The organism is Halosimplex halophilum, assembly GCF_004698125.1.
GTDB classification, from domain to species: Archaea; Halobacteriota; Halobacteria; order Halobacteriales; family Haloarculaceae; genus Halosimplex; species Halosimplex halophilum.
Map to the genome: position 1 here is coordinate 674666 of NZ_SRHV01000005.1, position 54933 is coordinate 729598.

The following is a 54933-nucleotide window of genomic DNA, read 5'->3' on the forward strand; positions in this document are numbered from 1 at the left end:
ATCAAAGGCGCTGAACAGAGTTCGAAACATAATCAAAGAATCAGACATGGACCCGCAAGACCGCGAAAAACTCAACGAATTTGATGTCCTGCTATCGCACGACGGTTGCAGTGACTACTGGCATCAAATGGTGTTAGAAAATGTTGCATTGATCGCTCGCCGTCGAGACGCTCATGGAGTTGCCCTCGCTGAGCTCTTTGAATCAGATGAGGCAGTCCTTGACATCCTGGACTGGCTCAAAGGAGGGGAGTACTATGACGAGGAGAAGGGCAAGTGGATCGAATGGGCGTCAAAAACTGAGTTCCACTATCGAAGCGCACTCCGAAAATTTGGGAAAGTGCTAAACGATGGAACTCTCCCAGAACCGATGGAGATCATATATGGAGGAGACAAAAGCAAACCGAGCGAATCGGCCCCAAAGAAGAGGGAAATTCTACTCTGGCACGAAGATGTCGTACCGTTACTCAAAGCCTGTCAGAACGATCGCGACCGAGCACTCATAGTAGTTGCTTGGGATTCAGGAGCAAGACCATTCGAAATCCGCGACCTCACGTATGGAGATGTGTCGCCTGATGGTGACTTCTTCCAGATTACGATAGGAGGAAAGAACACCCCACAAAGAGACCCGCGCTTGGTAATCGCGGCACCGTTCCTAAAGATGTGGCTTGAACAGAGCCACCCAGCAAATGATGAAGAGGGAGGATTCACCCGTGAAACCCCGATATGGACCCAGCTTGCTGAGAACAAAAAGCTCGCGAATGACAGCTTTGGAAGAATAATTCCGAGAAAAGTTGCAACGCGTGTAGATATAAATAAACCAACAAATCTCCGTCAGTTCCGGAAATCGAGATCAAGTATACTGGCTAGTAGAGAAGAGATCGGCAGAGGAGACCTTGAAGAACGACAGGGTTGGAAGACCGGAAGTGACATCGTCAACGCCTATATCAATAGATTCGGAAGCGGGACAGACGACAAAATATCAAAAAGCGATGGGCTAGCCGAATCGGATCTTCCGGATTCAGACCATGAGGAGCTTCCTGATCCGGCACCGGTGAAATGTCCGAACTGTTCACGCTGGACGCCAGGTTATCCCGACGAGTGCATCTGGTGTTCCACCAGATTCAACACAGATGCTGCGAAGGAAGCAGAACACCGAGATGTTGAAAGTCCAGTCAAAGATCAGGCTCGAAGAGACCTCATCGACCTAGTCACGAACGGCGAATTAACCGAGGAAAATATCGAGACAGCACGTCAGCTGGCAGAAGTCGTCCGTCAGCATCCGGAAATTCTTGACTTTGGGGACAGCCTCCAGGAACTAATGGAGAGGCACAATGTCAAGGAAAATGGCTCGGGAGAAAGCGATGATTAGGGCACTAATGAAGGGAGAAATGGTGGGGCCGGTGATGGAGAAGACAATGATGAGAATGCGGACGAAAGAGACGATGATGAGGATGATAGAGGGGTAGTGCCAACTACGATAGATCAGTAGAAATCATACTCCTCATCCAGGTTCTCGATCATTTCTAATTCTCGTTTAACTAACTCTGTATCCGCCTTATCACCCCCCTCGAGTAGAATAGCGAAACCAAGGGCTCGGAGAAATTCATCCTCATTGCGAATCATCTTCATTACATCCTCACGGTTTTCAGAGAGATACTTCTGAACTTCCGCCGACCCTGAATAGTCCATTTATCTCTGACCCCCTGTCAAAGATCGGGGAGGGATAACAGACGGTTCATCGGTCAAGAGGCAATGATACTGGCCCATAGTCAGATCCCTCCTTCGACGTTCATCATATAGTCATACAGACACTCCGTGTTCTTGGTTGCCTCTATTTGACCGGTCTGAGAGTTCCATTTCACCGCGTCCCTTTCTTTCATGTATGGAAGGTGACGGTGATACAAGAGTTTGTACAGTGTCTCTAGCTTCTTCTCCTGAGTCGATAACAATGAATTCCCAAGTTGAGATAGTGAGATAGTCTGTGTTGGTGCAGCGGTTTGTACTTCGTAGACCACGCGCCTCCGTAGGGGATCAGATAGTATTTCGTGAATTGCCATTACTGTCAAGTCTTCCGCTTCAGGACTCATCGTTGTCTTTCTCAACTGCCCTAAGTCGATTTTTGTGTTTGGAACCGGTTCCTACGGTTATGATCTGGCCCATAGTCCGATCGTGAATTAGCACAGCAAAGAGGTAATCATCCACTTTGTAAGGTCAGCCATCTAAGCTGGTTGACTCGTCCTTATTGACAGCATTATCGATAGCAGATTCCAGAGAATCTAATGTTATCCTTTCATCCCTAGACTTGCTTATGAATGTCTCCATCGTCTCAAAATCGTCCTGAGAGTACCTTGCACTAATACTAGTGGTACCATCCGCAAAGACTGATATGAAGAAGGTCCCTCTTTTTTCGAGATTCGATTTATACACCGAGCGGAACTTTGCTGAGCTGTCTGGTTTGCTCGGTATCAGACTGAAGGAGATCAAATCTACGCGAGTGAACTCCTCTTTGGCGGTCTCAAGCGTGCCTCTCCACAGTTCACCAAGGGGGTGGTCAATCACGCCGACATTACAAGAATAGATTTCAACGTCTGATTGGGTTAGTGGTGCCAATTCCTGTTCAATCGCCGGTAAGAGGATTCTTGCGAGCTTCTGGATTGATGCAGGAGCTTTTGATATGCCGCTGAGTTTCGGTTCAGGCATCAAGCAGCCATGGTAGGAACAGCAGTATAATCACGAACCCTGTAATGTTAGCCGATTATTCTTTCTGCCTCCGATCTAATAGAAAGTGGGCTATTGGAACAGTCACTGATGCCATAACCGCGAAAGCAGGGGCGTTCCGACCCGGTGAGATTTCCTTTCTATCGGAATCGAATTCAACGACATCTGCCTCATCAAGCTCAGGCAAGTGATGTTGTGTCAGGTTCGTATAGACAGGACGATAATCCTGATTCACTACAGCCTCTTCAGGAACATCCTGTTCCATAGCTGCGATACTTTTTGCAATCTCTCGTACGGTAATGGTATCTTCTGGGGCCAGATACGCCATACACCAGATCACATACCGGCGACGTTCCGTCTGTAAGAGATGGAATCCCTGAGACAGGGATTCGGCGAGGTCTTCGTCTGATGGATCGAAATTCGGGATAATAGGTGGAGTCATTTCGAACCACCCTCCACGATGCCACAGTGTTCATTACGATTGTCAGCGTGTTTCTTCATGGGTTGAACAGTCTCCAGCTGTGAAACCCAGGACAGGTGTCACAGCACCTGTTCCCTTGCGGGAACGCGCCTGGATTTCGACAGATTGGGAATTGAGGACTAGTTATTTAAAACTAAAGACCAGGATCGGATATCAATCATTCAGAAAGTCGAGACCACATAGAACTCAACTCTGGTCTTTTCAGCAGCCTTCAATTCAAATTGGATAGCTGAGCGATTCTACTCATATCCTTAATGTCTCAAGTAGTCGGCTCACTCTAGTTGAGCGTGTTTGAGAGGTAAGGTTGCCGCGGGGGAAGTGTCCATGAAACCTACAGACCCCTTGGCGAGACATCGGATGAGGATAGTCAGGACATTTCGGAGAACGAACGCACACCGTCACTTGTCCGGCAATCTGGGGCGTGTCTCCACGCGGCTGAGCCGTCAGTCAGGACAGTCGTCATCTTAGCCTTATTGGGTGCCGATCGCTCTCCAGCACGATCTGGAACTAGATGCACTACGCTGACTAAAGATCAGAGAGAACCGCCGACAGCGAAGCCGTCGCAGGCTGTGGTTGACGAGAAACAGATCGAGATTGATGGCCAAACAAAATGGCTCTACGTCGCTATCACCACAGAATCAAAGCTACTGCTCGATGTTGACATATTCAGCAGCTGTGGGATGACCCCGAGTCGGTATTTCTGCGTTGATTCATTGAGAAACACGATATTTTGAGACAGGTCTTCTCGTTGATGTCAGTGGCTGTCTGACTACTCTTGCCCGTCACGAATTGGCGGTCCGCTCGACCGCCAGATCCGAGACCCATCGAAAAAACGGTTGCAGACAGTAACAATGCTGATCGACCGCTTCCACACGTATTGGTCGGCCAGTCAGCGAAGCACGAAACAATGGTTACCACGCTTCAGATACCACTACAACCATGAACGACCGAATCATATCCTCAACGGAAGAACGGCGGTTCAGAATACCTAGAAATAGGAATTAGCCAACCCGTTGAATATTTCCAAAGAAGAATGATTAGTGTTTATCCCGAGGAGAGGGATGGTCTCCTGAAGTTGAGGGTCGCTGCATCTCCTCAACTTCAATAATTTCAGGGGGTTTTGTAACTTCCTGATAGGCAGCTCGATAGCTCTCTTCGTCAAAAATTTGGTTTTCATCAAATACCTGCCGCGCTTGTTCTGTGAGATAATAGAAAACTTGCTGGTTGTGCTTTACAGACTTGATGACTTCCTCTTCCTCCAGTACAGAGAGTTGATTTTGGAGTTCTGAGCGCCCGATATTCGGATTCATATAATCAATCTCAACTAACGTAGGAATTCCGTGTGGGTGCCCGACAATATCGGCGAGAATATTTGCACGGACTGTGGATTCAACTGCAGCGAGAATAGAATCCAAGTTAGATTCTGTCATAACCTGACTGAGGGCATTCATTAACCTAATCATAGTGCTCTTGACGAAAACCGTTCTTCGGTGTAATCAGAGTGATAAAAATATGGGACATAATAATGCTGAACTACTCTTGAGTTGTGAACCCTCCGTTCCTGACCGGTAGATGGGACGTATATAATGGGTCGAAACCCGGAGACAGCGAACTATTGCGATCGAGCCGCTTGCCCTGTGCTGAACAACCTCTTTTGGGCCAGTTATAATGATACGGCCCGAGAGAGTTATTGCGACCCTGAGATTTGATTAATAATTCTTAGTGCGTCGTGGACGTCCCGGTCGGTGGTGAGTGTTTGCCGATAGTCCAGATGGTAGAGATGAACCGCGTAGGTTCTCTTAAGAGCGGACCGGTTGCCTTCGTATCGAAGAACGCGTCCTGTCTTTCCATCGGAGTATTGACTCTGTTTCTCGAGTTTCTCAAAGCCGATGTTTCGAAGCCCCCGATATGCGTCACCTCCTAGCGCAAAAACTACCTCTGGAGCAATTGCGCTAATCTCATCGGCTAACCATTCATCATCTGCTGAACGGGGGTTAGCACTTGATCCGCGATGCTGGAATTTACACCGGTTTGTATACGCGAACTCGCCATGGAATCCATTGCCCAGTTCTGCACCGCTACCTGTTCTATCGTCCCGATATGCTCGTGATTTTTCAACCTGTATATAATCCTCATAGTCAGACTGCCGCAGAGCATTCCCTTCAAACTCACATTGTAATTCCGACTGCACTGCATCAATTATACACTTAAGTCCAAGACGAACAGTATCTGAATCATTTAGGTATCCACTCACTGTTTTTGACGTTTGCAGCGAGTTCATCCACACACTCTCTTTTAGATCTCTTGCTAGGTCTTCATACGACCAGTGGACGTTTGACTGAATCCAATCGGTGGGAAGGTTCGGATTCTTTTGAAGTAATAGAAAATCTCTCTGGGCGAAGGAGTGAATACGAGAGGCACAGTACACTGGTAAATCGTAAAATCCGTCTGCGATATCCGAGATCCCAACCTCGTTTTCAAAGTAAGTTCCAGCAGAATCATACTCCGCAACGTGGGGATGGTCATGAATATGTTTACAATGGACCTCGAGAACTTCCTCATCAATTTCATCTAAATCCCCGAATCTAGATTCGACCTCCTCTTGTGTACTTGCCATGCTTTGAGGACAAATATACTACATGGGAAAATAGTTTCCGTGTTATTTTGGGGAGATTAAAAACGATGTAGGTAGGGTTGACAGCACAGTGAAGTGGTTCCCGTCAAATCTGTTCTGTTATGACACTCGTTTGTTCGCATGAACGGAGCTGGACCGAATGACAGGTGTGAATTGCCCAGTGCAGAAATGCCCATTCGAAGGCACAGTGGCAGAAGTTGCGACCCATGTTGATGAAAGAGACGATGGGAATCACGACTGGGAGGTACTCGGATTTCAGGATATTGATGAGTACCGTCATGAAATCCACTTTGAGAAGGGCTGCGATTTCCAGGAGACGGCTCGGGAAGCGAGGGCTAAAGGCGAATTTCAGGAAGCGAACCAAAGGCTAGAGGAGGCGCTCTGGCATTACCAGCGGGCGCAACTCTACACGGACACAACTTCGTCAATTGCCGACCGTCGTAGCGAGGTACTCGATACGATCGCAGAGGTCGAAGCCGCAGAACAAGTACAAGTAATCGACGACCTCGTCGACCGAGCAGACAACGCGATAGACAGTGGCGACGACAAGCACCTTGACGCAGCCTCTAGCTTGGCAGCACGTGAATACGATGAAGCTGCCGACGCACTCGAGGACGCATTGGAGTTGGCGAAGTCGCGTGACGTTCTGTCCGCTCGGGTTCAGGGAATTGAACGGCGCTTACGCAGGGTCCAAGTCCGTCAACAAAGCCTCGAACTGTCGGAGGCACATCGTTCAATCCGCGATCTCATAGTAGATGCCCGAGATCATGCTGCTGCAGGCGACAAGGCGTTCCACGATGGAGAGTACGAGGTCGCTTTAGACGAGTACCAAGAAGCGAAAGACCGGTACGAATCACTCGGTGCTGTCCTTGAGGGATTCACCTTTGACGAGCCTACGAGCGACCCGACGGAGTGTGATATCTGTCGTCAGCGGTTCGACGAGGAGATCCGTAGTTGGAGAATCGAGGGCGAGGTTGATTTGTTGGTTTGTCCATCGTGTGCAAGATTCGATTCGGAGGGAAACCTACCAAAGCCACGGGAAGTTGCGACCGAGCATCGCTCGCTCTTAGAGAATATTGAGAATATTCAAGACAAAAATTTCGGGCTTGACTGGATTTCCAGCGAGTCGACGAATTCATCGACATCAGATGAGGTTGTTGCTGAAAAGACGAATAGGGACACACGAGAAATGTTGATGCAACTGGTTGCAGTCTACCAACGACTTGGAGAGCCACCTTCTGCCAAAGAACTAGACGAATATACGGACTTCGGTTACCTTGCATATCAGAACGAGTTTGAGAGTTTGGAAGAGGCGCTTGTCGCTGCCGGATTCGATCATGTGGAATTGGACTAATCTCCAGGTGGAGAAAATATCCAAAACAGTTACGTAACTCCTGAAGGAACTGCTATTCTATACCATGTCAGGGTCGTCTTCGAATATCGTGACTCGCACTTCGAACGGAGGAGAAAATTATCGATGTTTAGAGAGGGGTAGTACAGTCGAATTCAATTATGTTGACTACGGTAGGCACGATAATTTGGGGACCGTTGGTGGCTTTGAGACTCATCATATTTATCTGACCTGCCAAGAGTTAAAAGAGAAATATCTTCCTATTGACGCCAATCCAAGAGAACCGAGTAATTCCCGCATCGTCAAATCAATGCAGGAAACCCTGAGAGACGACGCAGAGTCCTTCGTAAAATGGAACAACGGAATTACCGTAGTTTGTGAAAACGTAAATAAAGGGTCTGGAACAGTTGAGTTAGAGTTTTCCGAAGAGGACGAAGGAATCTGCAATGGGGGCCATACTTACTTCGCTATAGTCACTTCGAATCATGATGTAAGCAATTCAGGCGTTCTATTAGAAGTCATTGAGGTACCCCAGGACTTGGACAATAGAGAGGAGGAGATCGTTGAAATTGCGAAAAAACGGAATAATATCAATAATTTAGATAACTACACTGTTGCGGACTTCTTGGATCTCTATGAGCCGTTCAAACAGCGAATGGACGACCCTGAGGTCGTATCCTGGCATGAAAATGATTCTGAAGCAAAATCATATGCAGTATCTGCTCCCGAGGTCATCCGGATGATGACTACGGTAAATCCAACTAGATATCGCCACGCAATTTTGTGTCCCGGTGGGTCATATCATAAGAGTGCGGCTACATCGAAAACTAGCCTCCATACAAGCTGGTTTGAGGATGCCTTAGAAGCTAGAGATAATGACAACGAGGACCCAATGGCTTTCTTAGGGGTTCTTATCGATGATCTGTTTGAGATCCGGGACATGATTGCCTATTCGTTCAAGGAAGGAGACTATGACAATTCGTTCAGGAAGCGTTCTTTCTACCAGGATAATATTGGTGGGGAAGACGCAACTACCCGCGACCTTCATATGGGCGACTATGATGGCCTGACGGGGTATAAGATCAGGTCTACTCTGGAGGTGATGGTCTTGGGAATGTTCCGGTCGAACCTCTTCCAGAAATACGACGAAGATGGAAATGTGCGCTATGTTGGTTGGATGGTAGAACCCAAAACCCTCTGGGATGAGGAAAAAGAGCGTGTAGTAGATAATCTATCAACGTTTTATGATGACGTCGGGAAAAGTTATCGTGATTTCATCAATAGTGAAGCGCCTTACAGGGAGGAACTGTACGAATTCGGAAGAAGTGCAAGCTGGCCGTTCCCCCCCGCTGAAATCCTTTACGACACTGAATCTGCGGATAAATATGTCTTCACCGAGGATACGGAAGATGCCACCCACTGGCTAGCAGATTCAGGGGAAGGGCTGATATCAATCAGCGATAGAGAGCGTCCTGACGACGAACCCTTGTATAAAGTTTCCAATTAAAATGCGCTGTGTAGTTTGCGGTGAGATGGAAGAGTTAGATGATGCCCACGTAAAGGACAGAAGTGAATTTGCGCCCAGTGAGGATGACCGAACCCATAATATAATTTCTCTCTGTCCGACTCACCATAGGATGTTTGATAACCACATCATCGGGATATGTCCTTCAAAAGAGGAGCTAATTGTTGAAGAGGCTGGTGGACTCTCGGTTATCGAGCCTAAGCTCTCTATTGGTCACATCAAAGAGGAATATGTTGAGTATCACAATTCACGATGTACACCGCGAATAAGGGCTGCCCTTGGTTTGATACCTGATCAAGAATATGCAAAGAAGTGTGGCCAGTAGAATATCCCCATAGTTGTTGAACACGAACAATTTTGTAATATTAGTCATAACAGCACCTACTACCATGGGAGGTGAGATCCCCTGCCTACGGCTGTTGATGGCGATTCCGGTATTACAGGTCCCTAACTGATCTAGGCATTCTGAGCAAGTGCGAAAATGAGACGGGGTGAGCCTTGCTGATTTCCTCGGCAAGAGCCCGTCTTTGTGCGCCTCAGCTAGGAATCAGTGAAAACAACTATCATCAGGACTCCGGTTTCAAACTACAGGATCTCTACAAACTATACAAATCTTAGTGATATTGGATGTTGGTTTCGAATGATGGATGTCAATAGGGCGGTGGATTTTTGATTCTTCACACAAGCGGTCTAAAGCATGGCTGGAGAAAGTGATGTGCCTCTTTGTGGGAAGCGCATATTCCTATATCCCGGCGATCCGGATGGGACTGGAATCATTCAATACAATGCAGAGGACTACCGAGAAGAGTTCCAAGAAGTTGATTTCGTTGATAGCTCCCAATTCATTCGCTCAATAGGGCAGGACATTACCCTCCGGAATCAATCCCTCCTACGCCTCTCGGATAGTATTCAGTTTGAGGTGCCCGATTATCAAAGGAACTATAGCTGGGAGGAAGATCAACACGATGGCCTCTGGGAGACAGCTCGGAGTGTACTTTCTCTCCAAACAACTGCAACAAACACCCCCTCAGATACGTACTTTGGTACAGTCTATGTAGCAAAGTCGTCTAACCGCGATATTTATGAGATTATAGATGGTCAGCAACGGTTGGCGACCATAGCGATTCTATTACGAAATATCGGAGTCGCTTTGGACGCAACAATTCCAGAACTGTCGGGGGAAGTGAGGTCCTATACCGAGCATATAAAAGAAGACTATATCGACGAGCTACTCTATCGACGCCAAGGACCAAACGAGATCCCGTTCATCAGACTCAATAAACACGATAACGAGTTCTTCAGACTGCTCTTCCAAGACGACAGAGGCGTAGCTAAGGGCCTCAAACGGATGGAACAATATGATGGCCGCAAGCAAAACGCAATTCGACTACGCTCCCTCCTCAGCGAACTCAACGTTGATGAAGAAGTCTATGGACCAGATGGGTTAGGGTTTGATGAAGACGTTCTTGACTCATTCAGATATTTCGCCGAATCGCATCAGAAATTAGTCGAAGCTGATGAATTCTATTCGAGCGCAATCGACCAGTTCTTGAACAATAGTAGCTTCTCCGAACCGGAACACGAAGCCAGAGCCTTGGTTAATCTGACTCACTTCGTACTTCGCTCACTTCGCGTCTCTGAGTGTCTTTTCGAGACTGACGATCAAGAACTCCGTGTCGACGTCTTCCAGTCTCTGAATGACCGGGGTGTGGAGCTATCCAAGATGGACAAGGTACGTGCTCGTATCGTGGGCCGTTTCCAAGGAGAATCTGATAGCGATAAGCAAGTTGGACGATGGGAATCAGTGGTGCAGGAATTCGGGGGCGACTCCGATGCTGTAGAAGACTTCTTAGCTCACTATCTCGCTGCGACAGAAAAAGAGTTTGAGACGGTTACTGATGCAAAAAATGAATTGCTCGAGGCCTTCCGATTGAAAGAATCCGGTCAGACAGAGATCCGATCTCGGCTGGCTAATGCAGGCGACGCGCGAGATTTCTTAGAGGAACTCGAAGAGTACGCATTTCGGTACCAAGAGCTCGCAAACGCCGACTTAGTTGAGGATGAGAAGCAACTGTCACATAAATACCGTGAGGAGTGTGAGGCGATTCTTAGTCGGCTCAACGGTCTAGGGACTACCCAGTGGCGTCCCTTCGTCATGTATGTCTATCAAAAGGTAACAGAGACACCTGGGAAGGGGGAATTCTTCCGTGACGTACTCAAAACGGTCGAAAATATCACCTTCCGCGTGGCCATCTCTCCCCACGTAGCAACCGTAGTTGATGACACTTATCCGAAGACCACTCAGACGTTCATTGAGTTAGAGCAGACTGGGAATGAGTTTGAGACAGAAAAAGTAGCTGAGGAGCTTATCGATAATGTCGATAGTAGTGCGAGAAATGTTTTCGGCGAGAATTTTGCGGATCATCTCATCTCAAAAAGCAACTGGCAAAACAACCAGACAAAGCAACTATTCCTCAAAATTGCTGATGAGCAATATCGAGAACAAAATCAGTCTGGGATCACCAACACTTGGCTCTCGCAAGATCCAAGTGAGGTCCATATAGAACACGTCCTCCCACGGAATTTCCTCCTTGAGGGAAAGAGCCAGCCCTACGCGTGGCTAGAACACTTCTTCCAAGCGAACGGGGAGAACCGGATTGAAAACCGGATCGAGCAATTGCGCTCGCGGGAAGCACATCAGATTGAAGAAGACCACCCAGACTACGACGGGGTAGAACAAATCGTTTCTCGTGTCAAGGAAGACTTTGTCCGAGATCTCGGAAACATGATGCTTCTTGACCAAGCCCTGAATCGATCTGTTCAGAACCGGTTGTTTGCAGTAAAGATCAGGGAGTACCACCGAAACCACAAGAAGGATCTCGAGAATATCGCGAATCACTATTTCGGAGAGGCAGGACCACTCCCAAAAGATACGTTAGAAACAGTACTGACGCTCGACCTCCCCGATGACGAAACAGCAACATCGATAGACGCTATCGAAGAATTGAATTCTTGGTGGAACTACCACCGCTCCATCGAACGAAAGGCCGATATCGTCGAAAACGTCCTTGATTCGTTGACATTCGATTCTAATGAAGACGAATTCGACTCCGTGAAAGGAGAGATTCACCAGATGGTGAAAAACGATTACGAGACCCGATTCACGCTATTGGGCTCCGGATAGGGAGACTACTACTCCTTCCCAGAGTACGAGGAAGACTCCTCATAGTCAATTGGGTCTATCGCATCAGCTTCTTGGAAGGCTTTGAGTCGATATGCACAGGCATCACAAGTGCCACAAGCAGGTTCGTTTGAACGATAGCAGCTCCAGGTGAGATCATACGGTACGTCCAATTCTAACCCTCGCTCTGCAATTTCGGTTTTAGACCACTCCACAAACGGTGCTTTGAGGTCAATTGTGGTCTCCCCCTTGGTGCCGACGTTCATTACTTGTTGGAACGCCTCGAAGAACTCTGGTCGACAATCCGGATATCCAGAGAAATCCTCGCTATGGGCGCCGATGAAGACCGCCGACGCTCCGATAGTTTCTGCATATGAGGTGGCCATCGACAAGAGATTCGCATTTCGGAAGGGCACATATGAAGACGGGACTTCTTCGCTATCTAAATCCGCGTCTGCTACTTCCATCTCCTCATCAGTCAAGCTTGATCCGCCGATATCAGCAAGGTGGCCGGTGTCAATGTGCGTGAGATCTGGCGCGTCTACATGGTCAGCCAGCTTCTTTGCACACTCGAATTCTTTCGACTCGGTCTCTTGCCCGTAGGAGGAATGGAAAAAGTACGGACTGTATCCGGAATCCATTGCCTCGAAAACCGCAGTAGCGCTATCCATTCCGCCCGATACAAGGATCACAGCGCGTTCAGTTCTGGTCATGAGTTTCGATTTGTCTTAGTTCGGAGTGGCTTGTTCCCTAGCAAAGTCCACAAATATGGTAGCCTCGTGGATTCTTCTCTGAGTCATGTTCCCGGCGCATCCTCCCAGAGATCGACATGGAGGCGAGGGGTATATCGGTACCCGTATTCCAGAGCCAACTCTGCTACTTGATTTCTGACCTCGTCGAGTTCTTCCCGCGTCGTACCTTGAGGCATCAGTAAAATCTCGTCACTGTCGATGTCGGCTTGGGTTTCTCTGCGGACTCTGTCGACAAGACTCTGGATTTCAGGGAGGTCATCAGGGCCTGTGACCACAAACTTAAGTTGACTGTTATAGGTCTCGAGTAAATCCCCGAGGACCTCAATATCGAGCCTTCGTTGGTCATGTCGATCCTCCCAATCCCCATCTCCGGAGGGGTCCTTTTCGGCGGTTGGATTACTGCTTTCGAGCTTTGGGCTAATGCTTGCAAGGTCGATTGCTGTATCCCTGTAGACAGTCCCATTTGTCTCTACGGTTGTATGATATCCTTGCTCACTGAGCCGTTTGAGCAAGATCTCACAATCATCGTGAATTAGGGGTTCACCCCCAGTAACCACAACATGGGTGGCCTGTTCAAAGTCCTTGACTTCCGCGAGTATTTCGTCAAGACTCATCCAGGCATGAGTCGGCTCCCAAGACGTGTGGTAGGAATCACAGAACCAGCAACGAAGGTTGCATCCACTTGTCCGTATGAATACTGTGGGTGTCCCAGCGAGCTCTCCCTCGCCTTGTAGCGAGTAGAACAATTCATTGATGGGTAGACTGGGGGCCTCTTCAGAGGAGCTCTGACTTTGAGAATCCTCGAATCCGGCATTGACTGGCATCAGTATGTAGCGCAGAGTTCTCCGGTTTCACGGACTTCAACGCTGACTTCCGTGACTGTCTCCGGTAGTTGTGTTTGAATCCGCCTTTCTAAAACGGAAGCCATGACCTCTGCTGTTGGGGGGTAGTCCAGAACCACCACCGCTTCTGCATCACCACTTTGTTGGAAAGCCTCTATCAGAGGATCTCCTTCTTCTAACAGAAATCGGTGGTCCCACCGATCAACGATCGATGTGATTTCGCCCTTGTCGACAACCCAGCCCTCATCGGTTATTTCTCCGGTTACCTCAACGCTGATTTTGTAGTTGTGACCATGGGGTCGTGAACACTTCCCGTCGTGGTGCTGGATTCGATGGCCGCTGCTAATCCGAATTGGCCTGTCGCGACCTACTGAAAGGGTTCGTAGTTCAGATTCGAACATATCGTCCTCTGCTAGTGCTCTCTCAGCCATATCACGGTATTATTCTGAGAATACTAAAGCATTCACTCTACGGTGATTTATCCGGTGGGGTGAGACAATTCTAACATCAAGGGGGAAATGTTGAAGACACGCCCGCGTGATCAAGCACACCATGACGACACTCTTAGTTCAATCGTGTTCTCAACAGAAGACTACAGCCAGCGGTAGAATACCGGCTTTTGAACGGTATGATGGGTACTTTTTCAGAATAATTAAGAATACGATTAACGGAGGTATTGAGAAAGCCCCGTTTGACATATGCATTCTTTCTGCGGAACATGGACTGCTAAATCCGACGGACTATATTTCGAATTATGACCGAGAGATGGATGAGCGTCGTGCTGCTGAGCTGAGAGACTCTGTCGTAACTCAGCTTAGGGAGAAAATTCAATCTTCAGGCTATGATCCAGTAGTTGTGAACCTCGGACAAGTGTACTACCAAGCGATTCAGGGTTTCGAGTCAGGGCTTGGTGTGACAGTGAAGACAATAGAAGGGGACGGGATAGGAGAAAAAGGGCAGGAACTGAAACAGCATCTCGAATCTTTGCTTTCAGAGACAGCAGAACACTGAATACAGATGACTACACCAGCAAATATCCCACAAAGCGGAGCCACCTCATATAGCTCATTTTCTGTGACAGCAACTACGGGAAAAGCTCGAGCAGCGAAATTAGAAATTGATGAGACGACTCTCAATACCCCAAATCTGCTTCCCGTAATTAATTTCTATGCCGGGGGGATGGAGCGGAGCCTCTATGGAGGTGGTATCTTTCGGACCATGAAAGAATTCATGACAGGTCAGGGACCCCTCTCGGTAGAAGCTTGCGAGGAATATTTTGACGCAGTCATGATGTCCGTTGCCTCCCTCACTGACTATGGTATCAACAAGGAGCGGTATGAAGCATATCTTGATACGCCAATTAAACAGCGTGAGATATTTTCAGAATTCGATGGCGCGCTGTTTGTTGATTCGGGCGGCTACAAGCTATTGGATGAAGATAGCCTGGATGGTAGCGATTTTGAGGTGAATCTGACGCAACAGACCATCTTTGATATACAACGGCGGTTAGGTGGAGACATCCTCGTCAATCTCGACCGCCCTATTTCGCCCGACGATGGCTATGAAACACGTGTGAAAAAGGCAGAACAAACTGCGGAGAATATGGCGGAATTCCTGCGCTATTCGGCTGATTATAACGGAGCGAGGTTCCTCACAATTCACGGCTATAATTATTCGATGATGGATACATTCCTCGAAAAGGTCACTGACGTACTCGGGCCACATCTCATCCGGAGTTGCTTTGACGGGATCGCTCTTGGGAGTCTAGTTCCGAAGAAAGACAACAAAGGAGACCTAATATCGGCTGTAAGCGATTGCAAAGAAGTCCTCACTGATTACAGATTTGACGAGCTACCGCTTCATGTGCTCGGCATCTCTAGTAGTGCTATTCCCTTGTTGGTTGCAATGGGAGTCGACTCATTTGATTCATCATCGTATCTCCATGCAGCAATAAATGGAAAGTACCACACAGATCTTACCAAAACTGTATCTGTTGACGACGCTCCCATTGAAGACTGCCCATGCCCCGTCTGTTCGAATCCGAAGTTGAGTGCTTGGATGCGAGGCGACGCCGAATACCAGAAAGATAAGCTCGGGGCGGTTTCAATGCATAACCTCATAATTCAGAAGGATTCAATCAGAGAAATGCGAGAGATAATTCGTCAAGACGACCGGGACGCACTAATAGAGTACATCGATTCAACAATCGGGCAGAGAAAATCCATGCGACAGTTTGCCCATCGTGTAATCAATGAATCCCTCGGAGGCTATTTCTAATGAAACAAGAACCAAAGGTTAACGAAGTAAACGAGTTCCTCGAAACAGCAAGCGATTTCGAAAGTCCATTGGAAGTGATTCGAGAGTCCCTCTCAAATAGCTATGACGCTGGTGCAACTGAGGTGGAAATTGAGATTAGGGACCAGCCCAATGGGTCAAATATTTTGATCAAAGACGACGGGGAAGGGATGGATAAAGATCGGTTAGAGACGTTTTTTGACCTCGGAAATTCCCAAAAGACAGACTCAATCGGATACAAAGGGCATGGGACGAAGATCTTCTACAAGAGCGACCACATAGAAGTAACAACCAAAAAAGACGGTAAAGCCCTTCAAGCGATGATGGATCGCCCTTGGGAGAAGTTGAACGACCGGGTTTTACCGGAATACGAGGTTACAGAAGTGGGTGCTGACGAGTTTGAGTCTGGAACGAGAATACACGTCGTCGGTTTCAAATCTGGTCAGGATTTCAACCCGAGATCATTGACTTACAACAAGATCCATCACTACCTGAAGTGGAAGACAATCGCCGGGTCGACAGCACACTATTTTGAAGACGATACTCGTGAGATGGATATCGAGATTCAGCTCGGCGATGAGATTGATGACTCGATGGAGAGGCTACAAACAAACAACCGGCTAGAGTTCCCTGACGAGCGGCTCAACCCCGGCGATGGTGAATTCCCTGCAGAGCGGATGTGTAAAGTCTACCCACCGCAAGAGCTCACCATTTCCTATGATGGTGGCGAGACGACTGCTCAAGTTGTCGGAATGGTCGGGGGGAAAGCCGCCAGAAATGAACTGCCAACGTTTGGAAAGCATTCGGCACAATTCGGTGTCTGGCTAGCTAAGGATTATATCAAAGTTGAGCGCGCAAATCAAGCAATCTCCCACGACAACGAATTCCTCCATTTCTTCTTCATCGTCAACTGCCAAGACTTAGAACTATCCGCCAACCGCGGCCAGATTCGGAATAAATCCAGTAAGGTGTATCGAGCACTCATTTCGAGGCTGGACCGCTTCATGTCGAAGGTCGCCGGCGATCCCTGGTTTGATGACTATTTGGAGCAGCGCAGAGTAGCCGAACTCAAGAGAAAAGCAAAGTCACAACGATCTTCAGTGGAAGACAGGATGGAAGCACTCTCTGAGCAGACTACGTTTTCTCCCTCTAATTCATCAGAGGTACTGCTCGCCATAGAGCGACTCGCCGATGAGGGTGAGAACAATATTCAGGTAGAAGATTTCGAGCCAGAGACCGACATCAATACTATCGTACGCAATGGGAAGGGTCTACAAACAGCGTCGGTTCTCCCAACTCTAACGACTCACTTTGAAGAAGGGAAGCAGTTGGAGGGTGTTGATAAGCTTATTTGCTGGGAACTTGGGGACCTAGATCAACTCCGAGAGCTTGAACGGAACGGGTACAGAGGCGGGACCATCATATTTGATTTCGATGAAGAGAAAGTCATATACAAAAACGGTATGACCGAGAAAATCGACATCATGATATTAGATCCCGAAAATAAGGCGCAGACTCTGCGCTGAATCTCCTTTCAGCGGACGAAACGAATGACGGTTCTTGGAATTCAACTCTACCAACATAAATAGCGTGTCAGGACCCGAGGCGAAGACGTTTAATCTCTACTGTTGTTCTATAGCACGTAGATGGAGAGAGGATTTAGGTCACAACGTGAGGCCGACGTTGGAGCGGCCCGTCTCGGCCATCTTTATACGCCGGAAGCGCCCGACCAAGGCCCAGTTGAAACTCCGGCCTTCTTTCCGGTTCTGAACCTGATTGGAGGGCCAACACCCGTCTCTGGGGGAATCTGGAGTCGACTTCGAAATCGTCTGTTTGGCGATCCAAAGTTCCAGGGAGCTATGTTCCAAGCGATGAGCTTTCTGGATTTCAACCTCTCTGCAGAGAAGTTAGAGAAATGGCGAACCGAGGCAGAGGGGCTGCACGACTGGCACACTGGCCACGAATCGCCAAAGGACAATCCTGACCCACCTGCATTCACTCAGCCGCTGTTCGTTGACTCGGGCGGTTTCAAACTGATGAATTCCCGGACGTTTGGCTCTCCTCCCGAAGAGGGTGGGGAGGAAAACGAGTGGGGAATCTACACCAATCCCGAGTCAATCCTTTCGCTTCAGTACGACTACGGTGCAGACCTACTTGCAACGCTTGATTATCCAATCCCGCCGGATCTCAACGAGGCTGAAAAACACCAACGGGTCGAAAATAGTATCGACAGTGCCGTCGAGTGCATTCGCCTCCTTCACGAAGACGAACGATACGAAGACTGGGAACCAACGGTCTACGCAGCAATCCACGGTCATGATCACGAAGAGATCGCGTACTACGTCAGTACACTCTTCCAGCGAACGGAGTATCCGGAAGCGATTGACGGGCTCGCAGTAGGCTCACTTGTTCCACTCCGGTCTGGCAATATCGGAACTCTCGTCGACATTGTACAGGGTGCAACGGATGCTATCCCTCCTGCCCGGCGTGACGAGATCGCGCTACACGTATTCGGCATCGGGGGCGGTCTCACCCCATTGCTTGCAACCCTTGGTGTGGATAGCTATGACTCATCGACGTACGTGCAGGCTGCCCAGCACCAGAAATTCATTCACCCCGAGAGTGGTGTGAAGATTCCACTCGAAGAGATGTCTGAAAGCGAGTGGCAATGCGACTGTCCAGCCTGCGAAGAGTTAGAGGATGTCGGTCTCGAGACGATGCGGTACGTGTTCGATGCAGATCAATCATACAAGCCAGTGGAAGTCGAGCGAGACGGAACAACTATATCGTATATGAAAAGCGACTTCTATGCTCTCATCGCCCACCACAACTTCCACGTATTCCAGGACGAAGTGATAGAGGTCCGTGAAGCGATCAAGAACGACGACTTAGAATCATTGTTGGTCACCACTGCTATGGACAATCTTGATGTGGCGACTGGGCTCGCTCGGGCTGCAAGTCGCTGGCCCGAGCTCCGCCCATTGGTCCCAGATGATGTCGACATTGAGGCAAATTCACCGGACAATGAGTCGCTTACATATCAGACGAAATTCAACGATGACGGCGATATTGTGGTCCCCTCTAAGGATTCCACTTCTCTCAAGCACGAACCGGATGACTTTGACGTTCGTAACCTCTCGTTCGAACCCGACTCGGAGTCGTCCGTTTGTTTGATCATTCCCTGCAGCCAAACCAAGCCCTATAGCAACTCTAGAACACATCAAGTAGTCGAGAGACATCTGACCGAGGCAGGTCTCTGGGACCAGATCCATAAAGTCACTATATCTGGACTCTATGGTCCAGTTCCCGAGGAGTACGAGACCTCTGATGCAGTACTTTCGTACGACTACGTACTGAATGCAGCTGACCAATCCCAGATCGATGTAGTGGAAGAACGGCTTGTAGACTTCCTGTTGACTCACGCCTCGAAATACGACTACGTAATTGGCTATGCGACGAGCAAAATCTATCGGCAAGTGATATCCGAAGCCTTTGAGGAAGCCGATATAGGTGTAGTACTCCCCCGAGATCCACCCGCTCGGCGACTTACTGAACACTTTAGAACAGAACATCTTGATGAACTTCGTCGAGAAATCGCGAATTCGGTTGAGATCTCGGTACCCTCTGAGAGATAACAACTGAAGACGCCGTCTAATAAAGGATGATTCTTTGATATCGGAGTGGTGTGCTCTGTTGAATCCGATGATGACGGCTGGATCGGCGGACTAGCGTCCGACGCTTGAGCAGGAGTCGACGACGGATAGCTGGTCGGAACCGGCGTTCGCTCTCTAAAACACCCCATCGATCGAAATCCGGTTTTGAGAATCCGTCACCACTGGAGTTTGATGACCGTGTCTTCAGCCCCGATCCCTGCGCTGTCTGCGGATTCAACAGAGCAGATCTGACCTATTCTCGAATTCGCTTGATGCCTCCATTGGCATTACTACACATACAGAGGATGTTCATGAGCTTCCGGGAGCAAGCTTACAAAGGAGATTAGAACGTGTTCTCTCCGGATTCGCTTCATTGAGCATTATGTTTGTATACGATAGAATGTTCGCCAGATCTATGCTGGATTTGAGTAAGATGCGTTTAGATAGTTACAAACACCCAATAATTATATTGTTTCGATAAGTTCGCGGGGTATGGGGAATTGGGGACTAACCCGCCGAAGATTTGTACAGGTATCTAGCGGGGTTGTCCTGGGGAATCAATTACTGCCATCTCTGCCTTCTGAAGAGACAGCAACCGAGTCGTGGCCTGAATTCGGCTATGATGCTGCGAATACAGGTGCGCCAGATACGACTGGCCCGTCAGAAGAAGTTGAGGAATATTGGTCTGAATCTGTGGGGAGTCAAATATACGACTCTCCTGTTGTTGAAGATGGGACGGTATATATCGGGAAAGGGTCTCGATTGCAAGCATACGACACAGAGACAGGGGAACAACTTTGGTCTGTAAATAAGATGAGTGGAGGGGTGACTGCTCCTGCTGTAAAAGATGGAACTGCATTTTTTGCGAATGGGCACGGTGCAACAGTATATGCAATACGGGGAGGCTCGGAACAGTGGTCTGTTGAATTAGGGGATGGGCGTGCATTTTCTGCGCCAGCAATAGTTGGAGAAACCGTGTATACTGGAGTGAATCGATTCGGTGAGGATGGGGAAGATCTCGGAACGATATATGCTTTAGATGTGTCAGATGGTTCTGAGAGATGGACGTTTGATACAGAGGGTTATATTAGCAGGCAGTATAGTCGTGCCTCAGCGGCAGTGGCAGATGGTACAGTGTATATTGGGACTCAAGATGGGAATTCTGGTTGGTTATATGCGATTGATGCTTCGGATGGGACTGAAGAGTGGGCTTTAGAAACGGAGCAGACAAATCCATCTTCTCCAGCTGTGGTGGATGGGACAGTCTACATTGGAACAAGAGCGTATGATGCATCTGATGGAACAAAGCAATGGGAGTATGATGCTGGTGTAAATTCGTCCTCTCCTGCTGTTGCGGATGGGACGGTGTATGTCGGGAGTGTGGATAATAATGTGTATGCATTAAATGCATCTGATGGCGCTCAGCAGTGGCGATTTGAGACTGGTGGTGAGATAGAATCCTCTCCAGTTGTTGTTGACGGGACTGTATACGTTGGAAGTAATGATCGATCTCTCTATGCTCTTGATGCAGGTGATGGGTCGGAACTGTGGAGCATTGAGTTAAGAGATGAGGTGGGGTCTCCAGCGGTTCTTAACAATCGGATTTATGTGGGAACTATTGATTGGGGACAAATTTACGCTTTAGCTCCGCCAAATTTGACGCCCACACCGACGGACCCACCAACTAGAAGTCCAACACCGACAGATACGCCGACGGACACGCTGACCCGGAGTCCAACACCGACAGATACGCCGACGGACACACCGGCTGAAACAGTAACAAGCCCAGCTCGTAGCACTACAACAAGCGTGCCGGCAGACTCATCTGCTCCATCAAGGTCTCCGATAACAACAGAAGCCTCTACAGGCCCAACGAGCGTGCCTACATCTGCCCCGCGATCAAATCAGAATGGCACTTCTCAAACTGGGAGTGACAATTCCACATCAGAGACTTCCACAACCACGCCGCCAGAACCACCAGACAACTGGATAGCTGTTTTAATGGGAATTATCGCTCCTATTCTCACTACTCAAGCGATCGTCGGACTAGGAGTAGTCTTAGTGGTCGTTTCGATTGTATTGCTTTGGGAGAGTACAGTTGACGAGGCAGACGAATGATGGATATCGAACTAGTTCAGAGTCTTTGGCCCGCTACATTCGTTGTAGGGTTCGTAGTTCTCTATTTGTTTCTCATCACTCGTCGCAGGTATACGCGACCGAAGGCGTTTCTTGGTATCATTTTTGCAGTATCACTATTGTCGGTCATTTACACCATTCCTGCTGTTCGAACTGGGATTCGAATGGGATTAACTCTTGTCGGGTTTGCAATTCCACCAAGTCTCGGCATAATCTCAATCCGTTATGTGGTGGCTGAGACATAGTATGTACCTTGTCTTGCAACTCGCGGCATGGGTAGATGTTATCCCAGGATGGGTGCCTCCAGTGACTATTGCAGTCGGGTTTTGTCTCATTTCTCTTGCGATGGGAAAGCAATATTTTGAGGGACTGTTTGACGGTTTGAGTACTCAGGCGCCTGTGTTCACGATGTTTTTTGTTACTTGTCTCACCGTCAGTATTGGTGGCGCAACGTACGTTACAATTCAGCAGGAGGAGTTTCTGTTAATGTTCGTGTTTTTCTTGTTTGTGAGTGGGCGGATGGTTCAGGGGGCAATCGCAGCAAGGATAATTCAGAAGGTTCTGGATTTTTTCATTCCAATATTCTCCTCGGGGGGTGGTGATACTGATCTGTCATTGTCTGCTTTAATTGCTGTTCTTAAGCGAGCACAAAGCTATATTTGGTCAAAACTTCGAACTCGATTGATTATCTTTGTCGTGACGGGGTTAATTTCGTTTCAAACGGCGTTAAGTATCGCCGCAGTGTACGTTATTGGGAGTGGGGAAACAGCAGATGCTGTCCGCCGGTTCTGGGCAGGGGTTTTCTTTTTGCTTATTTCAGGGATGGTGTTTGACTTCAGGTACTTTGCCCACAAGATCTCGTGGACTGCAACGATTGGTCTGATCCTTACCGTCACAGGGGCGTTCCTGTACAATCCACTTGAGTTCTCTGCATATACGGGTCTTATTGCCCCGTATCTTGAAAACCCGCTTCCAGATTGGTTACGATGGCCATTGGGGATCATTGGATTTATCGCGGGTGTCTTTATGTGGGCCGGATTTTATCTAAAGGAGGGCTGAATTGGGAATTCTTTAGAGGAACAGTATTTGGAGAGATATTCAACGACAATCTTAGAAATCTATGAGGTGTCATAGAACGGTTACCACACCAAAGAGCGGGGTAAACGCTGAGGTTGATGAGTTCACCGGCCCTGCAAGATGTTCCTTCGGTAGAGTCGTTACTCAATGTCGCGGAGACCGAGACACTAGCGTTGTTTGAGCGTATTTCTCTCGAGCTTTTCGAAGAGTTCGATGTGTTCGCCCCGGCGCAGGCGGGGCGAACACAAGAACACGAACCACCAGAGCTGATGCGTGGCTTCCTTCGTTGCTACTACCATGACATCTCCGGGACCCGTCCCGTTGAACGAGAGCTTCGACACGTTCGTCTGGCTGAGCTGTGGCCTCGATTGACCGCCGTCAAGAGCCGCGGTCGATCGTTTTCTTACCGACCTCGAACACACTGTCGACGAAGTCTTTGACCGACTCGTCGGGCAGGCCGCTCGATGCAGCCTGCTCGACTTGACATTTTGCATCGGTTCAACCCACGTGAAAATGATGCTCGCCGATCAAGATGCCTCGAAGTGCTACGATCCAACCGCCGAAGAGTACTACCATGGATACGGTTGCACGACGTCTCGATCGGGTCAAATATCCCAATTGCAGCCAAGTTCACCGAGAGTGAACAAGCGCCACAGGAGACGCCGATGCGCGTCACGTGTGATACGCTCGCCGTCGCCAAGCCGACCTAGATGGTTGGTGACAGCGCCTACGACACGCTCGACTGGCACGACCACCTGCTGGCCGCAGAGGTCATGTCAGCCGATCCGTATGACAGGCGAAACACCAACGACCCGCTCAATACAATAAAGGGTCGAAGACCGCATCACCGAACACAGCGAGGATGTTCAGCGGAAGCAATCGACGCTGGACGAGACCTACAACTGCTGGATTGGCGTCGAACGAACCAACGAATCAGTGAAGGACTGTAGCTCGGGCGAACCCCGAGGCCGCGTCCACGCGCGAACACAGGTATTCCTCGTTCTGTGCCTCCGCCTCGCTGTCGCTATCACCAACTACGAACGCAGAGACAATCCAGAAAGCGCGATCATCACGGTGTGAGAAGAATTCTATGACAGCTTCTAAGTCTAATATATAAAGAAAATCAAGGAGCCAGTGATGACGTGGTTCTGCTCCGACACTGGTTCCTACGGACCGCATGACAGCAAGTGGAGGAACTCGGTTCGAGTCGAACTTCAGCTCCGAGGGGGCGGTAGATTGATGTGGATCGTACTGCCGTCCTGCATATCCGCACTGTGTAGAATGTACACGAGCCCGCGGGGATTTGAACCCCGGACAACTTGGTCCGGAACCAAGCACTCTGTCCACTGAGCTACGGGCCCTCGTATCCGGGTAGCGCGGTGGCACCCTTAACCGTTGTGAGACGCGGCGGTGAACGGAGAATCCGGGCGGCGGTCAGGGCTGTTCGCCCGTCTCGAGCGTGAAGTCGTCGGTCGGGTAGGCGACGCAGGTCAGGCAGTAGCCGTCGTCCATGTCGTCGTCGAACAGCGCCTCGTTGTGCTCGTGGCGGATGTAGTCGCCGGCGGGGCCGTCCTGGATCTGCCCGGCGCAGGAGACACACTGGCCCTGACGGCAGGCGTAGGGGAGGTCCCAGCCCTCCTCCTCGCCGGCGTCGAGGATGTTCTCATTGTTGGCGATCTCGATGGTCTCGCCCTCCTTGGCGAACTCGATGTCGTAGTACTCGACCTCGTCGTCCGGGATGGATTCGGGGTCGAAGCCCTCCTCCTCGTCGCCGCCCTCCTCGCCCTCCTCGAGCTCGGCGCCGCCCTCGCCGGCGGGGATGGCGCCCGCGGCGCCGCCGCCGATCGAGCGGTTCATGGGCTCGGGGAAGTCCGTGTCGGGCACCGCGGCCGCCCGCTTCTCGAGGACCTCCTGGGAGATGTCCGCCGGGGGCTCCCAGCCCGTCCCCTTCGCGTAGTGGACCGCGACGACGACGAGTGTCAACGCCGCCCCGATCGCGACACTCACTGTATCGACCATGTTTGCCGCTTCGGAGTGCCCGTATAACTAACTGACGCTTCAACGGTGGGCAACCGCCCGACGCCGCCCCCGAACGTGTTACCGGGATGACCGCCACCGGTCGGAGAGGGGGCGGCGTGCTCCACGTCCCGGTCGCGCAGAGCCCCGGGTTAGAAGGGGTCCCACGCCTGCGCAAAATCCATTGTCCCGGCGCGCGCCTCCGGCGTATGGATTCGGACGACGTGCGGGATGTCGCGGACACCTACGACGAAATCGCCGAATCGTACGCGGACGGGTACTGGGAGGAGAACCCCTTCCAGGCCCACTTCGAGTTCCCCGGAACGACGGCCCTGATCCCGGACGTGGAGGGGAAGCGGGTCCTCGACGCCGGATGCGGATCCGGCGTGTACACCGACTGGCTGGTCGAGCGGGATGCGGAGGTCGTGGCCGCCGACGTGAGCGAGGAGATGCTCGCTGAAACCGCCGAGCGCGTGGGGGACGCGGTCGAACTCCGGCGGACCGATCTCACGAGACCGCTCGACTTCGCGGCCGACGACGAGTTCGACGGGATCGTGAGCGGGTCGGTCGTTGACCACATCGAAGACTGGGAGCGGCTGTTCGGGGAGTTCGCGCGGGTCCTCGCTCCCGGCGGATTCCTCGTCTGCTCGATGCGACACCCGATGCAGAACTACGTCGAGTACGACGACTGGAACTACTTCGAGACCGATTCCCACACCGCCGACTGGGGCGTCGAGATGGTCACCCACCGGCGACCGATGTCAGCGGTCATCAACCCCCTGCTCGACGCGGGATTCCGACTCGACGAGCTGTCCGAGCCCGAACCCACGGAGGCGTTCGCGGAGCGGTGTCCGGAGGAGTACGAGACGTTCTCGGAGCGGCCCCACTGGCTCTGTCTCCGGGCGCTAAAATCGTAGGATCAAAACCGGCGTTTCGGCCCCGAACCGGACGGTCGGCGCCGAGTTGTAGCCGTGTCACCCACTCTCGCTACTCCCGCCGCGGCACGTCGTGACGACCGAACCCGTAGCGCAGCCGGCTGGCGAGCCGCCGGGAGAACCGCCCCGGCCCCTCGCCGCCGGACGAGCGGGAGTCGAACCGTTCGGCGAGCGCGCCGTAGATCAGGGGAACGGGGACCTCCTGTTCGAGCGCCTCCTGGACCGTCCAGGTGCCCGTCGACCCGCCCTCGACGCGGTCGGCGACGGTCCCGAGGTCGTTGCCCTCCTCCGCGAAGGCCTCCTCGCAGAGTTCGAGCAGCCACGAGCGGATGACCGCGCCGTTGTTCCACGTGCGCGCCACGGATTCGAGGTCCAGATCGTAGCGGCCGTTCGCCAGCAGTTCGAACCCCTCGCCGTAGGCCTGCATCAGCGCGTACTCGACGCCGTTGTGGACCATCTTCACGTAGTGGCCCGACCCGGCGGGCCCCATGCGGTCGTGGCCGTCCGGTCCCGTGGCGACGGCGTCGAAGACGGGGGAGAGTTCCTCGTAGGCCCACTCCGGGCCGCCGACCATCAGCGAGAAGCCCAGTTCCGCGCCGGCGGGGCCGCCGGAGGTCCCGCAGTCGAGGTAGGCGGCGTCCGTGGCCTCCGCTCGGCGGACCGAGTCCTCGAAGTGGGAGTTGCCGCCGTCGATGACGACGTCGTCGGAATCGAGGTGCGGTTCGAGGTCGTCGAGCGCGGCGTCGACGGCGTCGCCGGCGGGGACCATCAGCCAGACCCGTTTGTCCGCCCCGAGCCGCTCGGCGAGGTCGACGACGGAGTCGGCGGGGGTCGCCCCCGCGTCGGCCGCCCGCGCGACGGCCTCCTCGTCGAGGTCGAAGGCCACCACGTCGTGGCCCGCGTCGAGCACGCGGTCGACGACGATCTGTCCCATCCGGCCGAGTCCGACGACGCCCAGTTGCATACTCGGGAGTCTCCGGGCGCGCAAGTAGGGGTTGCGGTTCGACCCTACCGCTGGGAGTCCCTGAGGATGAGCGGTTCGATCGCCAGCGTCCGCTTGGCGATCGTCAGGATCCGCAACACGTAGGAGGTAAACAGGAGAAACGGGAGCAGCGTGACCGTGAACGCCAGCCCGATCGCCCAGGTCATGTTCAGCACGCCCAGCGTCCGCCCCGGGAACGTGCCGGCGTCGCCCACCGTCAGCATGACGGCGGCGACGACCAGCGCCGGGACCGCCGCGTAGAGGATCAGCTGCGAGAGCGTGACCAGCGCCCACTCGAAGTACAGCGTCTTCACGTGCTCCCTGGCCGGCCCGAACAGGCTGAGCGCCGTCTTCAGCTCCGTCAGCAGCCCCCGTTCCTCCGCCGAGAGCGACTCCTCGTAGTCGTCGCCGATCCGCTCGACCTGGAAGATCTTCCAGCCGTAGTTGTAGTTCAGCGCCGCGAACACCACGTCGAAGCTCCCGAACTTCGCGCCGTCGAGCTGGTCGGTGACGTGGTCGGCGTTCCCGATCAGGCTGTCGGTGAACTCCTCGACCTCCTCGCGGAGAGCGGCGTCGTCGTTGTCGGCCACCGCGACGCGGAGCGCCTCCGCCCGTCGCCGCGCGACGACGACGATCTGGCGGAGGAACTCCGAGGGGTCGGCCGGGCTCGGCGAGTCGGTGAGCTCCCCGGTGAACTCGCGGAAGTCCATCGAGTCCTCCATGCGCGCCCGCTGCTCGCCGAGCGGGCCGTTCTCCTGGGAGAGCACCAGCTGGCCGATGGTGACGACGAGCGTGGTGACGGTGACGATGGCCCCGATCATCGTCGAGAACATCGTCTCGATCGTGTCGCCCGACCGCAGTTGCGGGCCGAGCGGTTCGGGCAGGAGCGTGACGGCCGCGACGACGGCCGCGAACACCAGCGCGGCGAGGACGGCCGCGACGTGCAGTCGGTTCGCCCCGAGCAGCAACCAGATCTTGAGCCGGCTGGTGCCGGCCCGCTCGCGCATCGTGTTGGCGGTGCTGACCTCGTCCGGGTCGCTGCGCCCGCTCACGGCCGCTCACCGTCGCCGCGGCCCGCCGGTCGCTTGAACACGATGAACTTCGTGCCGCCGCCCGTGTAGTCGATCGTCCCCGCGAGTTCCCACCCCTCGGCGCCGCGTTCGTTCAGCGCCGCCTCGGGGTCCACCGCCTCCTTCCGCGTCGCGTCGCGCTCCGGCCGGAGCGTCTTGTACTCCCAGCGCTCGACGGGCGTGTCGGTCATACTCGGGTCGCGCTACGCCCGTCGGGTCGGTAAGCGTGCTGCCGGCTCACTCGCCCGCGGGCGCGTCTGTCTGCCGGCGGGCGGCCCGGACGGTGTTGCGAAGTAGCATCACCCTGGTCATCGGCCCGACGCCGCCGGGCACCGGCGCGAAGTAGTCGACCTTCAGCTCGACGCTTGCGGCGTCGACATCGCCGACGAGTTCGTAGCCCCTCCCGCTTTCGGCGGGAACGCGACCGATCCCCACGTCGACGACCGTCGTCCCCTCGGTCACCATCGACCCGTCGAGAAACCTGGGGCGGTCGACGGCGACCACGAGGACGTCCGCGGCCCGGGTCTTCGCTGCGAGGTCCTCGGTCCGGGAGTGACAGATCGTGACCGTGGCGTCCGCACCCCCGCTCGCACTCCCACCGCGAGCGCCCAGCAGCGCCGCGAGCGGTTTCCCCACGATCATCGAACGGTTCACGACGACCACGTTCGCGCCCGCGATATCGATGTCGTACTCCGCCAGGAGTCGCCGGATCCCCAGCGGCGTGCAGGGGACAAACCGCGGGGCGCCCGCGAGCAGCCGCCCGACGTTGTCAGGGTGGAGCCCGTCGACGTCCTTCTCGGGATCGATGCGCCGGATCGCCGTACGCCAGTCGACGTGCTCGGGCACGTCGTCCTGGATCAGGACGCCGTGGACCGACGGGTCGGCGTTCAGGTCGGCGATAGTATCGTGCAGTTCCGACGCCGGGGCGGTGGGGTCGATGTCGACGCGCGTCCCCTCGATGCCTACCTCCTCGCAGTCGCGCTGTTTCATCTGGACGTAGGACTCGGCGGCCGGCTCGTCGCCGGCGTGGACGGTCGCCAGTCCGGGTCGAGCGCTGTCATCGGCGAGCCGTTCGACCGACTCGCGGAGGTCGTCTCTCAGTCGCGCGGCCAGCGCCTCGCCGTCGAGGGTCGTCGCCATGGACGGACCCGCCGAGCGGGTGGCGGTAGACTCTGCGGTGCGGGGAACCGACCGACGACACCGTATCGACTGTCGCGACACTGTCGAGGGTGAATCGAGACAGGATCCGGATAGCGACCGATACGCACCGCCCAACGACGTTCTTGCTGATAGATCTCGTACCACATAGTTGCGGACGCAGCGAGGACAGGTCGGACGTGTCTAGATCCCGGCGTCCGACCGCGTTTCTTTGCGCTCCGGAGTGGCGACGAGCGGATGCGTCCGGGAGATTCGGTATCTCGGTATGCGCTTGACAGCCATAGACGCCGCGACTAGGCGATTCGCAGCCAGGCAGGTAAAACCCGAGTCCGAGCGCCGCGTTCGCCCGTGGCCAGCGAACGAGCGCAAAGGGAGGCGCCGCCGGCCGAAGCGGCGTGGTCGCTCGACGGATCCGCTCCGACAGGACGAGAGTTTCATCCGTCACAGAGATTTCGTCGATAACGTTCATATCGTTCGCTCCGCTACGTGGACACGACCGATGTCGATAGACAGGGAGACGTTCCGCGAGGCGACCGAGGAGGAGCTCGAATCGCTGTCCGTGCCACAGCGGGTGCTGGGGTTCCTGGTCGCCCACGACGACCGCGCGTTCGAGGCGAGCGAGATCGCCGATCGGTCCGGGATCGACGAGAACGCCGTCAGAACGGCGCTCACGCGGCTGAAGCAGCGCGGACTCGTCGAACACAAGGCCACCTACTGGGCGGTGACCGAGAGCGAGGAACGGCTGGCGACGGCGAGCGGATACGAGCGAGCGACGGCGCTGTTCAACGAGCGACTCGGCGAGGAGGACCGCGAGGGGTGGCGCGAGCGCGCACCGGACGAACAGCACCCGAGCCTCACGGACGAACAGTGACCGACGACGGGCCTACACCGATCTTCGAACGCGGCGATGTCGTGTACGGGGCGGACCCGTTCAAGGGTGAGGAAGCGGCGCGCCCGTGGCTCGTGACCTCGAATCACGAGGGGCGACCCTTCCACGGCGAGCAGTACATCGCACTCACGCTCACGACGAAATCCTGGCTGGACGGACTGGTCGAGATACCCGACGACGCCTGGGTCCGGGGCGGGACACCGGGAGAGAGCCGGATCGTCCCCTGGGGCGTGCAGTCGATCGACCGTGCGGATATCGACTTCTGGCAGGGTCGACTCGAGCCGTCCGTCGTGGATAGTGCCGTCGCCGCGCTCGTCGAGGAGTTGCAGTAGTCGCGGAGACACGGCTCTGACTCCGACTCGATATCCGGGATGCGCTTGACAGCGTCAGACGCCGCCGAGTCGGTGGACTCGCGAGCGCGTACGGACAACCGGAGAAAAACAGGAGCAGAGCGACCGGAGCGACGAAACTGCGTCAGTCGTGACGGTCGGCGCCGTCCTCGTCATGGAGCGGCCGGAGCGGCGTGATCTGCGGGCCGCGCTCGGTCGGGACGACGTCGGCCTCGATGCCGAACACGTCGGCGAGCAACTCCTCGGTGACGACCGCCTCGGGGTCGCCGCGGCCCTGGACGGCGCCGTCTTTCAGCGCGACGACCCGGTCCGCGAGGCGGGCGGCCTGCTGGAGGTCGTGGAGGACGACGACGACGGTCTTGTCGCTGTCGGCCCGCAGCCGCTCGATTATCTCCATCACTTCGAGCTGGTGGTGCATGTCGAGGAACGTCGTGGGCTCGTCGAGCAGGAGCACGTCGGTCTCCTGGGCGAGCACCATGGCGATCCAGACCAGCTGTTTCTGGCCGCCGGAGAGGCTGCCCACGTCGCGGCCCCGCAGGTGGTCGACGCCGGCCAGCTCGATCGCGCGGTCGACCGCGGCGCGGTCCTCGTCGGTGAGCCCGTCGAAGAAGCCCCGGTGGGGGTAGCGGCCGTGTTCGACGAGCTTCCCGACGGTGATGGTGTCGGGGGCGACGTTCTCCTGGGAGAGCAGGCCCAGCCGCCGGGCCAGGTCCTTGGCCTCCATGTCGGCGACCTCGCGGCCGTCGATGCGGACGGCGCCCGCCTCGGGGGCGAGCTGGTCGGCCATCGCCTTCAGGAGTGTGCTCTTGCCGCTGCCGTTGGGGCCGACGAGGGCGGTCACCTCGCCGGGGGCGGCGACGAGCGACTCGCCGTCGACGACGGGTTCCTCGCTCGTGGGGTAGCCGACGACCAGATCCTCGGCCTCGAAGGGGGTGCCGTCGGGGTCGGCGTCGGTGCCGATAGCGGGCGCCGAGAGCGCCGACTGGGCGTCGGGCGTCTCCTCGCAGTCGGTGTGTTCGTCGCGGCGGTGCGGTTCGGCCGGGGTGGTGTCGCTCTGGCTCATATCTCTCCGAGTTGCTCCTGTTTGCGCATCAGGTAGAGGAAGTACGGGCCGCCGACGAGGCCGGTGACGATGCCGACGGGGAGCTGGCCGCTCCCGCCCGTGAGGACGGGGATGGCCAGCCGCGCGCCCACGTCGGCCGCCACCAGCAGGGCGGGGCCGGCGAAGACGCAGCCGACGACGAGCCGGCGGTAGTCGCTGCCGACGATGTTGCGGACGACGTGGGGGACGATGAGCCCGACGAAGCCGACGATGCCGGCGACGGCGATGCTCGCCGCGGCCGCGAGCACGCCGACCGCCGAGAGGGCGAACCGCATCCGCTCGACGTTCATCCCGAGCGAGGAGGCGGTCCGCTCGCCCAAAAGCAGGACGTTCAGCTGGCGGGCGCCGACCAGCGACAGCCCGACGGCGACGATCGACCACGGCAGCGCGGTCCGGACCTGCTCCCAGTCGACGCCGGTCAGCGAGCCCGTCGTCCACTGGATGGCCGACTGGACCACGCCGATGCTGTCGGCGAAGAAGAACAGGCCGGTCTGGAGGCTCTGGAAGACGGTGCCGACGATGACCCCCGCCAGCACCAGCCGGACCGGCGAGGTGCCGCCCTTCCAGGCGATGACGTAGACCAGCAGGAACGCGGCCATCCCGCCGACGGCGGCGATGATGGGCAGCGCCGCCGCCAGGACGGGGAAGACGACGAGCGTCAGGAGGATGAGCAGGCCCGCGCCAGAGGAGACGCCGAGCACGAACGGGCTCGCCAGCTCGTTGCGCGTCACGGCCTGGAAGATGGCCCCCGAGACGGCGAGGTTCGCGCCGACGAGCCCGGCGACGAACACGCGCGGCAGCCGGATCGTCCAGACGATGAGCGTCGGCGTCGCGAGCTCCGGCAGTTCGCCCTGGAAGCCCGTGACCGTCCGCATCAGCCCCTCGCCGAGCAGGAAGTTGAGCATCCAGCGGTGGTCGAGCAGGACGGCGGGGTCGACGACCGACCGCCAGGCCCGCACGACCGACATCGAGTACGACCCGAAGCTCACCTGGACGAGCCCCGCGGCGACGGCCACCGCCAGGCTCCCCAGGCACAGCCCCAGCAGCGACCGGTCGACCCAGTCGAGACGGCCGCTGTCGGACGCCCTCGCCCCGGACTCCGTCTCCGTTCCCGACACAGCGTTCTCTACCATCCGATCGGTTTAGGTATGCCTAAACAGCGGCTTAGTGGTTGCGGTTCGACGCGCTGGGCGACGGTCGGGGTGAGTCACTGCCCCTCCCCGTCCGGCTCGGTCGTCTCGGCGCGTTCGGCCTCGATCTCGGCGGCGCGGTCGAGCACCGCGTCGTCGTCGAGGTGGTCGAGGAGCCGGCGGTGGGCGCGGTCGGTCAGGTCGGCGACCTCGTCGGCGCTCCGGCGGGTGTCGAAGGCGTCGTCGACGTACGCCTCGCGCAGGTCGGCGAGGCGCTCGTCGCCCGCGTCGTGGTCGTCGGGGACCCGCTCGTCGAACCACTCGCGCCAGCGCTCGCGGTCGCCCCACTCGCCCTCGAACTCGCTGTCGGGCCGCAGCCAGTCGTAGTGGCGGGCGAGGTCGCGGGGGTACCCCCGGTCGACGCGGCGGTCTTCGAGGAGCGTCCGCGCGACGTGGGCGCCCCGCCCCGCGGCGACGACCGCCTGCACGTCGCGCTGGCCCGCGGGCGAGGCGACGTAGAGCCCGTCGACCGGCGTCCGGCCGTCCTCGTCCGAATAGTCGGGGTCGAAGTGTTCGTGTTCCTCCCCGTCGTGCTCGTGGGTCTCGAACATCGCGTCGCCGCCGAGCGGCCGGAGGTACTCGCCGGTGTAGCGCGTCGCCGCGACCACCCGCTCGGCGACGACGCGACGGCCGTCCTGTGTCGAGACGGCCAGGGGACCGTCCGGCGGGGCCGCGTCCGGGCCGTCCGCGTCGGTCGCCCGCTCGACCGACTCGACGAGGTCCTCGACCAGTCGGCAGCCGGCCTCCCGGGCGTGGTCGCGGAGCAACCCCTGGAACGTCTCGACGTCGATACCGGCCGGGAAGCCGGGGTAATTGCCGAGGAACGCGCAGCGGTCGAGCGACGCGGTTCCGCGGTCGAAGACGACGGTGTCGAGCCCGTAGCGGGCGAGGAACACGCCCGCCGCGGCGCCGGCCGGGCCGCAGCCGACGACGACCGCGTCCGCGTCCACGGACTCGCCGCTGGCCGCCGGTCCGCCGGTCGCGTCCGCACCGCCCTCGCCCGCGTCGCTCATCTACAGGTCACCCGCGACGATCTCCGCGACGCGCTCGCGGTCGAACAGCTCCGCGTCGGCGCCGTAGAGCTGGCTCGCGGTCCGCTCGGTCAGCACCATGCTGGTGATCGGGCCCTGGTAGAGGCCGCCCGCGCGGTAGACATCGCCGTTCTCGACGGCCGTGAGCGTGCTCGCGGTCTGGTGGTCTTCGAGGAACGAGACCACGGTGTCCCGGAACTCCGAGGCGGACATGGCCTCGTAGCCGCGGAGCAGCATCACCTCGGGGTCGACCTTCAGCAGCGTCTCCAGGTCGATGGCCGCCCGCGAGCCGTGGAAGTCCTTGATGTCCGTGCTGGCGAGCGCGTCCCGCACGCGGAGGTCCCGGAGGTGCTTGAAGCCGGTCCCCTCCCCGATGATGTACGGGTAGTACTCGACGGGCTCGTTGCCGACGCCCCAGAGGACGGCGACCTCGGGGCGGCTCCCCTGGTTGGGGACGACGGGGGCGAGGTTCGACTGGAAGTCGTCGTGGACGGCCTCGAAGGCCTCGTAGCGGTCGGTCCGCTTGAACACCTGCGCGAGCTTCTCGAACGCCTCGAAGAGGGTGTAGTAGCGGTAATCGGAGTGCCAGGGGTAGTGCTGGGCGTAGATGCAGTTGCCGAACAGCGGCGCGATCTCCGCGGCGATCTCGTCCACGTCGGACTGTTCCCACCCCTTGAAGCGGTTCATCAGGAAGTTCGGGTCCATGACGTGCACGTCGGCGTCGAGTTCGTAGAACAGCTCCTTGCCGACGCCGCCGTCCTGGTAGAGCGACACCATGTCGCTCTTGTCGACGCTGACCCCCGGGATCGAGTCGTAGTAGTCGGTGTGGTAGCGGTTCTTCAGCCAGACGCCCTCCGGCGGTTCGAGGCCCAGGGCGATCCCCATGTCGGCCCACGAGCCGTTGTTGGCGACCCAGGTCTCGGGGACGGCGTCGAACTCGACGCTCCCCATCGGTTCGATCGACACCGAGTAGGGCGTCTCGACGGCCGATCGGGTCCCCGACGGCGTCTCCGTCCCGGACGACTCGGCCGGTGTCGGCGTGTCGGTGGGCGTCGCGGTGGGCTCGTCGGTCGCGCCGGCGTCGTCGGCCGGCGTGTCGGTCGATCCGCCGTCGCTGGCACAGCCCGCGAGGCCGCCGCCACCGAGGACGGCGGCCGCCGCGGCCAGATACGTTCTGCGCGTCGCGTCGGAATCGGAGTCTGCCATACGTTTTAGGCTCACCTAATTCGATAAAGCCGTTTCGGAATTTAGGCAGACCGAAATACGACTGACAGGACCCGTCCGGCCGGGAAGTGCGAGGACGGTCGGAACCGGGGCGGTCACCGGGCGGGCGCGCCACCGTTTAGTCCGCGGCGGCCGACGGCGGGGTATGGACGAACGCGTACGCGAACACGCGGAGACGCTGGTCGACTGGAGCGCGCGGGTCGAGGCGGGCGACGACGTGGTCGTCAGCGTCGACGAGGGCGCACACGACCTCGCGGTCGCCGTCGCGGAGGTGCTGGGTGAGCGCGGCGCGAACGTGGTGACCGTCTACGCCTCAGAGGAGGTCCAGCGGGCCTATCTCCGCGCCCACGACGGCGAGTTCGACGAGGATCCGATACACGAGTTATCGCTATACGAAAACGCCGACAGCGTGCTCTCGCTGGGCGGCGGCCGCAACACGGCGGCGATGGCCGACGTGCCCGGCGAGCGCACCCAGCGCCACGGCCGCGCGCGCCGGGGGGTCAGGGAGGCCCGCCTCGACACGGACTGGGTCTCGACGGTCCACCCCACCCGCTCGCTCGCACAGCAGGCCGGCATGGCCTACGCGGAGTACGCCGAGTTCGTCTACGACGCCACCCTGCGCGACTGGGAGGCGCTCGCCGCGGAGATGGCCCAGTTGAAGGACATCCTCGACGACGGCGAGGAGGTCCGGGTCGTCAACGAGGGGACCGACCTCACCCTCTTCATCGACGGCCGCACCGCCGTCAACTCCGCCGCCAGCGTCGCCTACGACTCGCACAACCTCCCTTCCGGCGAGGTGTTCACCGCACCGTACGACACCGCCGGCGTCGTCACCTTCGACGTGCCGATGACGATCCGCGGCCGCGACGTGCGCGACGTGAAGCTCACGTTCAAGGACGGCGTCGTCGTCGACTGGGAGGCCGCGCAGGGCGAGGACGTGATCGACGAAATCATCCAGACCGACGGCGGCTCCCGACAGCTGGGCGAACTCGGGGTCGGGATGAACCGCGGCATCGACCGCCCGACCGGGCGGATCCTCTTCGACGAGAAGATGGCCGGCACGGTGCACCTGGCGCTCGGCCGCGCCTACGACGCCAACCTCCCCGAGGGGGAGTCCGGCAACGACTCGGCGGTCCACGTCGACCTCATCACCGACATGACCGGCGACTCCCGGCTGGAGGTCGACGGCGAGGTGATCCAGCGCGATGGTATTTTCAGGTGGGAGGATGGGTTCGAAGGCTGACGACGTATCCCGCGGACAGGTCACCTCTTTTGCAGTCGGTCGCAGTTGTTCGTCCGTGAACTGGACGAGCAAGGAGTTCCTAGTAGGGGCGAGCGACCGGCGAACCGTGCTCGTCGTCCTGTCGGCGGTTCCGCTCGGGATCGCGGCGTACGCGTCGCTCGGTGCACTGTCGCCGCTGATCGAGTTCCCCGGCGCCGACTACCAGTTCCACATCCTGTTCGCGGCCGTGATCGGCATAGTCGCGGCAGCGGCGGCAGGGCTGAATGGTGGGATCCTCCCGGGATTCGCCGTCGGGGCGGTGCCGTTCTTCGCGTATCGGGTCTGGTGGTACCAGGTCTTCGGGTGTTTTCCGTGTCCCGACACGCTCGCGGGCGTTCTCCCCGTCGCGCTCGAACAGACACTCAAGTTCTCACTCCTGCCGGGAGTGATCGGCGTCGGTATCGGGATGTGGCTGCGACGCAGGCGGTCCGGCTGACTGGCGTCGCTGAGGGTCGGTCTCGGTTCCACGCCGTTCGCGCTTCCGCGGGCGCAAGGACTACGGGACCGCCCCCGAGAGGGGTAGTCGTGACCACCTACGACATCGCTTTCGTCGGGACCGGCGACCAGGCGGATCTGAAGAACCCGGGCCCCGAGGGATTCGCGATGAACTACTACCACGGCGAGGGCTACGAGAAGCTCGACGACTGCGAACTCGTCGCTTGCACGGACCTGGTACCCCAGCGCGCCGCGGCGTTCGCGAACCGCTTCGGCATCGACGACGACGGCGTCTTCGAGGACTACGAGGCGATGCTCGCCGAGGCCGAGCCGGATATCGTCTCGGTCTCGGTCTGGCCAGAGGACCACGCCGACGTGGTGCTCGACTGCGCGCGGAGCGACAGCGTCGAGGCCATCCACTGCGAGAAGCCGATGGACCTCACGTGGGGCGACTCCCGGCGGATGGCCGAGGGGTGTCGCGAGGCGGGCGTCCAGCTCACCTTCAACCACATGCGCCGGTTCAAGCCCACGTGGGTGCGGGCCCGCGAGCGGATCGAGGACGGCGCCATCGGCGACCTCGAACGGATCGAACTCGCGCCGGGGAACATCTACGACGGCGGCACGCACATGATCGACTTTGCGACGGGCGTCGCCGGCGACGTGCCCGCCGAGTGGGTCATCGGGGGGATCGACTACCGGGAGGAGAACAAGTGGTTCGGCGCCCACAACGAGAACCAGGCCCACGCCCACTGGCGCTACGAGAGCGGCGTCGACGCCGTCGTCTCGACCGGCGGCGACCGCTCGTTCGTCCCCGCGGACATGCGCTTCGTCGGGACCGACGGCGTCCTCGAAGTCGGCCCCGAACGGTCCGACGCGGACCTGCGCTGGCGGACCGACGGCGGCGAGTGGACCGGCGAGACCGTCGAGGAAGGTGCCTGGACCGACCCCATCGACGACGCGGTCGCCCACGTCGTGGACTGTCTGGAGTCGGGCGACCGGGCCGTGATCGGGGCCGAGAACGCTCTCAATAGCACCGAGATCATCTTCGGGATCTGGGAGTCGGCGCGCCGCCGCGGTCGCGTCGACCTCCCGCTGGCGATCGAGGACAACCCGCTGGAGGCGATGGTCGAGTCCGGCGAGCTGAACCCGCAGTAGCCGGGCGCGCCCTCGACTCGGGGCGGTGACCGTTCGGTGCGAAAGGGGAAGATTGGGGGGGAAAGTAGGGGGGAAGTCCACCGGAAGGCGGGCAACGGAGGCCGGCAGGGGGAGAGCCGGCGGGTCCGAAGACCCGTTCGTTCCCTGGCTGCGTCGGGGGAGACGCGTTGGGGGGGATGCCGGGAACGACCTCCGGCAGCGCGCTCGTGCCGGCGAGGACCGCATGCGGGCCCGGACGACCCGTGCCGGCCCGCGAGGGAGCGCCGTGCGCCGGACGGCGCCGGCGGGCTCCCGCCGGGGGCCGGTCGAACCCACACCCCACCACTGGCACACACGGATGCGCACGGTGCGATGGGGCGTCCGGGCTCGCACTTGGTCCGCACTCCACGGTAGCGAGGCGATTCCCATAATGGGGCAGGCGCGTTTTCTGAGCCTGAAAGAGCCGCCCGCTCGAAAGGCCTTTGTAACACCTCAAGAGATCACACTGGTAGTGGACGACGAACGGGCAATCGAGGAGATCCTCGATACCATCGGCGACGAACACGCCCGACGCGTGCTCGCGGCGATCAGCCGCGAGCCCAGGTCGGCGAAGGACCTGAGCGAGGAGTGCGACCTGTCGCTGCCGACGGTCTACCGCCGCATCGAGATGCTCAGCCAGTACGACCTCGTCAAGGACCAGACCCTGGTAGCCGACGACGGCAACCACTACAAGGTCTACGAGTCGAACTTCGAGTCGACGGTCATCTCCCTGGAGGACGACGAGTACAAGGTGCGCATCTACCGCGAGGAGAACCTCCCCGACCGGTTCAGCCAGCTCTGGGACGACCTCAACCCGGAGTGAGCGCGGCGGCGCGCGGGGACACCACCGCGGCGGGGCGCCACGTGAGCGGTCGCTCGACCGACCGCGCGCGGGACCGGCGAAATTATATGTCGGTGCGTCCTGCCGGACAGACGACGAATGGTAGAAGTCGTCGCGGTCATGCGGGGGGTCCTGGCGCTGATGCGGATGGCGGTGTTCGGGCTCTCGCTCGGGATCACGCTGATCAGTTTCCAGGCGTACCGACAGCGCCCGTCCGAGCGGCTGCAGTACGCCTTCATGGGGTTCGCCTTCATCAGCATGGGCGTCGCCAGCACCGTCATCGCACAGATCGGCGTCCGCGAGGCGACCGAGACGGTCAGGCTGTTCTTCCGGATGACCGAATCGATCCCCTTCATCATCGGGTTCACGATGCTGTACGTCTCGCTGTACCGCGACTGACCGACCCGACCCCGTCGTGGTGCCGCCGGGCCGTTTCGGGGGCGGTCCGCCGGCGACGACTCCAAGCCACGCCGTTTATGACCCACGGGCCCCACTAGTTGCCCAATGACTGAACCGTCCACCCAGGTGACGCGCCTGTTTGGTGGTCCCGGGAGCGGGAAGACGACGGCACTGCTCGACAGGGTCGAGACCCTGCTCGAAGAGAACGACGACGTGGAGTTCCGGGACGTGCTGGTGGTGTCGTACACCCGGGCGGCCGCGGCGGAGATCCGCGAGCGCCTCGCCGAGCGACTCGGCGAGTCCCCGCGCGCGCTCAAGGGGAACGTCTGCACGATGCACGCGAAGGCCTACGAACTGCTGGACCTCTCGCGGGGGGACGTGGTCGGGGAGTCCGACAAGGAGGACTTCTGCGAGGAGTACGGCATCGAGTACGAGGACGAGTACGAGGGCTCGCGGCGGCGGACGGCCCGCTCGACGACCATCGGCAACAAGATCATCGCGACGAGCCAGTGGCTCCAGCGGACCCGCCGGGACGTGGCCGACTGGTACGACGTCCCGTTCAAGTGGGACGACGAGGAGGTCCGCCTGCCGCCGGAGATCGACGACAACGCCCAGACCGGCAACAAGTACACGCCCACGTGGCCCAGCGACGACGACCGCATCAGCGTCCCCGAGACGATCCGCGCCTGGCGCCAGTACAAGGGCGAGAACGACGTGGTCGGGTTCGCCGACATGCTGGAGCGGGTCGCCCAGCGGTCGCTGCTGCCGAACGTCGACTACCTCGTCATCGACGAGTTCCAGGACATCACGACCCTGCAGTACGACGTGTACCGCGAGTGGCGCCCGCACATGGAGACGGTGCTGATCGCCGGCGACGACGACCAGGTGGTCTACGCCTGGCAGGGCGCCGACCCCGACCTGCTGCTGGAGGAGGACGTCACCGACGACAACGTCCTCCCGAACTCCTACCGGCTTCCCTCTCGCATCCTGAACGTCGTCAACCGGGAGGTCAGCCACATCGACAAGCGCCAGGAGAAGGACCTCAACCCCCGCAAGGAGGGCGGCCGCGTCGAGGGGGTCCAGAACCCCTCGATGATCGACCTCGTCCGCAACGTCCGCACCACCATCGAGGAAGACGAGGACGGCACGGCGATGATCCTCTTCCGGGCGCGCTACCAGATGTTCCAGTTCATCGACGAGTTCATCGGGGAGGGGATCCCCTTCACCTGCCTGACCGACCAGCGGATGTGGACCGACCGGCTCACCCAGTACGTCCGCGCCATCGAGGCGCTGGACGTGGACGAGCCCGTCACCGGCCTGCAGGCCCGCCGGCTCGCGGACATGCTCGCCGACTCCGCGTTCGGCTCCGGCGAGCGCGACGACCTGTTCGACGAGCTCGACGCGATGGAGGAGGCCGCGGACGTCGAGGACCTCGAAGAGCTGTCGGTCGAACCGGAGACGATCCGCGACTACGCCCCGTTCGTCCCGGACCCGCGGGCGGCCGCCGACATGCTCCGGAAGGTCACCAGCTTTCAGGAGCGCTCCGTCGAGGCGTACTTCGCCGGCGAGTACGAGGGCATGGAGGCCGACCGCGTGCGCCTGGGCACGATCCACAGCGCGAAGGGTCGCGAGGCCGACCACGTCTTCGTCGCCACCGACCTCACCGAGAAGGTCGTCGAGCAGATGGCAGCCACCGTCGACCAGTCCGACCGGGAGGTCCCCGGCGACGAGGAGTTCACCAAGCGCACCTCGCCGGTCCCGACGCTCACCGACAACGAGCGACGGGTCTTCTACGTCGGGATGTCCCGCGCCCGCGAGCGACTGGTCATCATGGAGAACCTCGTCGACGGCGCCCCCACGCTGCCCATCGACGTGCTCCTCAACAACGAGCCGACCGGCGACTCCGTCGAAGACGTGCTCGCCGAGGCCCAGGAGCTCGGCGACGCCGTCGCAGCCGACTGAGCGCGTCGCTCCCGATTCCCGACCGCTCGACCCGGGCTCCCGGCACCGGGACCGCCGACTCCCGGCCCCGATAGCTTCTTTGCGGTGCGCGATCGAGTCACACGATCGAACGACCGTGACCGAGGAGTGTGCGGTCTGCGGCGAGACGGTGCCGTTCGGCGCCAGCGTCCACGTCCTCGTCAACCCGCCGGACGAGGAGCCCTTCGACCGGTACGTCTGTCGCTCGTGTTACGAGTCGGAACTGGGACCGCTCGCGGAGTGAGCGGTCGCCGCGCGGTAGTTCTATCCGAACGACAGTTTCACCCGGGGACATGGGAGACCGGCCACGCGGCGACGACGGGCGTCTCGTGGCGAACGGAACCCCTTCCGGAGTCCGCCACAGACACACGGGGTGTCTCGGAGCGCGGTCGTCCCCGTTTGTCTGGCTCTGGTGGCCGTCGGGGTGGTCACTGCGACGACCGGGAGTCCGCTTCTCGGGGCAGTCGCTGCGACGGTCGTCCCGATCTCCGGGAGAGCGGTGGCAGCATCCCGACCCCGCCTCTGAGGTGGGACTCCCCGACGGGGATTTACGGTCGCGCGTCTCCTCGGCCCGCAGGGACGCCTTCGCGCGGGGCGTTCACCGATCGCCGTCTGGGACCCCGAACGTGCTTTGCAGCGCGTACAGCCCGTCGAGCGGGCCTTCCCACCCGGGCGGGAACGACCGACGAGCGCCGGACGGCGCGGCGAGCGGCGCGGTCCCGCCCGCTTCGGAGTGACCGAAACCGACCGGTCAGCCGGTGTACCGGCCCGAACACCGCCCCGCGCGTCGGCGGAGGTTTTTTATATTACCCATGGTTATCCGGTGACATGGATTTACCGACGCCGGCGGACCTGCGGGAGCGGCGGAACGAGCTGGGGTTGACCCAGAGCGACCTGGCCGACAGGGCGGACGTGTCCCAGCCGCTGATCGCGCGTATCGAGGGCGGCGACGTGGACCCGCGGCTGTCGACGCTGCGGCGGATCGTCAACGCGCTGCAGGAGGCCGAGGGCGCCATCCTGCGCGCGGAGGACCTGATGAACTCGCCGATCGTGAGCGTCGAGCCCGACGACTCCGTCCACGAGACCCAGGAGCTGATGGACGAACACGGGTTCTCGCAGGCCCCGGTCATCCGCGACGGGACGCCGCTGGGGCTCATCAGCCACTCGGACATCCGCCAGCGCTCGGGCGACTCCGAGGCCGACAACGTCGGCGACTACCCCGTCGACGAACTCAAACGCGAGTCGATCGCGACCGTCGAGCCCGGCGCGACCATCGACGAGATCAACGACTACCTCAACCACAACGACGCCGTCCTCGTCGTCGAGGACGGCGAGACCATCGGGATCATCACCGAAGCCGATATCGCCGCCCACATCAGCTGAGGCGACCGCTCCCGCCCGTCCGTCACTCCGTCGCTGCCGCGGTCTCGTTCGTCGTCGCCGTGTCGGCGTTCGCGGCCGCCGGTGTCACTCGCCGTCCGCGTCGTCCGTGGCGACGTCCACGGGGATCGACGTGTTCTCCGCTTCGCCGAACCCGGCGCTGAGCACCCGCGTCAACGCCTCCTCGACGCGTTCGTCGGTCTCCTCGTAGGAGTCGGGGTCGACCTCGACGACGTAGCCGGTGGTGATGTTCGGCGCGGTAGGAAGAAAGAGCACGTCGCGGCCGTCCTCGGTCGTCTGTCCGGTCTTGAACGCGGTCATCCGCATGCCCTGCCAGGTCTCGATCTTCACGGGCTCCTGCAGTTCGTCCGCGCCGGAGACGACCGTCTCGACGGCCATCTTCGAGGCGTTGTAGACGACCCGGAGCCCGGGGAGCTGGTTCATCACGCGGTCGATCCCGTCCTCGATGAAGTCGCCGAAGGCCGTCCGCATCAGGTAGCCCAGCGAGAACACCACGAGGACGAAGATGACCAGCGTCAGCGCGACCCGCAGCGGGGCGCTGACGTTGTACACCTCGCCGAGCAGCTCGACGGTCTGGTCCTGGACGGGCAGCGGCACCGCCGCCAGCGCGGAGTAGATCCAGACGATGATGTAGGCGGTCACCAGCAACGGCACGAGGATCACGAGGCCGCTGGCGAAGTCGCGCTTCCACGATGCCGAACTCATCTGCAGGTATCTGGCCGCCGAACCGTAGTAAGCGTGTTCCTTCAGGACGCGAACAGGAACGGTATCCGGCCGTGGCCCCCTCGACGGCTGTCCGGGCGGGGCGGACGCCGGCCGAGGGGGAACCGGTCACCCGCTCGCGACCGCCCGTAGCGCGAACGCGAGGTTCTCCTTCCGTTCGAGCACCCGCCGGTAGAAGTACGAGAGCCACTTCGAGCCGTAGGGGGCGTACTGCCACACCTCCCGCTCGTCGGCCAGGTCGAACTGGGCGTCCTCGCGGACGCCCATCAGCATCTGCACCTCGTAGGGGGTCCCGTGCTCGTCGTGCAACCGCTCGGCCAGCGCGACCATCTCCGGGTCGTGGCTCCCCACGGCCACCCCGTCGTCGAACGCCTCGAACATGTACTCGAGGCAGTCCCGGTAGGCCTCGTTCACCCGCGGCTTCTCCCGGTAGGCCACCGCTTCCGGCGGGTCGTAGGCGCCCTTGACCAGCCGGACCTTCCCGGGCAGGTCGGCCAGCCGTTCGAGGTCCTCGCGCGTGCGCCTGAGGTTCGCCTGCACGCAGACGCCGACGCCCCCGCCGGTCTCGCGGGCGTGGTGTTCGAAGGCGTCGAGCGTCGCGTCGGTCGTCGTGTGGTCCTCCATGTCCATCCACACGAACACCCCGTGTTCGTCCGCCCGCTCGACGACCCGGGCGAGGTTCTCCCGGAACACCTCCTCGCCCACGTCGAGCCCGAGCTGGGAGGGTTTCACCGAGATGCGGGCCCGCAGGTCCGTCCCCGCGATGTCGTCGACCAGTTCGCAGTAGGCCGCGGCGTCCGCGTCGGCCGGTTCGCGTTCGTCGTAGTGTTCGCCGAGCAGGTTGAGGATCACCCCGACCCCGCGTTCGTTGGTCTCGCGGGCGTGTTCCAGCGCCGCCGGCGCCGTCTCGCCGGCGACGAAGCGACTCGCTATCGGCGGAAGCATGCTGGTAAGTATTGCCGCCGGTGTGAAATGGGTACCGGCGTCGCGTCGGGCGTCGAGGGGAAAGAGCACCAGATGCGGGCGAGGGCCACCCGGACGCGGGCGTGGAGCGCCGACGCGAACCACGGCGACTTAAGAACCGCGGGGCTGTCGGCGTCGGTATGGACCTGGTCACGGTGGTCGTCACGGCGCTGTGGGCAATGGGGCCCGCGTACGTGCCGAACAACGCGGCGGTGCTGGCCGGCGGCGGCCGGCCCATCGACGGCGGGCGCACCTGGGGCGGCCGGCGCGTCCTCGGCGACGGCAAGACCTGGCGCGGGACCGCCGCCGGCACCGCCGCCGGCGTCGCGCTCGCGCTCGCCCTCAACGCCGGGTCGGACGCCATCGCCGGCCTCCTGGGCGTCCCCGCGGTCGAGTTCCCGCTGGCGGCCGCCGTCGGGCTGGCGCTCGGTGCGATGGTCGGCGACATCGGCGCCTCCTTTATCAAGCGCCGGAGCGGCCGCGAGCGCGGCGCCCCGTTCCCCGGGCTGGACCAGCTGGACTTCGTCGTCGGCGCGCTCGCGCTGGCGGCCGTCCTCGACTTCGAGTGGGTGACCGCGACGTTCACCCCGCCGGTGCTCGTGACGGTGCTGGTCGTCACCCCGCTGTTGCACGTCGTCACCAACGGCATCGCCTACCTCATCGGCGCCAAGGACGAACCCTGGTAGGGACGGACTCTGGTAGGCCCCGGCGACCGGAGCGCACCGGGGCCTTCACCGCCTGCCGGTTCCCGCCTCGTCGTCGCGCGTTCCGTCCGCAGTCCAGCGCCCGGACCCACGCCGCCGAGCAGGGAGCCGAGCACCGTCACACTTAGCCCGCGGGCGGGAGTCACCGGCGGGCATGGACGACTCCGCCGCCCTGCGGCTGACCCTCCGCCGTTGCACCGCGGTCGTCGTCGTCGGCCTCGGGCTGATCGCCGCGAACACCCACCGGTACGGCCCGAACGCCGGCTTCGGCCACCCCCTGGCGTACCTCGCCGTCGGCTACCTCGCCGTGAGCCTCCTCGCCGGCTTCTTCCCTCAGAGCGGCGACTCGTTCGACTCGGCCGGCGGCCCGCCCCCGGGTGACGAGGACGGACCCGGCGACGAGGGCGGACCGGACGCCGACGCGGACGACGGCGATGCCGACACCGACCACCGGGACCGGCCGCCGGCCGCGACCGGCGGCGGCGAACGCCGGTGACCGGGCGGCGTTCACGCCGTCGAGACCGTCAGATTTAGTCGCCCGCGGGTCGCGTCGGCGCGTATGGACGACGCGGCGAGCGCGGCGGACATCGCCGCCCTCCAGCGGACGATCCGCCGGTGTACGGCCCTCCTCGTGGTCGTAGTCGGCGTCCACCTCGCGGTCGTCACACCCGGGTCGAGCGACTGGGGCGCGCTGCTGGCGACCGCGGCCGGGTTCTACCTCTTCGCGAGCGTGACCGACCTGGAGGGGAGCGCGTCCGAATCCGGCGATGGCGGGGCCGACGACGGGCAGGAGGGGGACGGAACCGACGCCGACGCGGACGACGGCGACGAGACCGATAGCGACGGACGCGACGACGGGCACGAGGAGGGATCCGCAGTTCGGTCGGACGCGGGCGGCTGACGGCTCGGTGACGTAGCCCTTAACCGCTCGGCTCGCGTACCCCGGGGTATGACTGACGACCGGGACGACCACGAGTTCTCCTCCGGGCAGGGCTTCGACGACCCCTACGAGGGGTTCGACATCGACCCGCCCGAGCTACAGGTCGACACGGACAAGGTCGACCCCGTCGACTCGCGGGCGGTCGCGGACCTGCTCGACGACCGCAACCTCGCCGCCGAGGAGGTCGACGCGGCGGAGCTGCTGGACGTGGGCCTGAGCTACCTCGGCATCAACCGCTACGAGCAGGCCACCGACGCGCTCGAGCGGGCCGCCCGCTTCGCCGACGACGAGCGGGTCGAACAGGAGGCCTGGACCAACAAGGGCGTCGCCCACGCCGAACTGGAGGAGTGGGACGCCGCCATCGGCGCCTACCGCGAGGCGCTGTCCATCGACGACGACTCCGAGCACGCCGCCACCGCCGAGACGAACCTCGCCTACGCGCTGTGGGAGTCGGGCCGCACCGAGCAGGCGCTGGAACACGCCGAGCGCGCCGTCGAGATCGACCCCCGCTTCGGCGAGGGCTGGTACAACCGCGGCTTCTTCCTGCTGGAGCGGGGCCTCGCCGAGGACGCCCGCAACGCCTTCGACAACGCCATCCGACTGGGCTTTCGCAACGCCGAGATCCTGGAGGAGAAGGCCCGCGCGCTGGAGGAGCTCGGCGAGGACGAGCGCGCCGAGGAACTGGCCGAGGAGGCCGACGAACTCCGCCAGGACGCCGAGGCGGAGATGCTGGAGTAGATGCTGCTCAACGAGCGCGACACCGACGAGGGGCTGCTCGTCTCGGTCTGCGACCCCGAGGACCTGGGCGAGACCTACGAGAACGGCTCGGTCTCGCTGACCGTCGAACCCGGCTTCTACGACGGCGAGGAGGCCTCCGAGGAGGAGGTCGTCGACAGCCTCCGGCGGTGTACGACCGCCAACCTCGTCGGCGAGGAGAGCGTCGCCCTCGCCGTCGAACACGGCTTCGTCGACGAGGAGAACGTCCTCGAACTCGACGGCACGCGCCACGCGCAACTACTCTGGATGTGAGCGCGGCCCGGCCGGGTCGCCCCGGCCGACCGGAACGTTTCTGACCTCGCAGTGAGTCGACAGGAGTATGACCGATCGTGACAGCGAGCGCGGCGACCCCGCGGACCCCGACGCCGGGTCCGGTCCGGTAGTTTCAGACGGCGGCTCGGCCGCCGAAATCGACGAGGAGCGGCTCTACGAGATCGTCCACGACGCCGTCGAGGACGCGGTCCTCGGCGTCGTGGGCACGCTCCTGTTGCTCGGGATCGGGTTCGTCTTCCTCGTCTCGGGAGCGACGGCGGTCGTCGGCGCGACGTCCACCGCGGAGTTCGGGGTCGGCCTCACCGTGCTCCTGGTCGGTCTCGTCGTCTTCGTCACGACGCTCAGGGGCGTCCTGCCGGTCCGCCGGTGGGTCTGAAACCGGCGGTCGTCCGAGGTGTTCGCCGAGCGCGAACTGAGTTTTCGGGAAACCGAAGGAATGTTGCCCGTCGAGCACCTGTCTCCGAGCAATGGGAGTGTCAGAACCGGAGTCGCTCGACGTCGAGCGCATCCGCGAGGACTTTCCGATCCTCGACCGGGAGTTCGCGGGGGAGCAGCTGGCGTATCTCGACAACGCGGCGACCAGCCAGACGCCCGACCAGGTCGTCGACGCCATCGCCCGCTACTACCGCCACACCAACGCCAACGTCCACCGCGGGCTCCACCAGCTGAGCCAGGAGGCCTCCATCGCCTACGAGGAGGCCCACGACCGCGTCGCCGAGTTCGTCGGCGCCGACGGCCGCGAGGAGGTCGTCTTCGGGAAGAACACCACCGAGGCGATGAACACCGTCGCCTACGCGTGGGGCCTGGCGGAACTCGGCCCGGGCGACGAGGTCGTGATGACCGAGATGGAGCATCACGCCGCCCTCGTGACGTGGCAGCAGATCGCCAAGAAGACCGGCGCGACCGTCAAGTACGCCCGCGTCGACGACGAGGGCTACCTCGACATGGACCACCTCCGCGAACTGGTCACCGACGACACGGAGATGGTCAGCGTCGTCCACGTCTCGAACACACTGGGCACCGTGAATCCGGTCTCGGAGATCGCCGACGTGGCCCACGACCACGACGCGCTGTGTTTCGTCGACGGCGCGCAGTCGGTCCCGCACATGCCGGTCGACGTGAAGGCCATGGACGCCGACTTCTTCGCCTTCTCCGGCCACAAGATGTGCGGTCCCACGGGCATCGGCGTCCTCTACGGCAAGGAGCACCTCCTGGAGGAGATGCAGCCGTACCTCTACGGCGGGATGATGATCGAGAAGGTCACCTTCGAGGACTCGACGTGGCACGAGCTCCCCTGGAAGTTCGAGGCCGGGACGCCCCCCATCTCCCAGGGCATCGCGCTCGCGGAGGCCTGCGACTACCTCGACGACATCGGCATGGAGAACGTGCAACGACACGGCGAGGCGCTGGCCGAGTACGCCCACGACCGGCTCTCGGAGTTCGAGGACATCGATATTCTCGGCCCGCCGGGCGACGACCGCGCGGCGCTGGTCTCGTTCAACCTCGACGGCGTCCACGCCCACGACGCCTCGGAGATCCTGAACGACTACGCCGTCGCGGTGCGGGCCGGCGACCACTGCACCCAGCCGCTGCACGACAAGCTCGGCATATCTTCTTCGACGCGCGCGAGCTTCTACATCTACAACACGGAGGAGGAGGTCGACAAGCTGGTCGAGGCGCTGGACGCGGCGCGCGAGCTGTTCGCCTGAACGTCCGGCGCCCCCGGCGCCGGTTCCTCGCGGCGAGCGAACGGAGTGAGCGAGCCGCGTCTTTTTGCCCCATCTTTTTCGAGGAGTGGTGCCCGCAGCGAGCGTAGCGAGCGAGGACACCGAGGAGAAAAAGGTGGTCTCACAACACGGAGGAGGAGGTCGACAAGCTGGTCGAGGCGCTGGACGCGGCGCGCGAGCTGTTCGCCTGAGCGTCCGGGGCCGGCGGCACAATTTTCGCCCACGCGTTTCGCGGTTCGTGAACTGCGACGGGGGCTTATAACATCGGACGGGAAAGGGGCGGGTGTGAGCGATGCGCCGCCGCCGGAGGAGACGCTCGCGCTGCTGGGCGACGAGTACGCCCGGGCGATCCTCATCGCCACACGGAGCGAACCAATGACAGCCGACGCGCTCGCGGAGGCGCTCGACGCCGCGCCCTCCACCGTCTACGACCGCATCGACGACCTGACAGCCGCCGGGTTCCTCTCGGAGGCCACCCGCACCGACGACCGGGGCAACCACTACGCCGAGTATCGCGCCCGCCTCGAACGGCTGGGGCTCGAACTGACCGACGAGGGGTTCGAACTCGCGGTGAGCCACCGCGACCGCGACGAGACCGCCGCGCGGCTGCACGCCCTCTGGAGTGATCTGCGGTGACGAGCGCCGGCACGCTCGCGATGGCCACGTCGCTGATCCAGGGGCTGGTCGTCGTCGGGACGCTCGTCGTCATCGGCAAGGCCGCCGTCGCCTACCGCCAGCACGACAGCCGCCCGATGGCCCTGCTGGCGGTCGGGCTGTTCCTCGTGCTGGTCGCGCCGCCGGCGTTCGAGACGGCTGTCGGTGCGCTGCTGAACGGCACGCCGCTGACCGGCCCCGTCGGCGGCGACCGGCCACTGACGGCGGCGACGCTCTGGTGGGCGTTCCTCGCCGAGGAACTCATCCGGCTCGCCGGCGTCGCCGCCCTCCTCGGGTCGCTGTACGTCCGGGAGTGACTGGCGGCGACCGCGTCGACGGATTCTGGCGGTGTGTTCGTATGGCTCGTCGAGTAGTGGTTTCTGGTTGTTCTGGTGTGGAAGGACTGGGCGCGACAGCGACCACACTCGACGGTGAGCGCTGAAAGCCCTCGGCGCGCTCGCTACCTGGAGTCTCTACTGCAGGGGACAGCAAGCGATGAAAGCCCTCGGCGCGCTCGCGGTCGCTGAGCGGGATATCCGCGCTCTCCGCACGGCCCGCGCGGATAGTCGCCCGCTCAGACGACTAAACTGGACGCGAGCGCGCCTCGCCCTTTCAGTCCGCCAGGAACAGCACAGCACGGCACCGCAACAGCACGCCACCGCACAGCTCCGCAGACGACCACGGCCCTCCCCAGCCGATTCGCGACACACGAGTCGCGAATCCACCGTCAGAGCAAGCGCTGACGAGCCTTCGCTCACACGTTCACGAAGACCTCGCGCGGCTACTGTCACGCGATAAAACGCGCGACAGCGCGCGCCGACCGCAACGCAACAGCCCTCGTCTGTAGCTAGCATCCGGCGCGGAGCGCCGGTTCGCCGGACGCGAGGGAGCGACGCGACCGAGTCGTCCGGTTTTTCACCCATGTTTTTCGACCGGGGGTTCCCCGCAGCGCGCCCCCGGCGCGCGAGGAAACCCCCGGTCGAAAAAGATGGCTGGCAACCTTTAACCGCGGCGAGTGCGAAGAGTCGGCCGAATCGATGGCTCCGAAAGACACCGAAGCGTGCGGTCGCTGCAGCATGACCAGCGTCGTCGACGCGGCGAGCGAGGGCGACGGGAGCGACCGCGACCTTTTCGGCGACGCCCGCATCGAGGTCCCCGAGGACGAGATGCGACGCGTCGCGAAACCGCAGGTCCTGCTGGGTCGGGCGAAGCGACGGATCGACGAACTCGCCACGCGGCTCACCTACGGGCGATAATGGAGGAGAGCGTCTCCGGCTTCAAGACCCGCGGCGGGTGGGTCGACGCGGTCGAACACGGCGAGCGCATCGTCCGCGCGCTGAAGGACCTGCGGGAGGACGGCGAGGACGGCGTGTCGCTGGCCGCTCTCGACGAGTTCGACGAGTGGCGACCCAAGAGCCACGAACGGCTCGACGAGGACGTCAACGCCAAGACGGCGGACCAGGCCAGCGTCAAGGAGGGCGAGGGCGAGAAGGCCGGCAAGGACCCCGACGAGGACCTGCAGACCGCCGGCGAGAAGCTCACCGAGTCCTACGAGAACCTCGAAGACGAGGACACCGACGCGGCGGTCGACAAGTGGGGCGAGTCGCTGGACTACGTGGCGCGGGCGGCCGACTCCGCCGGCCGAAAGGCCGTCCGGAAGGTCGAGGACGCCGTCTACCGCAACGTGATGACCCAGATCGCGCCCTACTACTTCGACAACGAGCTGATCAGCGCGAACCTCCAGCGGGTGTCGGGGGACGACCGACCGGAGTACGTCTTCGAGATCAACGTCAACGACGACGACCTGAAGATCAAGGTGTCGAACAAGCTCGCCGACTACGAGTCGACGGTCGACCGCTGGCACGTCGACACCGAGAAGGTCACCGAGGCGGCCGAGGCCGCCGAGGGCGTCGAGGCGCCCGACCCCGATAGCGAGGCTGACGCCGAGACGACCTGAGCGGGGGCCGGCGGTCTCCCGACCGGCGCGCCCGTCCGCCGAATCCGCCGCAGTCGGCAAGCTATTAAGGCGACGACCGGTAGCCGTGGCCAGATGGCATCGCTGGCGATACTGGTTGTCGCGGCCCTGGCGAGTCTGTTCATGGCGTGGGCGATCGGCGCCGGGTCGTCGGGGTCGACCCCCTTCGCCCCCGCCGTCGGGGCCAACGCGATCTCGGTGATGCGGGCCGGCTTCATCGTCGGGATCCTCGGGCTCGCGGGGGCGGTCCTGCAGGGGGCCAACGTCACCGAGGCGGTCGGGCAGGAACTGATCCGCGGCGTCACGCTCTCGCCGACGGCCGCCGTGGTCGGCCTGCTGACCGCCGCGACGCTGGTCGCGGTCGGCGTCTTCGCGGGCTACCCGATCGCGACCGCGTTCACCGTCACCGGCGCGGTCGTCGGGGTCGGACTCGCGCTGGGGGGCGACCCCGCGTGGGCCAAGTACCGCCAGATCGCCGCGCTGTGGCTCGCCGTCCCGTTCGTGGGCGGCGGCATCGCCTACGGCACCGCCCGCCTGCTCAGGAGCGACGGCGTCCCCGAACGGCTGGCGGTCCCAGCGCTGGCCGGCCTCGTCGGGGTCATCCTCGCCAACGTCGAGTTCGTCTTCCTCGGCCCGCCCGGCGAGCAGGCCTCCCTCGTCTCCTCGGCGGTCGGCGCCATCGGCGCGTCCCCGCTCGTCGTCCGCGCGGCCGTCTCGCTGCTGGTCGCCGTCTGTACCGCCTTCGCCCTCTGGTGGGACGTGCGCGAGGACAGCGAGCGCGGGCAGCGGCACTTCCTGCTCGTGCTGGGCGGCCTCGTCGCCTTCTCCGCGGGCGGGAGCCAGGTCGGCCTCGCGATCGGGCCGCTGGTCCCCCTGCTCGACCCGTTCGACCTCCCCATCGTCGCCGTCCTCGTCGGCGGCGGCCTCGGCCTCCTGGTCGGCTCCTGGACCGGCGCGCCGCGGATGATCAAGGCCATCTCGCAGGACTACTCCTCGCTCGGTCCACGGCGGTCGATCGCGGCGCTCATCCCCTCGTTCGCCATCGCCCAGACCGCCGTCTTCTTCGGCATCCCCGTCTCGTTCAACGAGATCATCGTCTCCGCCATCGTCGGCAGCGGCTACGCCGCCGGCAACAGCGCCGTCAGCAAGGAGAAGATGCTCAAGACCGTCGCCGCCTGGGTCGGCTCGCTGGTGCTGGCGCTGGGCGTCAGCTACGGTGCCTTCGCCGCCGTCGACGCCGTTGTGTGACGCTTCCCGTTCCTCCTCAGGAGAGGTCCGGGACGTCGCTACCCCGGAGGAGCAGTTCGCGCCAGGTCAGCTCCTGTTCGTCCTTGATCTCGGTGAGCCGTTCCAGTTCCGCCTCGCTGACCTCGATGCTGAGCTGTGGCATCCCACGCGGCGGTACCGGCCACCGACACTTAGGTTTCGTCGCCGACCGCCGCGCGGAGCGCCCGCTGGCGAGAACGGTTCCGTGAGTCGAGTCAACGCGTCCCAGGGGCCGGCAGAGAAAGAGGCTCCGCGAACGCCTCGACCGGAGGTCGGGGGCTTACTCCTCGTCGCCGAGCAGGTCGGCGGGGTCGTCGCCGCCGCGTTCGGTGATCTGGGCGTTGATCTGGCGGGTCGCCTCGCCGACCTCGCGGCCGCGGACGGTGACCCGCTTGCGCTCGCCGTCGCGCTCCGGGTCGTAGCCCGTGCCGCCTTCGAGCATGATCTGCTTGAGTTCGGTGCCGCGCACGTCGTCGCGCATCGGGCGGCCGGTCTCGTCGGAGCCGCCGGTGATCTCCAGGGTGAACCCGGAGAGGCCGACGCTTCCCCCGTCGACCTCCTCACCGATCTCGCGGCCGATGAAGCGGTTCGCGTCCTGTCCGTCCACGTCGACCTGGTAGGTGTGGCCGTCCTCCGGGTCGGAGACGGCGACCGTGAAATCTGCCATACCCGGTCGAACTCGGCGCGCGTTCAAAAGCCCGTCGGAACGCCTCCTCGGAACGTCCCGGTCGGCGACGCCCTCGAACGGACCGGGCGCGTCAGTCGCCACACCCCTCCTTCAGGTCCAGCGTGAACCCGGTCTTGGCCTCGCGGTCGAACCCGCAGGACTCGTAGAAGTCGTGTTTCCACGCCTCGTCCGACCCCGTCAGGAGCATCACCTTGTAGCAGTCGCGCTCGCGCGCCCGCTCGACCGCGGCCTCGACGCACCGCGTTCCGAATCCCTCGCCCCGGTAGCCCTCGCGGGTCACGACGTTCTCGACCAGCGCGAACGGTCGAGCGCCCCTCGTCAGGTTCCTCGTCACCGACAGCAGGCAGGTGGCGACGAGCCGACCCTCGTGCTCGACGACCACGACGTCGAGCGTCCCGTCGTCGACCATCCCGTCCCACAGGTCGGCCACCGCCTCGGGCGCGAGTTCGGGGTCGTCGGGGTTGAGCTGCCGGTAGAGTTCGAGCAGTTCCTCCAGTTCGTCGCGGCGAGCGGATCTGACCGTGGCCATCGGCGTCCGGTTGGGCCTGCGGGCGTCTCCGGGATGAAACGCGGTGGTCCACGGCGGCGAGGCGGACGAAAATACCTTGACAGGTCGTTCCGAACGACCCTCCATGTCCGGCTGGTCCCCGCCGACGCTCCCGCGCGAGCTGCTCGCGGCGTTCGGCGCCGCCTACGTCCTCGTCATCGCCTACGCCCTGCTCATCCAAAGGGCGCTCCTCCTGGGACTGCTGCCGGGCGTGCTTCTCGTCGGCGCGTACCTGCTGTGGCGGGTCGCCGCCGCCGTCGAGGCCATCGCCGACGGCGTCCAGCGGATCGCCGAACAGATGGAGCGGGAGTAGCGGCGCCGGCTCACGCCCGCTGGACGCCCACCACCGTCGAGACGCGGGCGTTCTCCTTCAGGCGGAGCCCCGCGCCGCCGACCGACAGCGGCACCCGACCGAGTTCCGACAGTTCCAGCGTCGGGTGGAAGGCGCCGCGGGCGGCCACGGCGTCGCGCGTCTGCACCCGGGCGACCGAGTCGTCGGGAAGTGCCAGCGACTCGTTGTACGCGACCAGGTACTGTCCGGCGTCGAGGTGCCACCACTGGTAGTCGTCGTCCTCGTTCCGGAACTGGCGGTCGTGGGGTTCCACTTCGGCGGCCTCCAGTTCGCCCCCGCCGAAGTCCACCCGACCGGGCTCGGCGACCTCGTAGACCTCCGTGACCGTCAGGTCGAGGCCGCGTCCCTCGGTCTGGGTCGGCTCGTGGACGATCCCGTCGACGAACGCCGTCAGGTCCGTCATACCCGGGGATGGGGCCGCTCGTCTCAAAAGCGTGGGGCCGGCCGGGACCCGCAGTCGACGGCGAGCGCTGAGCGCCCTCGCCGCGCTCGCGGTCGCCGGCTCCGAAGTGACCTGTGCCGACCGCGCTCGTCCGGCGCGGCCGTATCGCTTAACCGTCGCCGCCGCGAGCGGCCGGTATGCACCTCTCGGCATCGACCTGGCCCGAGGCCGACGCCGTCGAGACGGACCTGGCCGTCCTGCCGGTCGGCAGCACCGAACAGCACGGCCCCCACGCCCCGCTCGGGACGGACGCGCTGACCGCCGAGGCCGTCGCCGAGGCCGGCGTCGAGGCGTACGACGGCGAGGTCGTCGTCGCCCCCGCGGTCCCGGTCGGCGTCGCCGAGGAACACCGCGACTTCGCCGGGACGCTGTGGGTGAGCGAGGACACCTTCCGCGACTACGTCCGCGAGACGGTCGACAGTCTCGCCCACCACGGCTGGGACCGCGTCGTCGTCGTCAACGGCCACGGCGGCAACGTCGGCCCCCTGCGGGAGGTCTGCGGTCGGGTCAGCCGCCACGACGACGCCTACGCCGTCCCCTTCACCTGGTTCGACGCCGTCGACCTCGACCGCGACTGGACCGGCGACCCCGCGGCGCCGCCGGTCGATCTCGACGCGATCGGGATGGGCCACGGCGGCCCCGTCGAAACCGCGCTCGTGCGCGCGATCGACTCCGACCTCGTGCGCGACGACCGGCTCGACGACGCCGCGGCGGGCGCCGCCGACGGCTGGGGCGAGTGGGTGAGCGGCACCAACCTCGCCTACGACTCGGCGGAGTTCTCGGAGAACGGAACGGTGG

General features: G+C 60.7%; 59 protein-coding genes, 1 tRNA gene and 2 pseudogenes (1 of these 62 running past the window's edge). 38 read left to right on the forward strand and 24 right to left on the reverse strand.

Annotated elements, in window-relative coordinates:
• Window positions 1-46 precede the first annotated feature (46 nt).
• The gene (locus tag E3328_RS19545; RefSeq protein ID WP_167837485.1) at window positions 47-1369 is read left to right on the forward strand and encodes a site-specific integrase; all 1323 of its coding nucleotides are present in this window, start codon (window positions 47-49) and stop codon (window positions 1367-1369) included.
• Window positions 1370-1482: 113 nt separating this feature from the next.
• Here E3328_RS19545 and E3328_RS19550 read toward each other — a convergent pair whose 3' ends face one another.
• The 3 genes from E3328_RS19550 to E3328_RS22915 form a co-directional block, all read right to left on the reverse strand.
• Window positions 1483-1689: a hypothetical protein gene (locus E3328_RS19550; RefSeq protein WP_135366312.1), complete on the reverse strand. Its 207-nt coding sequence runs from the start codon at window positions 1687-1689 to the stop codon at window positions 1483-1485.
• Window positions 1690-2211: 522 nt separating this feature from the next.
• Complete coding sequence (locus E3328_RS19555) at window positions 2212-2700, reverse strand: hypothetical protein (RefSeq protein ID WP_135366313.1); 489 nt, start codon at window positions 2698-2700, stop codon at window positions 2212-2214.
• A 55-nt stretch (window positions 2701-2755) separates the two neighbouring features.
• Window positions 2756-3160, reverse strand: coding sequence for a DUF7344 domain-containing protein (locus E3328_RS22915; RefSeq protein ID WP_449404988.1), 405 nt, complete (start codon window positions 3158-3160; stop codon window positions 2756-2758).
• A 413-nt stretch (window positions 3161-3573) separates the two neighbouring features.
• Here E3328_RS22915 and E3328_RS19565 point away from each other — a divergent pair.
• Window positions 3574-4191: pseudogene (locus E3328_RS19565) on the forward strand (IS6 family transposase).
• A gap of 45 nt (window positions 4192-4236) precedes the next feature.
• Here E3328_RS19565 and E3328_RS19570 read toward each other — a convergent pair.
• Complete coding sequence (locus E3328_RS19570) at window positions 4237-4650, reverse strand: helix-turn-helix domain-containing protein (RefSeq protein WP_135366315.1); 414 nt, start codon at window positions 4648-4650, stop codon at window positions 4237-4239.
• A gap of 236 nt (window positions 4651-4886) precedes the next feature.
• A complete protein-coding gene (locus E3328_RS19575) occupies window positions 4887-5816 on the reverse strand; it encodes a uracil-DNA glycosylase family protein (protein ID WP_135366316.1) in 930 nt (309 codons plus the stop codon).
• Between the two features lie 205 nt (window positions 5817-6021).
• Here E3328_RS19575 and E3328_RS19580 point away from each other — a divergent pair, with 205 nt between their 5' ends.
• The 4 genes from E3328_RS19580 to E3328_RS19595 all read left to right on the forward strand — a co-directional run bounded on the left by E3328_RS19580 (window position 6022) and on the right by E3328_RS19595 (window position 11894).
• Entirely contained in the window at window positions 6022-7188 is a 1167-nt protein-coding gene (locus E3328_RS19580; RefSeq protein ID WP_135366317.1) for a homing endonuclease associated repeat-containing protein, read from the forward strand.
• An 88-nt stretch (window positions 7189-7276) separates the two neighbouring features.
• Window positions 7277-8692, forward strand: a complete 1416-nt coding sequence (locus E3328_RS19585) for an AIPR family protein (protein ID WP_167837486.1) — start codon at window positions 7277-7279, stop codon at window positions 8690-8692.
• Window position 8693: 1 nt separating this feature from the next.
• Entirely contained in the window at window positions 8694-9035 is a 342-nt protein-coding gene (locus E3328_RS19590; protein ID WP_135366319.1) for an HNH endonuclease, read from the forward strand.
• Window positions 9036-9407: 372 nt separating this feature from the next.
• Window positions 9408-11894: a DUF262 domain-containing protein gene (locus E3328_RS19595; protein WP_135366320.1), complete on the forward strand. Its 2487-nt coding sequence runs from the start codon at window positions 9408-9410 to the stop codon at window positions 11892-11894.
• An 8-nt stretch (window positions 11895-11902) separates the two neighbouring features.
• Here the strand turns inward: E3328_RS19595 and queC are convergent, their stop codons facing one another.
• The 3 genes from queC to E3328_RS19610 all read right to left on the reverse strand — a co-directional run bounded on the left by queC (window position 11903) and on the right by E3328_RS19610 (window position 13916).
• Window positions 11903-12604, reverse strand: a complete 702-nt coding sequence (queC, locus tag E3328_RS19600; protein WP_135366321.1) for a 7-cyano-7-deazaguanine synthase QueC — start codon at window positions 12602-12604, stop codon at window positions 11903-11905.
• Window positions 12605-12687: 83 nt separating this feature from the next.
• A complete protein-coding gene (locus E3328_RS19605; protein WP_135366322.1) occupies window positions 12688-13467 on the reverse strand; it encodes a 7-carboxy-7-deazaguanine synthase QueE in 780 nt (259 codons plus the stop codon).
• A complete protein-coding gene (locus E3328_RS19610) occupies window positions 13467-13916 on the reverse strand; it encodes a 6-pyruvoyl trahydropterin synthase family protein (RefSeq protein ID WP_135366323.1) in 450 nt (149 codons plus the stop codon). The genes E3328_RS19605 and E3328_RS19610 overlap by 1 nt, the downstream gene beginning before the upstream one ends.
• Before the next feature lie 121 nt (window positions 13917-14037).
• On the opposite strand from E3328_RS19610, the gene E3328_RS19615 reads away from it, so the two are divergent.
• From E3328_RS19615 to E3328_RS19645, 7 genes and pseudogenes are all read left to right on the forward strand, one after another.
• Window positions 14038-14496 (forward strand): DUF6884 domain-containing protein, encoded by a 459-nt coding sequence (locus E3328_RS19615; protein ID WP_135366324.1) that lies wholly within the window; start codon window positions 14038-14040, stop codon window positions 14494-14496.
• Between the two features lie 6 nt (window positions 14497-14502).
• Window positions 14503-15762: a tRNA-guanine transglycosylase gene (locus E3328_RS19620; RefSeq protein ID WP_209452240.1), complete on the forward strand. Its 1260-nt coding sequence runs from the start codon at window positions 14503-14505 to the stop codon at window positions 15760-15762.
• Complete coding sequence (locus E3328_RS19625; RefSeq protein ID WP_135366325.1) at window positions 15762-17306, forward strand: ATP-binding protein; 1545 nt, start codon at window positions 15762-15764, stop codon at window positions 17304-17306. Before E3328_RS19620 ends, E3328_RS19625 begins: the two co-directional genes overlap by 1 nt.
• Before the next feature lie 120 nt (window positions 17307-17426).
• A complete protein-coding gene (locus E3328_RS19630; RefSeq protein ID WP_167837488.1) occupies window positions 17427-19415 on the forward strand; it encodes a tRNA-guanine transglycosylase in 1989 nt (662 codons plus the stop codon).
• Between the two features lie 510 nt (window positions 19416-19925).
• Window positions 19926-21551, forward strand: coding sequence for an outer membrane protein assembly factor BamB family protein (locus E3328_RS19635; protein WP_135366326.1), 1626 nt, complete (start codon window positions 19926-19928; stop codon window positions 21549-21551).
• A gap of 264 nt (window positions 21552-21815) precedes the next feature.
• Window positions 21816-22628, forward strand: coding sequence for a hypothetical protein (locus tag E3328_RS19640; RefSeq protein ID WP_167837489.1), 813 nt, complete (start codon window positions 21816-21818; stop codon window positions 22626-22628).
• Between the two features lie 116 nt (window positions 22629-22744).
• A pseudogene (locus tag E3328_RS19645) lies at window positions 22745-23726 on the forward strand (transposase).
• A gap of 208 nt (window positions 23727-23934) precedes the next feature.
• Here E3328_RS19645 and E3328_RS19650 read toward each other — a convergent pair.
• Both E3328_RS19650 and E3328_RS19655 read right to left on the reverse strand, forming a co-directional pair.
• Window positions 23935-24007, reverse strand: a tRNA-Arg gene (locus E3328_RS19650).
• 73 nt (window positions 24008-24080) lie between these two features.
• Window positions 24081-24665, reverse strand: coding sequence for a 2Fe-2S iron-sulfur cluster-binding protein (locus E3328_RS19655; protein WP_135366328.1), 585 nt, complete (start codon window positions 24663-24665; stop codon window positions 24081-24083).
• Window positions 24666-24871: 206 nt separating this feature from the next.
• On the opposite strand from E3328_RS19655, the gene E3328_RS19660 reads away from it, so the two are divergent.
• The gene (locus E3328_RS19660; protein ID WP_135366329.1) at window positions 24872-25579 is read left to right on the forward strand and encodes a class I SAM-dependent methyltransferase; all 708 of its coding nucleotides are present in this window, start codon (window positions 24872-24874) and stop codon (window positions 25577-25579) included.
• Between the two features lie 70 nt (window positions 25580-25649).
• Here E3328_RS19660 and gnd read toward each other — a convergent pair whose 3' ends face one another.
• From gnd to E3328_RS19680, 4 genes are read right to left on the reverse strand one after another with little or no spacing between them, the layout of a single operon-like run.
• Window positions 25650-26561 carry a phosphogluconate dehydrogenase (NAD(+)-dependent, decarboxylating) gene (gene gnd / locus E3328_RS19665; RefSeq protein ID WP_135366330.1) on the reverse strand — a complete coding sequence of 304 codons (912 nt, stop codon included), beginning with the start codon at window positions 26559-26561 and terminating at the stop codon, window positions 25650-25652.
• A 44-nt stretch (window positions 26562-26605) separates the two neighbouring features.
• Window positions 26606-27586, reverse strand: coding sequence for a DUF7972 family membrane protein (locus tag E3328_RS19670; protein WP_135366463.1), 981 nt, complete (start codon window positions 27584-27586; stop codon window positions 26606-26608).
• 41 nt (window positions 27587-27627) lie between these two features.
• A complete protein-coding gene (locus E3328_RS19675) occupies window positions 27628-27840 on the reverse strand; it encodes a Sp36 family protein (protein WP_135366331.1) in 213 nt (70 codons plus the stop codon).
• A gap of 46 nt (window positions 27841-27886) precedes the next feature.
• Window positions 27887-28789 (reverse strand): bifunctional 5,10-methylenetetrahydrofolate dehydrogenase/5,10-methenyltetrahydrofolate cyclohydrolase, encoded by a 903-nt coding sequence (locus E3328_RS19680; RefSeq protein WP_135366332.1) that lies wholly within the window; start codon window positions 28787-28789, stop codon window positions 27887-27889.
• Between the two features lie 517 nt (window positions 28790-29306).
• Here E3328_RS19680 and E3328_RS19685 point away from each other — a divergent pair.
• On the forward strand, window positions 29307-29678 hold the full coding sequence (locus tag E3328_RS19685; RefSeq protein WP_135366333.1) for a MarR family transcriptional regulator: 372 nt from the start codon (window positions 29307-29309) through the stop codon (window positions 29676-29678).
• On the forward strand, window positions 29675-30028 hold the full coding sequence (locus tag E3328_RS19690; protein WP_135366334.1) for a type II toxin-antitoxin system PemK/MazF family toxin: 354 nt from the start codon (window positions 29675-29677) through the stop codon (window positions 30026-30028). The genes E3328_RS19685 and E3328_RS19690 overlap by 4 nt, the downstream gene beginning before the upstream one ends.
• Before the next feature lie 142 nt (window positions 30029-30170).
• Here the strand turns inward: E3328_RS19690 and E3328_RS19695 are convergent, their stop codons facing one another.
• The 4 genes from E3328_RS19695 to E3328_RS19710 form a co-directional block, all read right to left on the reverse strand.
• Window positions 30171-31109 (reverse strand): ABC transporter ATP-binding protein, encoded by a 939-nt coding sequence (locus E3328_RS19695; protein WP_135366335.1) that lies wholly within the window; start codon window positions 31107-31109, stop codon window positions 30171-30173.
• On the reverse strand, window positions 31106-32281 hold the full coding sequence (locus E3328_RS19700; protein WP_209452242.1) for a FecCD family ABC transporter permease: 1176 nt from the start codon (window positions 32279-32281) through the stop codon (window positions 31106-31108). The genes E3328_RS19695 and E3328_RS19700 overlap by 4 nt, the downstream gene beginning before the upstream one ends.
• Window positions 32282-32355: 74 nt before the next feature.
• Complete coding sequence (locus E3328_RS19705) at window positions 32356-33351, reverse strand: FAD-dependent oxidoreductase (protein WP_135366337.1); 996 nt, start codon at window positions 33349-33351, stop codon at window positions 32356-32358.
• Window positions 33352-34575 (reverse strand): ABC transporter substrate-binding protein, encoded by a 1224-nt coding sequence (locus E3328_RS19710; protein WP_135366338.1) that lies wholly within the window; start codon window positions 34573-34575, stop codon window positions 33352-33354.
• Between the two features lie 163 nt (window positions 34576-34738).
• On the opposite strand from E3328_RS19710, the gene E3328_RS19715 reads away from it, so the two are divergent.
• From E3328_RS19715 to E3328_RS19745, 8 genes are all read left to right on the forward strand, one after another.
• On the forward strand, window positions 34739-35836 hold the full coding sequence (locus E3328_RS19715; RefSeq protein WP_135366339.1) for an aminopeptidase: 1098 nt from the start codon (window positions 34739-34741) through the stop codon (window positions 35834-35836).
• Between the two features lie 55 nt (window positions 35837-35891).
• Window positions 35892-36311, forward strand: coding sequence for a hypothetical protein (locus E3328_RS19720; protein WP_135366340.1), 420 nt, complete (start codon window positions 35892-35894; stop codon window positions 36309-36311).
• Window positions 36312-36400: 89 nt separating this feature from the next.
• Entirely contained in the window at window positions 36401-37465 is a 1065-nt protein-coding gene (locus tag E3328_RS19725; RefSeq protein WP_246023063.1) for a Gfo/Idh/MocA family protein, read from the forward strand.
• Between the two features lie 490 nt (window positions 37466-37955).
• The gene (locus E3328_RS19730) at window positions 37956-38306 is read left to right on the forward strand and encodes a winged helix-turn-helix domain-containing protein (protein ID WP_135366341.1); all 351 of its coding nucleotides are present in this window, start codon (window positions 37956-37958) and stop codon (window positions 38304-38306) included.
• Window positions 38307-38423: 117 nt separating this feature from the next.
• A complete protein-coding gene (locus tag E3328_RS19735; protein ID WP_135366342.1) occupies window positions 38424-38723 on the forward strand; it encodes a DUF7521 family protein in 300 nt (99 codons plus the stop codon).
• A 105-nt stretch (window positions 38724-38828) separates the two neighbouring features.
• Entirely contained in the window at window positions 38829-40685 is a 1857-nt protein-coding gene (locus tag E3328_RS19740) for a UvrD-helicase domain-containing protein (protein ID WP_135366343.1), read from the forward strand.
• 115 nt (window positions 40686-40800) lie between these two features.
• Window positions 40801-40947, forward strand: coding sequence for a hypothetical protein (locus E3328_RS22235; RefSeq protein ID WP_167837490.1), 147 nt, complete (start codon window positions 40801-40803; stop codon window positions 40945-40947).
• A 584-nt stretch (window positions 40948-41531) separates the two neighbouring features.
• On the forward strand, window positions 41532-42086 hold the full coding sequence (locus E3328_RS19745; RefSeq protein ID WP_135366344.1) for a CBS domain-containing protein: 555 nt from the start codon (window positions 41532-41534) through the stop codon (window positions 42084-42086).
• A gap of 84 nt (window positions 42087-42170) precedes the next feature.
• Here the strand turns inward: E3328_RS19745 and E3328_RS19750 are convergent, their stop codons facing one another.
• Window positions 42171-42809, reverse strand: a complete 639-nt coding sequence (locus E3328_RS19750; protein ID WP_135366345.1) for a DUF502 domain-containing protein — start codon at window positions 42807-42809, stop codon at window positions 42171-42173.
• Window positions 42810-42935: 126 nt separating this feature from the next.
• Window positions 42936-43772, reverse strand: a complete 837-nt coding sequence (locus E3328_RS19755) for a proline dehydrogenase family protein (protein ID WP_135366346.1) — start codon at window positions 43770-43772, stop codon at window positions 42936-42938.
• A 158-nt stretch (window positions 43773-43930) separates the two neighbouring features.
• Here E3328_RS19755 and E3328_RS19760 point away from each other — a divergent pair, with 158 nt between their 5' ends.
• The 12 genes from E3328_RS19760 (at window position 43931) to E3328_RS19815 (ending at window position 52088) form a co-directional block, all read left to right on the forward strand.
• Entirely contained in the window at window positions 43931-44476 is a 546-nt protein-coding gene (locus E3328_RS19760; RefSeq protein WP_135366347.1) for a CDP-2,3-bis-(O-geranylgeranyl)-sn-glycerol synthase, read from the forward strand.
• Between the two features lie 172 nt (window positions 44477-44648).
• Window positions 44649-44990: a hypothetical protein gene (locus E3328_RS19765; RefSeq protein ID WP_135366348.1), complete on the forward strand. Its 342-nt coding sequence runs from the start codon at window positions 44649-44651 to the stop codon at window positions 44988-44990.
• 63 nt (window positions 44991-45053) lie between these two features.
• On the forward strand, window positions 45054-45395 hold the full coding sequence (locus E3328_RS19770; RefSeq protein ID WP_135366349.1) for a hypothetical protein: 342 nt from the start codon (window positions 45054-45056) through the stop codon (window positions 45393-45395).
• Between the two features lie 48 nt (window positions 45396-45443).
• The gene (locus E3328_RS19775) at window positions 45444-46172 is read left to right on the forward strand and encodes a tetratricopeptide repeat protein (RefSeq protein WP_135366350.1); all 729 of its coding nucleotides are present in this window, start codon (window positions 45444-45446) and stop codon (window positions 46170-46172) included.
• Window positions 46173-46463, forward strand: coding sequence for a DUF424 domain-containing protein (locus tag E3328_RS19780; RefSeq protein ID WP_135366351.1), 291 nt, complete (start codon window positions 46173-46175; stop codon window positions 46461-46463).
• 67 nt (window positions 46464-46530) lie between these two features.
• Entirely contained in the window at window positions 46531-46860 is a 330-nt protein-coding gene (locus tag E3328_RS19785) for a hypothetical protein (RefSeq protein WP_135366352.1), read from the forward strand.
• Between the two features lie 91 nt (window positions 46861-46951).
• On the forward strand, window positions 46952-48193 hold the full coding sequence (locus E3328_RS19790) for an aminotransferase class V-fold PLP-dependent enzyme (protein ID WP_135366353.1): 1242 nt from the start codon (window positions 46952-46954) through the stop codon (window positions 48191-48193).
• Window positions 48194-48496: 303 nt separating this feature from the next.
• Complete coding sequence (locus E3328_RS19795) at window positions 48497-48847, forward strand: helix-turn-helix domain-containing protein (RefSeq protein ID WP_135366354.1); 351 nt, start codon at window positions 48497-48499, stop codon at window positions 48845-48847.
• Window positions 48844-49182, forward strand: a complete 339-nt coding sequence (locus E3328_RS19800; protein ID WP_135366355.1) for a hypothetical protein — start codon at window positions 48844-48846, stop codon at window positions 49180-49182. The genes E3328_RS19795 and E3328_RS19800 overlap by 4 nt, the downstream gene beginning before the upstream one ends.
• A gap of 720 nt (window positions 49183-49902) precedes the next feature.
• A complete protein-coding gene (locus E3328_RS19805; RefSeq protein ID WP_135366356.1) occupies window positions 49903-50121 on the forward strand; it encodes a DUF8007 family protein in 219 nt (72 codons plus the stop codon).
• Entirely contained in the window at window positions 50121-50822 is a 702-nt protein-coding gene (locus E3328_RS19810) for a DUF5828 family protein (RefSeq protein WP_135366357.1), read from the forward strand. The genes E3328_RS19805 and E3328_RS19810 overlap by 1 nt, the downstream gene beginning before the upstream one ends.
• Window positions 50823-50915: 93 nt before the next feature.
• Window positions 50916-52088: an inorganic phosphate transporter gene (locus E3328_RS19815; RefSeq protein WP_135366358.1), complete on the forward strand. Its 1173-nt coding sequence runs from the start codon at window positions 50916-50918 to the stop codon at window positions 52086-52088.
• A gap of 16 nt (window positions 52089-52104) precedes the next feature.
• Here E3328_RS19815 and E3328_RS22770 read toward each other — a convergent pair whose 3' ends face one another.
• The 3 genes from E3328_RS22770 to E3328_RS19825 form a co-directional block, all read right to left on the reverse strand.
• Complete coding sequence (locus E3328_RS22770; RefSeq protein WP_281275818.1) at window positions 52105-52230, reverse strand: hypothetical protein; 126 nt, start codon at window positions 52228-52230, stop codon at window positions 52105-52107.
• Window positions 52231-52386: 156 nt separating this feature from the next.
• Window positions 52387-52773: a 30S ribosomal protein S6e gene (locus E3328_RS19820; protein ID WP_135366359.1), complete on the reverse strand. Its 387-nt coding sequence runs from the start codon at window positions 52771-52773 to the stop codon at window positions 52387-52389.
• Window positions 52774-52864: 91 nt separating this feature from the next.
• Window positions 52865-53323, reverse strand: a complete 459-nt coding sequence (locus tag E3328_RS19825; RefSeq protein WP_135366360.1) for a GNAT family N-acetyltransferase — start codon at window positions 53321-53323, stop codon at window positions 52865-52867.
• 103 nt (window positions 53324-53426) lie between these two features.
• Between E3328_RS19825 and E3328_RS19830 the strand changes: the two genes are divergently transcribed.
• A complete protein-coding gene (locus E3328_RS19830) occupies window positions 53427-53654 on the forward strand; it encodes a DUF8066 domain-containing protein (protein ID WP_135366361.1) in 228 nt (75 codons plus the stop codon).
• Between the two features lie 10 nt (window positions 53655-53664).
• Here the strand turns inward: E3328_RS19830 and E3328_RS19835 are convergent, their stop codons facing one another.
• Window positions 53665-54096, reverse strand: a complete 432-nt coding sequence (locus E3328_RS19835; RefSeq protein WP_135366362.1) for a dCTP deaminase/dUTPase family protein — start codon at window positions 54094-54096, stop codon at window positions 53665-53667.
• Between the two features lie 176 nt (window positions 54097-54272).
• Here E3328_RS19835 and E3328_RS19840 point away from each other — a divergent pair, with 176 nt between their 5' ends.
• A protein-coding gene (locus E3328_RS19840; protein ID WP_135366363.1) for a creatininase family protein crosses the window boundary here: on the forward strand, window positions 54273-54933 show its 5' portion. The gene runs 122 nt beyond the window's last position; the window shows 661 of its 783 coding nt (coding positions 1-661); it begins with the start codon at window positions 54273-54275; the stop codon falls past the right edge of the window.

What these genes read in the sequence shown, in the direction of transcription:
- E3328_RS19610 (WP_135366323.1), bottom strand. Translation starts at nt 13,916, where the DNA reads ATGGCTGAGAGAGCACTAGCAGAGGACGATATGTTCGAATCTGAACTA.
- queC (WP_135366321.1), bottom strand. Translation starts at nt 12,604, where the DNA reads ATGACCAGAACTGAACGCGCTGTGATCCTTGTATCGGGCGGAATGGAT.
- E3328_RS19605 (WP_135366322.1), bottom strand. Translation starts at nt 13,467, where the DNA reads ATGCCAGTCAATGCCGGATTCGAGGATTCTCAAAGTCAGAGCTCCTCT.
- E3328_RS19620 (WP_209452240.1), top strand. Translation starts at nt 14,503, where the DNA reads ATGACTACACCAGCAAATATCCCACAAAGCGGAGCCACCTCATATAGC.
- gnd (WP_135366330.1), bottom strand. Translation starts at nt 26,561, where the DNA reads ATGCAACTGGGCGTCGTCGGACTCGGCCGGATGGGACAGATCGTCGTC.
- E3328_RS22915 (WP_449404988.1), bottom strand. Translation starts at nt 3,160, where the DNA reads ATGACTCCACCTATTATCCCGAATTTCGATCCATCAGACGAAGACCTC.
- E3328_RS19820 (WP_135366359.1), bottom strand. Translation starts at nt 52,773, where the DNA reads ATGGCAGATTTCACGGTCGCCGTCTCCGACCCGGAGGACGGCCACACC.
- E3328_RS19590 (WP_135366319.1), top strand. Translation starts at nt 8,694, where the DNA reads ATGCGCTGTGTAGTTTGCGGTGAGATGGAAGAGTTAGATGATGCCCAC.
- E3328_RS19785 (WP_135366352.1), top strand. Translation starts at nt 46,531, where the DNA reads ATGACCGATCGTGACAGCGAGCGCGGCGACCCCGCGGACCCCGACGCC.
- E3328_RS19830 (WP_135366361.1), top strand. Translation starts at nt 53,427, where the DNA reads ATGTCCGGCTGGTCCCCGCCGACGCTCCCGCGCGAGCTGCTCGCGGCG.
- E3328_RS19680 (WP_135366332.1), bottom strand. Translation starts at nt 28,789, where the DNA reads ATGGCGACGACCCTCGACGGCGAGGCGCTGGCCGCGCGACTGAGAGAC.
- E3328_RS19635 (WP_135366326.1), top strand. Translation starts at nt 19,926, where the DNA reads ATGGGGAATTGGGGACTAACCCGCCGAAGATTTGTACAGGTATCTAGC.
- E3328_RS22770 (WP_281275818.1), bottom strand. Translation starts at nt 52,230, where the DNA reads ATGCCACAGCTCAGCATCGAGGTCAGCGAGGCGGAACTGGAACGGCTC.
- E3328_RS19625 (WP_135366325.1), top strand. Translation starts at nt 15,762, where the DNA reads ATGAAACAAGAACCAAAGGTTAACGAAGTAAACGAGTTCCTCGAAACA.
- E3328_RS19750 (WP_135366345.1), bottom strand. Translation starts at nt 42,809, where the DNA reads ATGAGTTCGGCATCGTGGAAGCGCGACTTCGCCAGCGGCCTCGTGATC.
- E3328_RS19735 (WP_135366342.1), top strand. Translation starts at nt 38,424, where the DNA reads ATGGTAGAAGTCGTCGCGGTCATGCGGGGGGTCCTGGCGCTGATGCGG.
- E3328_RS19555 (WP_135366313.1), bottom strand. Translation starts at nt 2,700, where the DNA reads ATGCCTGAACCGAAACTCAGCGGCATATCAAAAGCTCCTGCATCAATC.
- E3328_RS19685 (WP_135366333.1), top strand. Translation starts at nt 29,307, where the DNA reads ATGTCGATAGACAGGGAGACGTTCCGCGAGGCGACCGAGGAGGAGCTC.
- E3328_RS19710 (WP_135366338.1), bottom strand. Translation starts at nt 34,575, where the DNA reads ATGGCAGACTCCGATTCCGACGCGACGCGCAGAACGTATCTGGCCGCG.
- E3328_RS19715 (WP_135366339.1), top strand. Translation starts at nt 34,739, where the DNA reads ATGGACGAACGCGTACGCGAACACGCGGAGACGCTGGTCGACTGGAGC.
- E3328_RS19615 (WP_135366324.1), top strand. Translation starts at nt 14,038, where the DNA reads ATGACGACACTCTTAGTTCAATCGTGTTCTCAACAGAAGACTACAGCC.
- E3328_RS19655 (WP_135366328.1), bottom strand. Translation starts at nt 24,665, where the DNA reads ATGGTCGATACAGTGAGTGTCGCGATCGGGGCGGCGTTGACACTCGTC.
- E3328_RS19740 (WP_135366343.1), top strand. Translation starts at nt 38,829, where the DNA reads ATGACTGAACCGTCCACCCAGGTGACGCGCCTGTTTGGTGGTCCCGGG.
- E3328_RS19670 (WP_135366463.1), bottom strand. Translation starts at nt 27,586, where the DNA reads ATGCGCGAGCGGGCCGGCACCAGCCGGCTCAAGATCTGGTTGCTGCTC.
- E3328_RS19695 (WP_135366335.1), bottom strand. Translation starts at nt 31,109, where the DNA reads ATGAGCCAGAGCGACACCACCCCGGCCGAACCGCACCGCCGCGACGAA.
- E3328_RS19745 (WP_135366344.1), top strand. Translation starts at nt 41,532, where the DNA reads ATGGATTTACCGACGCCGGCGGACCTGCGGGAGCGGCGGAACGAGCTG.
- E3328_RS19790 (WP_135366353.1), top strand. Translation starts at nt 46,952, where the DNA reads ATGGGAGTGTCAGAACCGGAGTCGCTCGACGTCGAGCGCATCCGCGAG.
- E3328_RS19595 (WP_135366320.1), top strand. Translation starts at nt 9,408, where the DNA reads ATGGCTGGAGAAAGTGATGTGCCTCTTTGTGGGAAGCGCATATTCCTA.
- E3328_RS19570 (WP_135366315.1), bottom strand. Translation starts at nt 4,650, where the DNA reads ATGAATGCCCTCAGTCAGGTTATGACAGAATCTAACTTGGATTCTATT.
- E3328_RS19805 (WP_135366356.1), top strand. Translation starts at nt 49,903, where the DNA reads ATGGCTCCGAAAGACACCGAAGCGTGCGGTCGCTGCAGCATGACCAGC.
- E3328_RS19835 (WP_135366362.1), bottom strand. Translation starts at nt 54,096, where the DNA reads ATGACGGACCTGACGGCGTTCGTCGACGGGATCGTCCACGAGCCGACC.
- E3328_RS19700 (WP_209452242.1), bottom strand. Translation starts at nt 32,281, where the DNA reads ATGGTAGAGAACGCTGTGTCGGGAACGGAGACGGAGTCCGGGGCGAGG.
- E3328_RS19675 (WP_135366331.1), bottom strand. Translation starts at nt 27,840, where the DNA reads ATGACCGACACGCCCGTCGAGCGCTGGGAGTACAAGACGCTCCGGCCG.
- E3328_RS19755 (WP_135366346.1), bottom strand. Translation starts at nt 43,772, where the DNA reads ATGCTTCCGCCGATAGCGAGTCGCTTCGTCGCCGGCGAGACGGCGCCG.
- E3328_RS19575 (WP_135366316.1), bottom strand. Translation starts at nt 5,816, where the DNA reads ATGGCAAGTACACAAGAGGAGGTCGAATCTAGATTCGGGGATTTAGAT.
- E3328_RS19780 (WP_135366351.1), top strand. Translation starts at nt 46,173, where the DNA reads ATGCTGCTCAACGAGCGCGACACCGACGAGGGGCTGCTCGTCTCGGTC.
- E3328_RS19545 (WP_167837485.1), top strand. Translation starts at nt 47, where the DNA reads ATGGACCCGCAAGACCGCGAAAAACTCAACGAATTTGATGTCCTGCTA.
- E3328_RS19810 (WP_135366357.1), top strand. Translation starts at nt 50,121, where the DNA reads ATGGAGGAGAGCGTCTCCGGCTTCAAGACCCGCGGCGGGTGGGTCGAC.
- E3328_RS19825 (WP_135366360.1), bottom strand. Translation starts at nt 53,323, where the DNA reads ATGGCCACGGTCAGATCCGCTCGCCGCGACGAACTGGAGGAACTGCTC.
- E3328_RS19705 (WP_135366337.1), bottom strand. Translation starts at nt 33,351, where the DNA reads ATGAGCGACGCGGGCGAGGGCGGTGCGGACGCGACCGGCGGACCGGCG.
- E3328_RS19765 (WP_135366348.1), top strand. Translation starts at nt 44,649, where the DNA reads ATGGACGACTCCGCCGCCCTGCGGCTGACCCTCCGCCGTTGCACCGCG.
- E3328_RS19550 (WP_135366312.1), bottom strand. Translation starts at nt 1,689, where the DNA reads ATGGACTATTCAGGGTCGGCGGAAGTTCAGAAGTATCTCTCTGAAAAC.
- E3328_RS19660 (WP_135366329.1), top strand. Translation starts at nt 24,872, where the DNA reads ATGGATTCGGACGACGTGCGGGATGTCGCGGACACCTACGACGAAATC.
- E3328_RS19760 (WP_135366347.1), top strand. Translation starts at nt 43,931, where the DNA reads ATGGACCTGGTCACGGTGGTCGTCACGGCGCTGTGGGCAATGGGGCCC.
- E3328_RS19640 (WP_167837489.1), top strand. Translation starts at nt 21,816, where the DNA reads ATGTACCTTGTCTTGCAACTCGCGGCATGGGTAGATGTTATCCCAGGA.
- E3328_RS19630 (WP_167837488.1), top strand. Translation starts at nt 17,427, where the DNA reads ATGGAGAGAGGATTTAGGTCACAACGTGAGGCCGACGTTGGAGCGGCC.
- E3328_RS19815 (WP_135366358.1), top strand. Translation starts at nt 50,916, where the DNA reads ATGGCATCGCTGGCGATACTGGTTGTCGCGGCCCTGGCGAGTCTGTTC.
- E3328_RS19770 (WP_135366349.1), top strand. Translation starts at nt 45,054, where the DNA reads ATGGACGACGCGGCGAGCGCGGCGGACATCGCCGCCCTCCAGCGGACG.
- E3328_RS19775 (WP_135366350.1), top strand. Translation starts at nt 45,444, where the DNA reads ATGACTGACGACCGGGACGACCACGAGTTCTCCTCCGGGCAGGGCTTC.